Here is a 57,671-nt window from a genome sequence, read left to right as displayed (position 1 = left end):
ATTTTGCCTTGCCAATCTTAACCTCTTATTCAACGATACTTAATACAAAATTTATCGGAAATATTACTTGGGCATGGGTATTTGCTTTCCTGCAATTTATTATGACATGGGGTTTGTGCATGCTTTATTCTAAGAAAGCGGCAAGGTTTGATGAGTTATCGTCCCAGGTCATTCAAGAAAGGGGGAATAGCTAATGAATACCCCTGCATTCCTTATGTTTCTTGCCATTGTTCTCGTAACGCTAGTCATCACATATTTCGCTTCCAAGAAAACCAAAAATGCCAGTGAATTTTATACGGCTGGCGGTGGTCTTACCGGCTGGCAAAATGGACTTGCCATCGCAGGTGATTATATGTCTGCAGCATCTTTCCTAGGGATTGCCGGTGCTGTAGCCCTGACCGGCTTTGATGGATTTTTCTATAGCATTGGGTTTCTAGTGGCTTACCTTGTCGTTCTCTATTTGGTAGCGGAACCGTTGAGAAACCTTGGCAAATACACTTTTGCCGATATGATAGCGGCTCGTTTTGATGCCAAAAAAATCCGCGGATTCGCTGCCATGAATACAATGACGATCTCAATTTTTTATATGATTGCTCAGCTTGTCGGTGCTGGTGCACTTATTAAATTATTATTAGGATTGGAGTATACAACCTCTGTCTTAATCGTCGGGGTGTTAATGACGGTATACGTTATTTTTGGGGGAATGCATGCAACAAGCTGGGTGCAAATCATTAAAGCGATCCTGTTAATGGGGGGCACCTTCATTATTTCTATGATTGTTTTTGCCAAGTTTAATTTTAGTATTACCGATATGTTTGCTCAAATGAAAACGGCAACTCCTTTAAAGGAATCCTTCCTAAATCCAGGTGTAAAGTACAAAGACGGTTTGGATACATTATCTCTAAATATGGGACTTGTTCTTGGGACGGCAGGGCTTCCGCACATTCTTGTCCGCTTCTTTACCGTAAAGGATGCCAAGACGGCACGCTCGTCTGTTGTTTATGCTACTTGGGTTATTGGACTATTTTACGTTATGACCATTTTCCTTGGTTTCGGTGCTGCAGCATTTGTCGGCAATGAAAAAATTATTGCTGCCAACCCCGCCGGAAATATGGCAGCGCCTTTATTAGCTCAAGCAATTGGCGGTAACATGTTGTTTGCCTTTATTTCTGCGGTGGCGTTTGCAACCATTCTCGCTGTTGTGGCGGGCCTTGTGCTGACAGCCGCTTCTGCGTTTGCCCATGACTTCTACAATGAGATTTTGAAAAAAGGAAAAGCAACCGAAAAGCAGCAGGTATTGATGGCCCGTTATGCAGCCATTGGGGTTTCTGTCGTATCTATTATTCTTGCATTAGGCGCACAAACGCTGAACGTTGCCTTCCTTGTTTCACTTGCATTTGCGGTTGCTGCAAGCGCAAATTTACCAGTCATTATTTATACCATCTACTGGAAACGTTTTAATACAAGCGGTGCGGTATGGGCGATGGTAGTCGGTCTAATTTCTGCTATCGGCTTAGTGCTGATCAGTCCGAATGTATTCAGTCCGGAAGTTGGTAAAGCTATTTTTGTAGGAAATCCTATTTTTCCATATACTACTCCAGGAATTGTTTCGATTCCGCTTGGTTTCTTAGCAGGTTACCTTGGAACCTTCTTCTCTAGCCAAAAGGCTGATGTTAAAAAATATGAAGAAGTGCTCGTTAAATCCAATACAGGGATTGGTTTAGGAAAATAAAATATAAAGGTTAAAAAAACCCCCTAAGCTGGATTGTTAAGTCCACTTAAGGGGTTCACTTCATTAATGGGGTTTTTTTCCTGTGAAATTCTTCTTCTGATGTTTTCTTTCACCATTTTTCTTTTGACGGACAGTTTTCATTTGCTGTCCAGCTTGACGTTTTTTTGCAGAAGTGTCCAGCTGAGTTTCTTTTTCCTTATTCGCATTCCCTAGGTTTTGTTTATTTATTCTAATATTTAGCTCTTTTTCAATTAAATCAAGAGTCGGTCGGTCCTTAGTAGAATAAAGGGTGATAGCTAGTCCTTTCGTCCCTGCCCTTCCGGTCCTGCCGATTCTATGAATATAACTCTCGGGATCCTGAGGAATATCGTAATTAAACACATGGGTTACACCTTCTACATCAAGTCCTCTTGCTGCTACATCGGTGGCAATTAGCAATTGTATTTCCGCATCCCGAAACCGTTTCATGACCTGCTCTCGTTTTGCTTGTGACAAATCACCATGCAACTCATCACAGGGAAATCCATGGCTTTTTAGAATTTCATAAAGCTTGGTAACTCTGCGTTTTGTCCGGCAAAAAATCACTGCTAAAAATGGCCGATGCGTTTCAATTAATTGAATAAGAGTTGCCTGCTTCGCACGGTCAATCGTATGAATGGCAATCTGTTTCACATTGTCAGCGGGGCCTTGAACTTTTTCGACTTGAATATATTCCGGGGTCCGCATGTATTTATTTGCAAGCTTTTTAACCTCAGGAGGAATCGTAGCTGAAAAAAGCATGGTCTGCCTGCTTGCGGGCGTTTCTTTAATGATCTCCTCAACCTCGCTGAGAAACCCAATATGAAGCATTTGATCTGCTTCATCCAGAACAAGATAAGATACATTCGCTAATTGGATTGTTTCCCTTCGAATATGATCGAGAAGTCTGCCCGGAGTTCCTACAACAATCTGTGGATGGTTCTTCAATTTCTTTAATTGTTTGTCAACATCTTGCCCGCCATAAACAGCTAGAACATTAATATCATCGAAATCATGAATCAATTTTTCAATTTCATCCGTAATTTGCAAAGCCAATTCCCTCGTTGGCGTCACAATAAGGGCTTGAATATGGCCGTCATTTCGATTTAATTTTTCAAGGATGGGCAGGATGAAGGCAAGCGTCTTGCCAGTACCTGTTTGGGCTTGGGCAATAGTATCCTTGTCCTTCATAATAATCGGAATCGCCCGGTATTGAATCGGTGTTGGGGTTGCGATCCCACACCCGCGTAATTTATCCACTACTGTGGTTGAAATCCCTAATGATAAAAATTCTGACAAAAAATCGCCTACTTTCTGTATTACCTTCCACTAATAATGATTGTTTTCCACAATAATTTCAATTATTCATTTGCGAAAAATTGAATTTACCAGGACAAAAGCAAAAGGCTGCTGAGATATCTCAGGCAGCCTGGTATTTCTTATAAAGGTTCTTTAAGATTATATTTTTTGAGAATGCTTTCTATTTTCAAACCAGTGCTTACGTCACCCTTTACCTTCACTTTTCCTGTCAGCAGGGCCATCGTACCGCTCATTTTACACAAAACAAATTTTTTGAAGGTATCATAGTTTAAAGACATCGTCACGTTAGGAGTAACTTGGACTCCTTCTTTAATTGTTAATGTACCCTCTTGAAAATAATGCTGATAGGTTGACGGTATCTGGTCATACACATCGTATTGAACAACTGCGTTAAAGCCTTGGATTGGACCTGGATTTTCATTAAAGATTTCCTCAATTCTTGCCATTAAATCCTTTAAAGAATACTCTTGAATCGCCTTTTCCATTAAGGGGGTCCTCCTTTAAATAAACCTTTATCTCCATGATACTAATTCGTATCATAAGGATAAAGTGACAATATTAAGAACTCTTTCAAATATCTAATAAAAAATTAGCTTTTTGAAATATTGGATTCATAAATATCAATGATATATTTAAACTATCTATTAATTCGGGTACCAATTATCGATTTTTACGAATGAAACATAGGAGGAACTCTCGTTGGATTTACACCAGTTATATGTGTTTACAAAGGTGGTTGAACATAAAAGCTTTTCGAAGGCCGCTGAAGATATTTTTCTAAGTCAATCTACTGTCAGTTCCCATATTCAGGCTTTGGAAAAAACATTGAATGTGCAGCTGTTTGATCGCGTTGGCCGTGAAAGTATTCTAACTCCCCATGGAGAGCGGCTTTATCAGTGGGCGCTTAAACTATTGCTCTTAAAAGACCAGGCTTTAATGGATTTAAAACAAGGAATGACTGAACTTCGAGGCATGATTCGGGTTGCCGCAAGCTCGGTGCCGGGGCAGTTCCTTCTTCCGAAAATGGTCAAGAGGTTTAGAGAAGATTACGAAAATGCCATGTTTCATATTAGCCAGTCCTCCTCAAAAAATGTCGTGGAAAAAGTACTAAACGGATCCGTCGAAGTTGGGGTCTTAGGAGAAAAGTATGAAAGCGATAAACTTCACTATATTCCGTTATTAAAGGAAAAGCTTGTTCTGATTTCAGCGAATGAACGAAATATAACAGAACCGGTTAAAATTCAAGAGATTTTGAAGTTTCCATTTATCATGAGGAACACTGATTCGGGCACAAATGCCATTCTTGAAAGGGTTCTAAAGAAACATAAAATATCAAAGGATAAATTGAATACTATCGCTTATACAGATTCCAGTCAAAGCTTAATACAGTTTGTCATACAAGACATTGGCATCTCGATTATTTCCGAAATAGCCGCACGAGATTATGCTTCTCAAAACAGACTTAAAATGTATGAAATTCCTGGATTTGATGAGGAAAGATACTTTTATCTCACCTATAACATCCATAAAACCCAATCCATCCTAGCCAAACTATTTATTGAAAAAGCCGCTGAATTGCTCTAAAAAAACTTTGACGGGGGTCATGCCCCCGCTGCTGTAAAGTGTAACGTCCGGCAGTTCCCCATCCCGATTCTTTAGTGAATTAAGGTTTAAGGATTACTTTGATGCAGTCCTCGGTTTTAGTATCAAATACTTCGTAACCGTGCTTGGCACGGAGTTCTCCTTTATATTTTGATAGCCATTTCCTTTAATTTCTTTTTATCGATTTTTCCCACATGGGTTTTCGGCAGTTCATTTACTTGAATAAATTTTTTAGGAATTTTATAACGGCCTAGTTTGGCTTCACAATATGTTTTTAGTTCGTCATCAGTTATGCTCCATTCCTTAAAAACTATAAAAGCCGCTACCACTTCGCCCCATTTTTCTTCAGGCAGGCCGATTACTGCAGCCTCTTCGATAGCTGGGTGTTCCGCAAGCCAATGCTCAATTTCCAATGGATAAATATTCTCGCCGCCAGTGATGATCATATCCTTCTTCCGGCCGACAATATAATAATAGCCCTGTTCATCTCTTTTGGCTAAATCCCCGGTTCGGATCCAGCCCTCCGTCATTGTTTCGTTCGTCGCTTGTTCATTATTCCAATAGAACGAAAAAGCATGCTTGCCCCTGATTAATAGTTCGCCTACTTCGTTTGCTGCTGCTTCCCTGCCATCTGTTTTTTCAAGGATGATTGAATTAAACATCATGGGTTTGCCGACTGAGCCTCGCTTTATCTGCGCTTCCTGCGGACTTATATAAAAATTATTCGGCCCTGCTTCTGTCAACCCATACCCCTCTTTAAAGGCCAGGCCCTTTGTTTGAAACGCCTCATAAATTTGCAAAGGACATGGCGCCGCCCCAGATAAGAAGATTTTCATAGAAGGAAAATGGCTGCTTTTAAATTCTTCCGATTGGATTAACATATGATACATCGTTGGCACTAGGAGAATGATTGTGCAGTGGTAACGATTGATGGATTCTACTGCTTCCGCCGCATCAAAATGGTCCCCAATGACAACGGTCCCGCCCATCATAAGGATGGGAATGCTTAATGCATTCAGGCCGCCTGTATGAAACATGGGCATATAATTGACTGTGACATCTTGATCCGTCAGCCCCCAACTTAAAATGGAATTTATCCCATTCCAGAGGATGGATCGATGACTTAACACAACACCCTTCGGCTTCCCGGTTGTACCGCCTGTGTATATCATCGCTAATGGGTCGGTTTCAGAAATTCCCTCTACTTTTTGGAGAAAATTAATTTCAGAATAATTAGAGCGTCCGACCATAAAAGCGTGTGGTTTTTCCTCAGGAAGCTGATCATATAATTGAATAAATTGTTCATGTACCCCGATCAGAATCGGTGTGCAGTCCTGCAATATTTCGTTTATTTCATGAACCGAAAGCCTCCAGTTCAGCGGTACAAAAATGGCGCCAATTTTTCCGCAGGCAAATAATAAATCAAAATAGCATATATGGTTTGGGGCCAAGAGAGCAACCCGATCGCCTTTTTTTACGCCCATGTTTTGCAGGTTTGCCGCAGTATTGCTCGCCCGTGCGTTCAATTCTTCGTAAGTCCAAGTCTCTTTTGTCTTATCATCGATTATGGCAGCTTTATTTGGCGATAATCTCGCTCTATTTTCCAACCAATCCAGTTCCCACCTCACCAAAACTCGCTCCTTCACTACTAGATGGTGCTATTTTAGCTGGGAGTGGTTACAGCGGAGTTACAACAGAAGGGGAGTCTAGATTATAGGAAAGGGTTATCAACACTTTTCGGATTATATCTACAATTCTTTAAAGATATCTACGAAATTAATTAGGATATCTACAATTTTAAAAATTTATCTACAAATTTAAGGAACATATCTACAAAGTTCACAATGTAGACAATAATTCGAAGCGTCAAAAAAAACGACCCCCTCAAAGGCCGTTTTCACTAACTTATTATACCTGCACTTCCCTCTCCAAAAACTTCGTCATTGCCTCCAACAATTGCGGCAGATCATCAACTAATGGGGAGTGTCCACAGTTTTTCAATTCAACATAGGTTGCCTTATCTCCCAAATCCGCTAAAAGCTCGTTCGTCATTTCTCTGGCAATGACCATATCCCTTTCACCATATAAGACCAGAACAGGAACATGAATGTCTTCGACCTTGCCATTTCCAGGAACAAGTCCATTATGAAAATGGCTGATATTAAAGGTATTGTTGCAGTGATGGACTTCAGCCAGATTGCGCTGCGTCCGCATGTCCTGAACATACTCATCATAAAGATCAGGTTCCGGCTGGTTGTGAGTGTAAATGACTGCGTTCCAAATTAATTTCAGTAAAGCGACATCATTGGTATCATAAGCGGCTTGCACAGGAATGGTACGAACCAGATCTCGCTTTATCTCTTCATGTAAGGTAAATCGGCGCGGCTCATCAGCATCGTTCAATTTTCCGTCAAACGGATAACCCCTAGTAGATTCAGATGCTAATAAAATCAATTTATTGCAATAACCAGGATAATCAGCGGCGAATTGCATCCCCACTGCACCTCCGGTTGACCAGCCTACAAGAGCAAAGTCGTTCAAACCAATCGCGTCTACAAACAGTTTGACATCATCTGCAAAATCCTTAATTGACATAATTAGGTTGTTATAGGTAGACAGGCCGAATCCCCGTAAATCAATTGCATACAATTTATATTTTTCATCCATGTTTTCAAGAACGAGTTCCCAGTGCTTGGATGATGTCATATTACCATGGACTAATAATACTTTAATTTCTCCGCCTTCCCTTTCCCGGTAAAAAAGCGTTTCTCCGTTTGAAAGCTCGACACTCTTCACTGATACGTTTACCATTCCTATCATCCCTTTCCCCATTTAATGGTTGTCGCTCCCCACGCATAGCCAATCCCGGCGCTGACAAAAACGACAAGATCGCCGTCCTTCACTTTCTCTTCCCGTAAAGCCAGCTCCAACGATAAGATTTGATCTATCTGCCCAATATGACCGTAATCCTCCAAATAAATTGCCTGCTCGTCGGACAAGCCCAGTTCTCTTAAAACATATTCATGAGCGGATTTTTTCATGTGAAGAATCGCTAAATACGCAATATCATCCACTGTATACCCACTCTTCCGAACCGATTCAAGAATGACTTTTAAAAAATTGCTCATTGATTTTTCCTCAAGGCGCTGTTTCATCCCCTCAGGGTCAAGTACATCGAGCATGTTCAAGCGTTTGGCAATCGCCTCGCTCGAGATTGGATGTTTAGTGCCGCCGGCAACGACGACGACGTCCTCGGAAAAAGAACCATCCGTAAGGATTTCCGTCTCAAGCAAAAGATTTTCCGAATAATCCTTTTGAAGAAGAATGGCCCCGCCGCCAGCGCTAAGATTATACATAAATCTTGTTCTAGGGTTCTCGTAATCTATGAAATCAACATTTCGGTAACCCCCGGCAAGAAGAACCGTGCGTATACCTGGGTCAGAGAGCATCATGCTTTTCGCTACCTTCAACGCCATCACGGTTGTGCCGCACCTTAAAGCCGCATCAAACGCCCAGGCATTAAAAGCGCCGATTGCTTCCTGCAGCTTGATTCCCGCCGTCCAGAGTGGATATTCCTTATGCTCCTCACCGATATAAATGACGAGGTCAATATCCAAAGGATTAAACGAGGCTTTCTCAAGCGCCTTTCTTGCAGCAAGGATGCCCATTTCACAGGTATGGTCATCGGGACCTGGAATATGCTTTTTCTTAATCCCCATTTTTTCTTCTACAACGGTCACCGGAATGCCTGCCTTTTCGGCGATTTCCCGACCAGTCATTGTTTTTTCCGGCAAGTATATCCCTGTACTGACTATGCCTATTTGCAAAACGATCACCTACTCTATGAATCTTCCGCAATTTCCTTCATAAACGACATCGCCTCTTCAATCGTTTCAAATAAAGTTTCCCGGTCTTCCTGCACATGGGTCACTTTAATCCTCCAGTGCCGGGACCCGGTCTCCTTTTCGACTGCAGCCAATTGAAAGCGGACGACAAAGGAGGTAACTTGATTCGTATCCATTGCCGCCTCCTTCTAGCCCGCCAGCTTTTCTTTTTTCTTGACTGCCTGCTGCTTTTTCCGCTTCCAGGTTATGGTCCTTAACGTACCGACAATTCCTTTTGGGAAAAACATGACCACTAAAATATAAATAATGCCAAAAAAGATAATCCAGCGTTCGAAAATCCAATGCTCCTTCGCCAGCCCTGTCAGCCAGTCATGGGCGAATTCAATTAATCCGGCACCGATCATCGCTCCATATAGCGTGCCGACACCGCCGATAATCGTCATTAACAACGCATCCAATGTGATGTCCATCGAAAAAACACTTGTATTGACAAACCGCAGTGACATCGCATAAAGTATACCCGCTATACCGGCTAATACCCCGGAAACGATGCTTGCGGCAATTTTATAGTGGAGGACATGAAAGCCAAGTGACTCGGTGCGCTGCTCATTCTCGCGGATCGCCTGAAGCACCCTTCCCAATGGTGAATTGGTAAACCGCTTTAACATCATAAAAACCGCCGCTATAATCAACAGACAAATCAAATAGTAATCGGTCCGGTCAATAAATTGCTCTGGAACACGAAATGTGAAGCCATCATTCCCATGGGTCAGGCTCCGCCATTTTTCTGCCGCTACTAGAAACAATCCCGATAAAGACAACGTTAACATCGCATAAAAGTGGCTTTTTAAGCGGAGCGTCAAAAGCCCGACTAAAAAGCTGACCAGCGCCGTTAAAGCAAGTGTTGCCAAGAGTGCTAGCAGGAAATTCAGCATCGTCGGCTCAAATCGCTTCATAAAGATCCCGATCGAGTAGGCACCAATTCCAAAAAACATCGCGTGACCAAAAGAAACAATACCGGTAAAACCGAGGAGCAGGTCATAGCTCATTGCAAATACCGAAAAAATAAATATTTGCGTTAATAAAATCATCAGATTACGGGATTCATAGACAAATGGCAAGAGGAAGAGAAATGCTGCAACTATCCAAAATAATGTTGTCCCTTTATTGGTACGTAACCACTTCATATTCTCACCCCTTTGCCCCAAATAGCCCTTGCGGCCGAATAATCAATACAACTGCCATCAACAGCATATTAACAGCAAGTGACAAATCCGGAACATAGTACGCCATAAACGAACCGGACAGCCCCACCAGAATGGCCGCCAAAATGGAACCACTGAAATTGCCCATACCCCCGATGACTACCACGATAAAGGCTAAAATGGCAAACTCCATTCCCATCCCGGCATGGATGACTCCGGAATACGGCCCCAAAAGAACTCCGCCGAGAGCGGCCATCCCTGCACCAATCATAAATACAAACATAAATACCTTTTGAATATTGATACCTAATGCCTGGACCATTTCCTTATTCATTACGCCAGCTCGGACGACAAGGCCGATTTTCGTTTTTTTGAGCAAAAATTGCACGCACGTATAAATAAGCAGCCCAGCCAAAATAATAAATACCCGATATTTAATGATAATCACGCCGCCCAGTTCCCAGCTTCCCTTTAAATAATCCGGCGGCGTGGCGGTAATTTGATTTGGTCCCCAAATCACCTTCAGCATTTCCGAAAGCACAAGCATGAGACCAAGTGTAATTAAAATTTGTTGGACATGATTGCCGTAAACCGGTTTGATAATCCATTTTTCCGTGATGATGCCTAAAAGGAATCCGGTCAGGATAGCACCGGCAATCCCAATCAGAAAGCTCCCCGTTTTTCCATAAATCCATAAACCGCTGTAAGCTCCCCAGGCAAATAACCCGCCATGGGCAAAGTTCAATACATCCATTAACCCAAATATTAGCGTTAACCCGGCTGCCAGCAGGAAAATGAGCATCCCAGTCGCCAGCCCATTTAAAGCCAAATTTAAGAATAAATCCACAAAGGTCTTCCCCTTTCCTAGGCAATCCCTAAATATTTTCGTTTCTTTTCCTCGTTTTCTTTCAATTCCTGCATTGTTCCATGGCTTACTGTCTGACCGTCATCGATAATGTAATAACGGTCACCGATTGTACTCGCCATCATGAAATTTTGCTCGACCAAAACAATGGTTCTCTGCTCCTTCATTTGGGTAATCGATTCCATCACCTTTTCTACAACGATTGGAGCCAATCCCTTGCTCGGCTCATCAATTAATAGCAATTCATTCTCATTAATATAGGCTCTGGCAATGGCCAGCATTTGCTTCTGCCCGCCACTTAACAGCCCGCCCGGCTTTTTCCAAAACTTTTTCAAGTCGGGAAACAGCTCCAGGATCCAATCCATTCTCTTCAAGGTTTCTGTATTTTCCTTTTGCATTGCCACCTTCATATTTTCCTCAACGGTTAAGCCTGAAAAAATCCCTTGGTCTTCTGGGACGAAGCCAATCCCTTTATTGGCAATTGTATAGGGGGCAAGAGTATGAATGGACTCCCCTTTAAAGATCACACTTCCTTTGGAAGCAGGCGTAAACCCCATGATGGTCCGTAAAGTGGTTGTCTTACCTGCTCCATTTCGGCCAAGCAGAACGGTCACTTCTCCCCTTTTCACTTCCAACGAAACACCCTGAAGAATATGATATTGGCCAATATGTGTTTCTATGTCCTTTAGCTGCAGTAGTTCGCTCATTCGTAAAGCCCTCCTAAATAGGCCGACTGAACTGTCTCATTTTTCATGATTTCCTCCGGCGTCCCGTCAGCAAGAAGCCTGCCATTAAACAGAACCATGACCGAATCGGACAAATCTAAAATCATATCCATTTTGTGTTCTATAAGAATGATGGTACGATCCCCTTGCATCTTAATCCGCTTGATGACTTCCAAAATCACCGGAACCTCCTCCAAAGACATTCCTGCCGTCGGTTCATCCAGCAATAAAACCTCCGTTTCCAATGCCAGCAGCATAGCAATTTCCAGCTTCCGCTTTTCACCATGGGCAAGGTTAGCGGCAAGTGAGTCTCGTTTGTCATCGAGAAGCACAAGACTCAGCCATTCCATCGCCTTCTTCTCAAATTGGCGATATTTTTTATAATGAAAGAGCATTTGATAGCGGACTCCCGCCTGTGATTGGACAGCGAGCCGGACATTTTCCAAAACGGTTAAATTCGGAAATACATTTGTAATTTGAAAGGAACGGCCAATTCCTGCCCTGGTTCGTTTCGTCGGTGAAAAAGCAGTGATGTCTTTCCCTCGGTAATAAATTTTCCCTTTTGTCGGCGTAAGCTGCCCGCTTAATAGATTAAAAAAGGTCGTTTTGCCGGCGCCATTCGGCCCGATAATTGACTTAAAGTGTTTTTCAGGAACTGTTAATGTAACGGAATCAACCGCGGTATGGCCGCCAAAGGTTATCGATAAATCATTTGTTTCTATCAATGCTGCCAAACATGTCACCACCTTAGATTACAAATAGGAAGAGGGGGACCCTGTCAACCCATAATCCCCCCATTCACCTGTGAAGTTTATTTATTACGGATTGGCGGAGCGGTTTCCTCAGGAGTCAGCTCGCGCATTAATACTGGAACTGGATAATTCACGCCATCCTTTTTCTCAAGCTTAATCGCATATAATGACTGCAGTGCCTGGTGATCCTCAGGTCGGAAGGTCATTTTTCCTTTTGGTGTTTCAAAGCTCATTCCTTCCATCGCTTTAATCAATTTATCGGCGTCAGTATCGCCTTTTGTTTTCTTGACGGCTTCCACGATGGAGATTGCCGCACTCATACCTCCTGGTGTAAATAGGTCGGGAACCTCATTGTTAAATTTCTTTTTATGTTCAGCGACAAGCCAATCATTGATTTTATTTTTTGGGAGGTCATGATAATAAACAGTAAAGCCTTCCATGCCAACCAGCGGTTCCATTGTTGCTAAGGCCGCAATATCCGGCGCTCCGGTGGAGATTTTGATGCCTTTTTCCTGAACCTTCATATCGGCAATCTGTTTCCATGGAGAGTTAGCACCCGCCCAGACTACGAATAGGTAATCAGGTTTAGCATCAATGATTTTTTGAATATTAGAGGTAAAATCTGTTGCTGCCGGATCCGCATATTCTTCCTTTACAATATCAGCACCTAATTTCTTAGCCGCTTCTTTAAATGCCGCTACCCCGTCACGTCCAAATGAATAATCAGGAGCTAGGGTTGCAATTTTGACACCCTTTTTCGCGATGGCTGCTGCACCAGCTACTGCGTCCTGTGAAGAGTTCCGTGCTGTTCGGAAAATATAAGGGTTGAACTCGGACCCAGTAATCGTATCCGCGGCAGCTGGTTCAACCACCATAATCCTTTTATATTCCTCAGCCAGCGGAAGTACTGCTAATGTATCAGCCGAACTGGAAGATCCAACCAAGAAATCTACTTTATCTTCTTCTAATAGTTTCGTTGCTTTTTGTACGGCTACTTCCGGCTTCGTTTCGGTATCTTCCACATAGAATTCAATTTTTCTGCCATCCACTTCCATCTTTCCATCTGTAGCATATTGAAGTCCCAGCTCAAAGCCTCTTAATGTTTGTTTACCGTAGGACTCCAAGGCACCAGTTTTTGATGCTAGCACACCGATTTTAATTGGTGCTTTATTTTCTTCCTTCTTTCCACCGTTGTCCTTCGGCTCTGATGATGATTTGTCCGAGCTGCACGCACTGGCAAACAGCATCACAAACATAAGTAATCCTAAAAATGCCCATCTTTTTCTGCTTCTCTTCACATTTCTTCCCCCTTAAAATTTTTCAGGTCAATCATGGAAATGCTTTGACTTCATCATAGGAAATAGGAGTTACAAAGAAGTTACAAAAAAAACAGCCTTTTTATCAGGCTGTTAGATTGGCTGGATATAGCTGTCAGATTCCATAATCATGTCACGCATATGCCTTGTTGGCTCAAGCGGTGAAACACCAAGTTCCTTTTCGAGGACCTCTGTGCATTTTTGATACCATTTTAAGGCCTGCGGCCGGTTATTTTTACGATAGTAGCAGTACATGAGCAGCCGGTATGCTTCTTCCCAGGTACGGTCCCGTTCCAATATTTTTTCACACCAGAAAATGGCCCCATCATAATTTTCCTGACGAACATAAGTTTGAGCCATTTTTTCCGCTCCTCTTAGGAAATAAACGAGCATCCTCTCCCTTTTGCTGATACACCAATCATCGTAGCGGCGGTCAGGCAAATACTCCCCCTGATAGAGCTTTAATCCCTTTTCCAAGAAAAGCTTCCCTTTCTCAGGTTCTGCTTCCTGAAGCCCTTTTTGAATTAACTCCTGAAAAAGGACTGTATCCAATTCGATTACCGCCAGTGGATTTAATCCATAGAAGCTTCCTTCCCTTATCACAAAAAAAGGGGCAGCTCTTGCCTTCCGTGTGGGTTCAAGGACATTCTGCAGGCTGTTTAAGGCCACCTTGAAGTCCCGGTCTGCACTTTTTCGCTCTTGATTTGGCCAAAGAATTGCAATAATCTCTTCTTTTGAAATTAATTCACCGGTGGTCATCAATAATTGAAATAGTTCCTTTGCCTTTTCTCTCTGCCATTCCTTTTCACCGACTTCTTTATCCGCCAGCCAAATCCTGAATTGTCCAAGGGTTTGGACCCTGATGGAATAGCCGGGGTGGGATTCCAAGGCAGCAATTCCCATATCCTGCAGAATTTTGGCTGCATATCCTGTTTGTCCGTCTTCTTTTAAACAATCTATTAACATAGGAATGAACACCTGCAAATCTCTTGGACCAAAGACAGATCGCTTATGAAAAATAAATTCATATTCGTGTGTTTGGACAACATTTAAGAACTCAGCAAACGCTGTCCTGAAATGTTCCCGATTTTTCTCGATGTGAAAACAATAGGCCAGCCAGAATTTGCTGAGCATTTGACCATAAGAGTCCTCACATTGTACAAACATGATATTCGTTTGTTCCAAGTAATCCAGGGCCTTTGAGAATCGTTCATTATGAATGCAAGTGATCCCCATGCCAAGTGTAATCATGGCCGAAAGCCAAAGGTCATTCACTCTTTCCGTCTCCTGCAAAGCACGTTTACCGGCCGTCATCGCCCGTTCGAATTCCCCTCTGGCACCATATAAAATGCAAAGTCCCATTAATGGCTCTGCCTTACCACGGTCAACATGCAATTTATCCATCAATTCTAGTGCTGTCTGATAGCAGTTCTCCGCTAACGAAGTATCATATTTATTCAAAATTTGAACAGCGTGCCCCATCCTAATCCACCCGCAGGCCTCCACAAAGGGAGCCTTCAAGCTGATTCCCTGCTGGATGCCTGCCTGGGCAAGCTCTTTTGCTATATTCCCTTCTCCTGTAAAAGCCTCGATAATGGAAAGCAATAAGTCAATTTCACGGTGTGCCTGCGGCAGGGAAGAAAATTGAACATTCTCCACTTCAGCTTTTTTCATATATAGAAATTTCTTTGCTTCATCAAACCGTCCTGTTCGTAGATACAATCTTGCCTCGAGGCTTCCGTCAAGCTTGGAAATAGTCGATTCCTTGGCTTTTTTTAGCCAAACCTCCGCTTTTTTTGCTTTCCCGGAGTTAAGCAAATTCTCGGATAATAATTCATAGAGTCTGCCGCTCTCCTCCACAGGGCTATTGCTTTTTTCGCGGTGGGCAATCGCTTCATATAAAAGCTGTTCTGCACGTTGAGGCTGAATCGTGTCCAAGTAAATCTTTGCTTTTCCCTCTAAAGCTCTGCTCATTCCGAGGAAATCATTTCTCCTCCGGGCGCCTTCGTAAGCCTCATGATAACATTCTTCGGCGTCGAGATATTGGGAACGGTATCGGTATACCTCCGCTTTTAATAGCCAAAGAAGATAGTAGGTATCGAACTCATCCTCAGGAATTTTTCTTAATAAATCCGCTAAGCTTTCCAATTTACCGCTTTCTAGCATGTGAAAGCCATTTTCCTGTAATATGGAAGCAATCGCTTTAAGCTGTTTTATTTTTTTGTAATGATAAAGTGCCTTTTCCCAAAGCTCCCTTTTTTCATAAAAACGGGCACATCGTTCATGCAGGAAGATAAAGTTTTCCGGATGATTCTTTTCAAAATGATTTTCTAAGAAATCCTTAAATAATGCGTGGTAACGATAATGCCTTGAGTCAACTTTTTGGATGAACAGGTTTCGGTCTTTTAACTGTTCCAACATACTTGAAGCCGCTTGAATACCGATGACCTCGTCACATAATTCCTCTTCAATCTCCTCAAAAATAGATGTTTGTTCAAGAAATCGCTGAATGATGGGCGGTTGCTTTGAAAACACTTCCAAAACAAGATACTGAAAAAAGTCATGAAGGGACAGGGAAGATTGCTCAAATAAAGCGGAAATGTCCTGTTTCAAGGGAATTTGCTGGGCAATCATACATGTGGCAATAATCCATCCTTCTGTTACTTGATAAATGGCTAGTAAATGATGATGCTCCACCTCCAGCCCATATAAGTCCAACAAGAGCAATTCCATTTCCTCGATGGTCAGAATTAAGTCCTCTTTGGTAATTTCCAGCAATTGTCCGCACACTTTCATTTTTGTAAGAGGCTTCCAAACCGGACGGCTTCGGCTAGAGATCACAATATGCAAATTGATGGGGATATGCTCGAGGAGATTTTCCATGAAACTATTAATTGTATAGGACTGTTCAATTTGGTGAAAATCATCCAAAATCAAGATAATTTCGGAACTGATTTCAAGGATTTCGTTAATAAACAAAGAACAAAGGAAACCTATTTCTTCATTGCGGGTATAACGATCTGTGGTTTCCACAAAGGTTAACAACTCTCTGCCAAACTCGGGGGCAGCTTTTCGAATGGAATGGATAATATGAGACAGAAACGGAAGGATATCATCATCCATAGAAGAGATGGAATACCAGCAGCCATTAATATTTTCGTCCTTCATGAACAAGGCAAGTGCGGTGCTTTTTCCAAAGCCAGCCCCGGAATGAATAATAGTTAAGGGATGTTCTGGTATTTTTTTCAGCTTCCTCGTAAGATTTGCTCTTCTTAGAAACTCATCTTTCACCGCAGGAACCCGCAGCTTCGTTTGAATAATTGGAAGCTTCATACTTGAAGGCCTCCCCCCCTAAAAATTTTCCCAATTTTTACACTATTTTACCATACTGGGAGATAGTAGGACGAGTTGCTGAAAGATTTTTTTCTATTATAAAACTTAGGTTGCGGGAAGAAACTAAACTATCTATATTTATAAAGGAGGATAGAAAATGCCTGATACATGCTTTTATTGCACAAACCAATTTGAGGAAAAACATCTTCATCAAGTTTCGTTTGATTCAGCCAATCAAGAAAGGCATGAAACGCTATGTGATGAATGCTATGAAGAATGGCTCCATGGAATAAAGGGTTAATCTGTCCCCTAATCTACAACAGCATACACACCTTATTAAAAGGAAGTGTATGCTGCTCATTGGAGTGTTAAAGCTTGTCTATAAAGAAAAAACTTCCACTATTATTTTGTCTGCTTGTATTTATCATTTTAGTTACGAATAATGCCTTTCACTATATTCGGTCAAAAAATCAGCTCATTAGTAATAACAATCGAGAGATTTCCATGATCACGAAGGAAATTTCCTATCATGTCAAAAATACAACGAAGGGCTCCTTATATGTTGAAGATATTCTTGGCAGAGATTTACGGATTGCCTCCCTCGCCATCAAGGATCAACTGCCGCCCCGTTGGGAAGATGTCTCTAATGAGCAGCTAAAACAAATAGCCAAGGATGTTGGTGTCTCACACATTACTTTATTGGCAAAAACAGACGATGACATTATTGGTGTGAAATCTTCCGACCCGCAAGAAATTAACATGGCCACCAAGGGATGGGGCTATTGGTATGATGCCTATCAGCAGCTTTTTGCTTTAAAGCCTGTTACGATCGGGAAAGGATTAACACTGCCAAATTATTGGTCTGGGCCGATCGAAGTTGCCTCCTCAAATCCGGATCACGTTGATAAATGGGGCTATTATTATGATGGGACAACGAATTATATCATCAACCCCTATTTCCGGGACAGTGAAGCAATAGAATATGAGGATCTTTTTGGCCCTAAAAAAATTATAAAAGATTATACCAAGCAAAAAGGCATTTTAGAGTTAACGGTTTTTAACCCGAAGAATTTCGGAAAAAAGAAAGAGTTCGTTCAATTAAACGGAAATAACTATATGCGCATTTCTGCCCGACCTGTGTGGTACGGTCAATATAAAAAGTACCCAAACTATAAGAAAGATACTACTTTAATCCAAAAAGCAATGAAAACGGGGAAAACACAATCCTATAAGGCCCAATTGAATGGGAAAAGTGTGATGAAAACCTTTGTCCCTGATTCCGCCAATGGTACTGCCTTTGTTACGGGACTTGTCTATGATTATGGCCTTATTGAAAATGAACTGGCGCATGAACTGAAAGTTCATATCCTGCTTTCCATCATCATTATGATTATCGTATTAATTATCAGCTTTATTTTTTCAAACTCTATTACTAGGCCGATTGGTTATATTGTCGATCGGGTCAATGAAATCGCCAAAGGGAATTTCGGAAAAAAACTCCATTTACGACGGAAAGACGAGCTTGGCATGCTGGCGGAAAACGTCAACGCATTGTCTATGGACCTGCACAACTATGTAACGGACCTACAGCAGAGCAGAGAGTTTATCGAATACCAAGCGAACCATGACCCGTTAACAGGACTGCTTAACAGAAGATATTTTCAAGAAAAACTCCCTTCGATTGTAAATAGGGCGAATCAAAATGGAGAAACCTTATCGATTATTTTCATGGATATGGACCGTTTTAAGGAAGTTAATGACTCCTTTGGGCATTCCAAAGGGGACGAAATCCTCAAAATGACTGCCAGCCGAATAAAGGATAGCCTCGCCAATAATGAAAATCATTTCATCATCAGGCAGGGCGGCGATGAATTTATTATTTTATTGTTCAATTATAATTTACAAGATACAAAGAGTGCTGCAGAGAGCATTATTTCCAACCTAAAAGCCCCTTATTTTCTCAATGAAACAGAAATTTATATGGGAGCCAGCTGCGGTGTCAGCATCTATCCAAAACACACGGATAATATCGAAAGCCTCATCATCTATGCAGACACGGCCATGTATACCGCGAAGAAAATGGGTGGAAACAAAGTTGTTGTTTTTTCAGAACAGTTAAGAAAGGCGAATATTAAAAGACCGCAACTTGAGGCACGCTTAAGAAAAGCTATTGAAAATGAATTATTAGAAGTCTATTACCAGCCTAAAATGAATGTAAAAGAAGGTACCATCTTTGGTGTTGAAGCATTGCTGAGATGGACGGATGATGAATTGGGTGTTGTTTCACCGGAAATTTTTATCCCGATTGCCGAAGAAACAGAATTAATTCAACCAATCTGGGAATTTGTGATGAAAACAGCCTGCAGTCAGGTAAGCATCTGGAACAGGAATCGGCCTATTCCGTTATCAGTAGGTGTAAATTTCTCTGCCCGGCAGTTCCAGGAACCGCGCAAGATGGTTACGATGATTGAGGAAATTCTTGCCAATAACGAATTGCGTCCTGATTGTTTTGAAATTGAGATTACAGAAAGCATTCTTTTGAATAATTCACGAGAAATTGTTCAATCACTTCGCACACTTAAAAGTTTAGGAATCTCCATTTCTATTGATGATTTTGGGACAGGTTATTCGTCTTTAAGCTACCTAAAAGATTTACCTATCGATTGTTTAAAAATCGATAAATCCTTTATTCAAAATATCGAAGAAGATTATGAGAACTCCGAAATTCCTGAAGCGATTATTAATCTAGGCCGAAGCCTGAAGCTTAAAGTAATTGCAGAAGGAGTCGAAAAGGAATATCAGAAGGAATTTTTACTTTCTAGAGATTGTTGTTTGATGCAGGGCTATTTATTTAGTAGACCTTTAAATAAAAGCGATTTTGAGGAATATTTGAGAAAGCAAAAAGAGGCTGAATGATTCAGCCTCTTTTTGCTTTTGTTTTAAATTAATTCCGTTTCGCTGTTTCACAGACTCTGCTGCCGGAGGAATCAATTTGCAAGAGCTTTACGGTCATTTCCGGGAAAGCCTTTTGAATATCTTCAACCAGCTGCCTGCCATTGCCCTTTTCAACAAAGCAAAGGACAGTTGGGCCTGCGCCGCTTAATGCTGTTCCGAATGCCCCATTCTCTTTGGCGAATTGTTCAACGTCTTGATAAAAAGGAATCAGCGGTCTCCGATAAGGCTGATGAAACCGATCTCGTTCCATCATTTTTCCGGCCATTTCCCAATTTTCACTTAACATGGATGCCACCAATACGTTTGCTGCCGAAGAAGCCTCGATCGCTTCTTTCATCGAAAAACTGTTTGGCAATACCCCGCGTGAATCCTTAGTTAATAAGATTTCTTTCGGGATAACCGCAGCCATTTCAAAGGAAAGATTGGTAAAGCTCAGCATCTCCACTTCGTTTTGCCGATAACTTCCGATGACAAGGCCCCCATAAAGGGATGCCCCAACATTGTCCGGATGGCCCTCTATATCAGTTGACAAAAGAAGCTTTTCCTCCTTTGTCAGGTTTAAGCCACCCACGATATCAGCAAGTTCAATCCCTGCAATGATAGCAGAAGCACTTGAACCGAGTCCGCGTGCCAAGGGAATCTCACTTTCCATTTTTACACGGCAGGGAGTTAGCTCTTTTCCATATTTCTTAGCTGTCTCAAGGGCAATTTGTGCGATAAAATGGGTTTCATCAGTTGGAAGCTGGTTTAATTCAGGGTTAGGAGAAAAGAATTCCCAATGGTCACTTTTCTCCACCTCTAAAGTCAAATACAGATCTACTGCCAGCCCCATGGAATCAAATCCCGGACCAAGATTGGCAGTGCTTGCCGGAACCTTGATCATCCATTGATTATTCAGCGGCATGCCCGACAACCCCTCGAATATGCTCTGCCACAGCCTTTTCATCGTTTGGCAATACAACAGGTTTCACCAAGCTGCTCTGAATAGCTGTGTCCGGATCCTTCAAGCCATTTCCTGTAAGAACTGCAACAATTTTGGTACCTTTGGCGATTTTCCCATTTTGTAATGATTTATAAACACCAGCGATAGAAGCGCAGGATGCCGGCTCTGCAAAAACACCTTCAGTGGAAGCTAATTTTTTATAAGCCGCGACGATTTCATCATCGGTAACCTCATCAAACTGACCGTTAGATTCTTTTACTGCATTAACCGCCAAATCCCAGCTAGCCGGGTTGCCAATCCGAATCGCTGTTGCGATTGTTTCCGGATTTTCAAACACGCGGTTATGTACAAGAGCGGCGGCCCCTTCAGCTTCAAAACCGAACATTCTTGGCAGACCAGTTTCCTTTTTGCTGTTATATTCTTTAAAGCCTTTCCAATAAGCGCTGATGTTACCAGCGTTTCCAACCGGGATTGCTAAAATCTCAGGTGCTGAACCAAGCTGGTCACAAACCTCAAATGCAGCTGTTTTTTGCCCTTCCAGACGGAATGGGTTAACTGAGTTAACCAATGTGATTGGCTCTACTTCGCTGATATCTCGCACCATTTTAAGAGCTTGGTCAAAATTTCCCTCAATGGAGATGATTTCGGCCCCATACATCATCGCCTGAGCAAGTTTGCCCATGGCAATTTTCCCTTCCGGAATCACGACGATACAGTTGATTCCCGCCCGGGCTGCATATGCTGCAGCAGCAGCGGAAGTGTTTCCGGTAGAGGCGCAGATGACAGTTTTGCTGCCTTCCTCAACTGCTTTGGCAACCGCCATGACCATGCCTCTGTCCTTAAAGGAACCCGTTGGATTGGCTCCTTCTACTTTCACATAAAGCTCTACTCCCCATTCCTTGGAAAGATTCTGCAAGTGAATTAGAGGGGTATTTCCTTCATTTAGCGTTAGCTTTGGTGTCTCATTATTTACTGGTAAAAATTCTTTATATGCTTCAATTAATCCTGGCCATCTCATATCGTTTTCCTCACCACTCTATATGCACTTTTTATTTCTTTTACAGCTTGCAGGTCATTTAACTCCTGTAGAATTCCATCGTAGCTTGTTAAAGAAGCTTTGTGGGTTACTAGGACAATTTCTGATGTTTCATGTTTCTTAATTGGCAGCTGAAGAATTTTTTCAAAGCTGACCCCATACTTGGCAAAAATCGTCGTTATATCGGCAAAAACACCAACTTCATCCTGGACGTGGATACGCAGGAAGTACTTCGAATATTTTTCGTTATCATCCTTTAATTGCTTTGGATATTGCGGGGTCACGGCACTTTTCCCGTTCACACCAAGCCGCAAATTTTTCACCACACCGACAAGGTCAGAAACAATGGAGGTTGCGGTTGGCAAACTGCCTGCTCCAGGCCCGTAAAACATCGTTTCACCCACAGCTTCACCATAAACATAAACAGCATTGTATTCATTTTGAACGGAGGCAAGCGGATGATTGTCAGACAAGAAGGTAGGTGCGACACTGACCTCGACCTTTTCTCCTTCGCGGTGGGCATAACCAATCAGCTTCATCGTATAGCCAAGCTGTTTCCCATAGCGTATATCATCTTCCGTTACGCCCGAAATGCCCTTCACCTTTACATCCTCTAAATCAATATGCATGGAGAAGCCCAATGTAGCAAGGATGGCCATTTTACGGGCTGCATCCAATCCTTCGACGTCAGATGTCGGGTCAGCTTCCGCAAAACCGAGAGCCTGGGCCTCTTTCAGCACCTCATCATAGGAGCGGCCTTCATTGCTCATTTTCGTTAAAATATAGTTTGTCGTTCCATTGACAATCCCCATCATTTGCGTAACTCGATCAGAAGCAAGACCATCCACCAAACTTCTAAGAATCGGGATACCGCCAGCCACGCTCGCCTCATAAAACAAATCACAGCCATACTCCGATGCCACCGTTAACAGTTCGGAGCCATGGAGCGCCATTAAATCCTTATTGGCAGTCACAACATGCTTGCCTTGACGGAGGGCCGTAATCAAATAGTCTTTTGTGGCGTCAATGCCGCCCATAACCTCGATGACAACATCAATTTCTTCATCCAATAAGATGTCATCAGCATTATTCGTTAATAAGCCTGCTTCTATTTCAACAGGTCTCGTTTTAATTAAATTTTGAACCAGAATTTTTTTAATCGTTACTGGACAGCCCACCTGGTGCATTAATTTATCTTGATGATTTTTAATAATTTGGACAACACCTGAGCCAACGGTACCCAACCCCAGTAATCCAATCGAAATTGCTTTCACCCATTTCCCCTCCGTTCCTATGTCCTTCTGGTGTGAACAATTGTATTTCTATTGTAGACATTATAAGTGTCTGTTCGTTTTTTTACAATAGATTTATTTCTGACTTTTCCCACTGTAATCGCTTACTATCCTATCATAGCAAGGTTCTTCATTTTGAGTAAAAATTTTCAGAGAAGACTGGCAAATTTTTTTGATTTTCCCCCCTTTACAAGGCCGAAAGCGGGATGTAGAATAATCCCTATATTCAGTTAAATTTTGAAATTTCACTCAATTGGGTGTATTCTATTAATGAAATAGTGATGATGAAGACGGCAATAGGAAATAGCTTCAGAGAGCCGGTGGACGCTGCGAACCGGTGCTAATTGCTATAATGCCCAGCCCTTCTGAACTGGCTGCTGAAATTGTTAGTAGGCTAGCCCGGGTATTACCCGTTATTTGCTTTGAGGCCGCACTGTGTTGCGGCAAAAGAGGGTGGCACCACGTTAACTTACGTCCCTCATAACACGACCACTGTGTCTGTTATGAGGGGCGTTTTTTATTTTTCAATGAAATAACGTAAGCTATTAAAATTTTTATAAAAAAACAAACTGGAGGTTTTAAAAATGTACAAAGTGCTTGTAACCGACGGAATCAGCCAGACAGGTTTAAAATGCTTAGTCGACCATGCCAATTTCATTGTGGAAAGACAGCCAACACTGCCTACAGATGAATTAAAAAAGATTATCGGTGATTACGACGCCCTTATTGTGAGAAGCCAAACAAAGGTAACAGGAGAGCTTCTTGAGGCAGCAGGCCGCCTGCGTGTCATTGCTAGAGCAGGTGTCGGTGTGGATAACATTGATGTCAACGCTGCAACCAAGAAAGGGATCATCGTCATTAACGCACCTGGTGCCAACACGATTGCTGCAACTGAGCACACATTGGCGATGATGCTGGCGATGGCAAGAAAAATTCCGCAGGCCCACCAAAAGACCTCCTGCGGTGAATGGGACCGCAACTCTTTTAAAGGAGTAGAATTATACAAAAAGACACTTGGTGTAGTCGGTATGGGGAAGATCGGTACTGAAGTGGCCAAACGGGCAAAAGGCTTCGGCATGAATATTTTGGGCTTTGACCCTTATTTGACTGAAGACCGTGCGAAAAAGCTTGGCATTACCAAAGCAAGCCTTGATTTAATTGCGGCGGAGGCCGATTTTATTACCATTCATACACCGCTGACTAATGATACACGCGGAATTATTAATGATGAATTTTTAAGCAAAACGAAAAAAGGCGTTCGCTTCGTTAACTGTGCCCGCGGCGGAATTATTGATGAAAAAGCGTTGGTCCGGGCTATTCAATCTGGCCATGTTGCCGGTGCTGCCCTAGACGTATTTGAAAAAGAACCGGTAGCCGACCCAGAGCTATTGCAGAATCCGAATATTATCGTGACTCCGCATCTTGGCGCTTCTACCGTTGAAGCACAGGAAAAGGTAGCTGAGGAAGTCAGCGCGGAAATCGTTGAAATTTTTGAAAAACAATCCATCCAAAATGCGGTAAATATGCCGCAAATGTCAGGCGAAACGCAAGCCAAGCTCCAGCCTTATTTAGTACTTGGCGACCAAGTGGGCCAGCTTGTCATTCAATTATTGAAAAACTCTGCACCTACAAAAATAGAAATCAATTATTATGGTGATCTAATCGATGAGGATACAGAATTATTGACACGGACAATGCTTAGAGGTGTTTTATCCTATCATTTAAGCGATTCTGTCAATCTCATCAACGTGCTTCATTTATTGAAGGAGCAGGGCGTTTCCTATAATGTACAGAAAAATGCTACGAATAAAGGCTTTGCCAACTATTTGGAGCTTTCAGTTTCGCAAGGCGATGAAACTGCTCGGATTGGGGCCACTGTGTTAAACGGCTACGGTGCCCGGATTGTAAAGATTAATCAATACCGGATTGACGTGAAGCCTGAGAAATATCTATTATATATTAAACACCAGGACGTACCGGGTATGATTGGAAAGGTAGGTTCTTTACTTGGAGACTATCAAATCAATATCGGTACGATGCAAGTGGGCCGTACAGAAGTTGGCGGCGAGGCCATCATGGTGTTGACGCTTGATAAGACGCTCGGTACAGAAGTCAGCCGTGAACTTGTCCAAATTCCTGGTTTAGACGAAGCGCAATTTTTGGAGCTATCAAATGTCGATACGTTTGATGCAGGCCGCATTGAGCCGCAGGCTGTGGAGAGTGTGTGATTTTTAGCTGTTTATTAAGGGCTGCTCCCTTTTTGCAAGGGGCAGCCTTTTTTTAAGTTTAGGTGACGGATCCGTGCTAAATTTTTCGATCCGCCAATAGGACCTTCAGATTCGCCAATAGAAATCGATAATTCGCCAATAGAAATCGATAATTCGCCAATAGAATACATAAATTCGCCAATAGACGCACAAAATCCGCCAATAGAATTTATTTATTATATCTTTATCTGAGAAATTCTATCAAAAATAACTAATACAGCCATAAAATAATAAAATTCAAAAATTCGTTTATAGAATTCCCTTCAAATCAAGGACAGAATCGAGAATATTGTCCGCTTTATGCTTTTCGAATTCACCCCGCGCGTCTTTCCCAGATAACCCGGTTAACACGGCGGCGAATTGACAACCCATTTGCCTTGCAGCTAGAAGATCTGCCAATGAATCCCCGACAATCAGGACCGAATCGCCATCTTTAATTGGCAGCGGCGTGTTCAAACACTCCTGCACGGACAGATCTTTGCGATGCAGACCCAATATGTAGGTATACGGATGCGGCTTTGATAAAGATTTCCCTTCTGGAAGCTCCTGCTCAGCCTTGGCGACATCATCCGCAGTCACAATCCGGCTCACATCAAAATGCTTTAACCATTCCAAGTGCTGAAAAGGCTGAATCGTTTCCAATTCAGGCCGTCCTGTTCCGATCCCAATCTCAATCCCCGAGGCTGTTAAAAATTGAAATAGCTCTCCTATCTCTTCTTTAGGAGCCAATGTTGTTTCATTAACTAGAAAGCCTTTCTTGCCTTTCTGAACAGAAGGCTTGCCAGTTGAAGCAATAATATTGGCATCCCCTACGTACCATTCCTGAGAAACATGCTCACATACTGACCAAAGCTCCCCTTTTTGAAAAATAGTGGTTTCTACCCCAAGTTTCTCAAGTGCCAGCACATTTAAATAATCAAGCAGTTCTTGCTTAGTTGCCTCGGACCTCTCAAACTCCTTCACAAACAAACCGAAATCCAGTTCAACCGAATAATTATTCAACACCCCACCAATCTCAAGTAAGGTCTTTCGCTGGATTGGTGCTTGACACCATTCTCTAATGTTTTCAATTTCATATTCTTTGATTTGTGAAAGTAGATGAATTAGCTGGTGGGCAAATGTTAAATAAATCATATCCCAGTTGGCATTAAGGCCTCGTGATTTTTGGAATTTCAAGATTTTATCATTTTCAAATACCAGATTTCGAATTTCTTCTATTTCTTTATCGCTATAGTCTGTTTTGAATTTTTGAGGTGATAAAGCCAAGTAATTACTGCTTATCAGCATCTCCCATACGGTTAGTGCCGATGCATCAAAGTAACGTTCTTCGCTTAATAGAACCCCGTCAACGTCAAATAAAATCGTTTTAATCAATTTCCTATAACCCCATTTCCCTGTCTGCTTTTATACGTTATCGTACCACAGTAAGCGAACTCAATAAAAGTAAAAAGAGGGAAGATTCAGTTTTAGCAAAAATAAAAACAAGCCGTGCCCCGTTGTTTCGGTGCACGGCTTATTTATACTTTAGTCCAAACCGATGGAAATATATTTCACTTCTAAAAACTCTTCAATTCCGAAATGACCACCTTCACGGCCAATACCGCTTTCTTTATATCCGCCAAACGGTGCTTGCGCAACGGAAGGAAGCGCATCGTTGAGACCGACAATACCGTATTCTAGCTGCTCCGTGATTCTAAACGAACGGCTCAAATTCTCGGTATAGACATAAGCAGCTAAACCATAGTTAGAATTATTGGCACGTTCAATCACTTCTTCTTCCGTCTTAAAAGTCGCAATCGGTGCAATCGGGCCAAAGATTTCATCCTTCATGCATTCCATGTCATCCTGCACATCTGTTAAAATTGTTGGGGCATAGAAATAACCATTCTCTTCTGCCGGTTTTAGTCCTGTATAAACGACCTTTCCACCCTTTTCGACTGCATCTTTTAAAAGTTCTTCCACCTTGCTGCGGGCTGCTTGATCGATTAACGGCCCGATATCGACGCCTTCTTCAAGCCCATTTCCAACCTTAAGCTTCTCTAATTCCGCTTGGAATAGCTTCGTGAATTCCTCTGCGACACCTTCTTGTACATAGACACGGTTCGTACAAATACAGGTTTGTCCCGCATTTCGGAATTTCGATTGGACAAGGCCTGCCGCTGCCTTTGCTAAATTGGCATCGTCCATAACGATAAACGGTGCATTTCCGCCAAGCTCAAGTGATACTTTTTTCACAGTTTCGGCAGCGCCCCTCATTAATGTTTTACCAACCTCTGTCGAACCGGTAAAAGTAATTTTAGTAACACGAGGGTCTTTCAACCAAACATCCCCGATTTCTGAGGATCTTCCGGTTATTACATTTAATACGCCTTCCGGTATTCCCGCTTCATGGGCAAGTTCAGCCATCTTTAACGCGGTTAAAGGCGTCTGATTAGCCGGTTTAACTACCGCCGTACAACCGGCAGCAAGCGCAGGACCCACTTTTCTAGTAATCATTGCAGCCGGGAAGTTCCAAGGAGTAATCGCCGCAATAACACCGACAGGCTCTTTGCGTACGAGAATGCGCTTATTTGGATGGGAAGCTGGTATCGTTTCCCCATAAACCCGCTTGCCTTCCTCGGCAAACCACGAGATAAAACTATTAGCGTACTGAACCTCACCAACGGCCTCTTTTAACGGCTTTCCTTGCTCCATTGTCATAATCTTAGCGATTTCAAGTTTATTCTCATCAATCAACTGGTACCATTTCATGAGAAGCTGATATCGTTCTTCAGCTGTTTTTTTCGACCAGGTTTTAAATGCCTTATGGGCCGCATCAACTGCCTGCTCCGCTTCAAAGGCACCGCCGGTCGGTACTGCCCCTAAGACTTCCTTAGTTGCCGGATTGATGACTTCGGTAAATACTTCATAATCATTACCAACCCATTTTCCATCAAGATACATCGGAAAAATTTGATATTTTTGTTTCACAGTGTCCATTACATCCTCCCCGTCCTCGCTGGTACGGCCGAATCCTTCTGATATACGGCTTCAAAGGCTTCCTCAAGAATTTGTAATCCTTCCTCCAGTTGTTCATCTGAGATGATAAGCGGCATCAGAAGCCGAATGACATTTCCATAAAGCCCGGCGTTTAATAAAAGAAGCCCCCGCTCACCAGCTGATTTGACAATTTTTCCCACTCCCTCTTTATCAGGAGCCTTTGTTAGTTGATCCTTCACGATTTCCATTGCGCACATCGCACCTAGTCCGCGGACATCGCCAATGCACTCAAAACGCTCAGCCAATTGCTTCATTTTTTCAATCGACCTCGCACCAATTTTTTCTGCCCGGTCATTTAGATTTTCACTTTCAATGATATCTAAAACCGCCAATGCCGCCCGACAGCCAAGCGGACTTCCGGAATAGGTACCGCCGATTTCCCCAACATCTGCTGCTTCCATTATATCAGTTCGGCCAATCACCCCGCTAATTGGGACACCTGCACCCATTGATTTGGAAATCGTTATTAAGTCTGGTACCACCCCAAAATGATCAATGGCAAAGTACTTTCCTGTCCGGGCAAATCCGGTTTGAATTTCATCGGCTACAAAAAGAATTCCATATTGAACACAAATTTCCTTCACTTTTTTTACAAAATAATTATCAGGAACAACAAAACCGCCCTCCCCTTGGACAGGCTCCATAACCACAGCGGCAATCGTTTCCGGTGCTACTTCAGCAAGTAAAAATTGCTCGAATTGCTCGATAATCATGTCGCTGTACTGCTGTTCGCTCATACCTTCCGGGCGGCGATAAACATATGGATACGGTGCCTTGTACACCTCTGGGGCAAATGGCCCAAAGCCGAACTTGTAAGGCTTGACCTTGCTTGTCATTGTCATTGTCATTAATGTTCTGCCATGGAAGCCCCTTGTAAAAGATATGATTCCTTGTCGCTTTGTATACTTCCTTGCTATTTTCACTGCATTTTCAACCGCCTCCGCACCGCTGTTAAAAAATGCAACCTTTTTATCGAAGTCTCCTGGCGCGAGATTGGCAAGTCTCTCAGCAAGATTAATATACGATTCATACATCATCACATTAAAGCCCGTGTGGATAAATTGGCTTGCCTGTTCCTGAAGAGCCCTTACGACTCTTGGATGGGAATGTCCTACGTTAATTGTTCCAATAGCACCAGCAAAATCAATAAAGATATTACCATCAACATCCTCAACCAGCGCTCCCTGTGCCTTTTTAACAAACGAATGACAGTTATTACTGATCCCTTTTGGGACAAATTGATTTCTCCGCTCCAATATTTCCTTCGATTTCGGCCCGGGAATTTCCGTTTGGAGCTTCACATATTTCTTCTCCACTTTATTGCTCCCCCTTTAATATACATACCTCTGTTTAATAGGAAGCAACCGGCAGCTTACCGATTGCTTCTTTTTAAAAAGCTATTCCTTTACCTGTTTTAATACTTCTTTAAAGGTATTGACGACTTTGTCAACTTCGTCGTAGCTAATTGTTAGCGCCGGTTCAATTCGAATAGTTTTAGAGTTAATTAATGTACCTGCCACTAGGACACCTCGGTCAAACATACCCTTTGACACTTCATAGCCGATTTCATCCTTATGAAACTCAATCCCAATCATTAAGCCTTGGCCGCGGATTTCTTGCACTTTATCCTCATGCCCTTCCGCTGCCTTCTTCAATTCAGCAAGGAAGTATTCCCCGACAACCGCTGCACGCTCAGGCAGATTTTCTTCTATTAAAATACCAATCGTCGCAATCGCAGCAGCACAGGCCAGCGGGTTGCCCCCAAAAGTTGTGGTATGCATGAATGGGTTAGGAAACCAGCTCTTGAATACTTCCTCGCGCGCCACAATCGCCCCCGCTGGCATAACACCCCCGCCGAATGCTTTCGCAAGACAGATAATGTCGGGAACCACATCATACAATTCAGCAGCAAACATTTTGCCAGTGCGTCCCATGCCGGTCTGCACTTCGTCAAAAATCAATAGCGTACCATATTGGTCACAAAGCTCGCGAACCTGCTTTAAGTAGCCTTCCGGCGGCAAAATGATTCCGCCTTCGCCTTGAATTGGTTCCAAAATTACTGCTGCCACGTCTTCGCCAACCATTGAACATGTTTCAAACGTTTTTCTCATCATGTCGATATCGCCAAACGGCACATGACGGAATCCAGGAATTAATGGCAGGAATGGCTTCCGGAACATTCCCTTGGCTGTACCTGACAATGACCCTAAGCTTTTTCCATGGAAAGCACGGGTTGTGGAAATAAACGTTGTACGGTCGCTATACATTTTGGCAAGCTTTAACGCTGCCTCCACACTTTCCGTCCCACTGTTACTAAAATAGGAATATTTTAAATCCCCAGGTGTGATATCTGCCAAAATTTTCGCCAGCATCGCGCGCAGCGGGTCGAGCAGGTCCTGGCTGTGAAGGGCCTGACGCTTTAGCTGATCTGTTACAGCTTTAACAACCTTTGGATGACGGTGGCCGACGTTATAAATGCCAAATCCGCCTAGACAGTCAATATATTCCTTTCCGTTTACATCCTTAAAGCAGGCGCCGTTATCGGACCACTCAACAGCAGCAAATTGTCCGTCCTTGGTAACAGTTTTACGATAAGCAAGGAAACCCGGGTTCACATGCTCGCGGAAGCCGTCAACTGTTTCCTTTGTAATCCAGGCAGCTTCCTCAGCATTAATTTCCTCTTTTTCTATTAAACTTAAAACCTTATTAATATAATCCGTTACCTGCAGCTTCTGTTCACTTTTCGTCTCTCGTGATAAATCAATACTCATATTATCTCTCCTCATAATGTTTTAGTTTGAAAACCAGCCAATTGGCTCTACCTGCAAATTGATATTAATCTGTTTAATTTCTTGGAATTCCTCAAGACCGAAGGTTCCAAGGCTGCGGCCGATTCCACTTTGTTTGTAGCCGCCCCATGGCGCTTCATTATAAGTAGGATGATAGGAATTCACCCAAGTGATTCCCGAGCGAAGCTTTTTGATTACACGCAAGCCCTTTGCTCCATCATTCGTGAATACACCACCGGCTAGGCCGTAAACTGTACCATTAGCAAGCTTGACAGCTTCCTCTTCATCCTTGAACTTCTGAATCACAACAACAGGACCGAAAATCTCCTCCTGGACAATTCTCATTTCTTGCTTCACATCAATGAACACGGTCGGCTCCACAAAATATCCTTTCCCCAAACCGCTGTGGACAATCCTGTTTCCGCCGCAGGCAACCGTGGCACCTTCCTGTTTACCTAGCTCAATATAGTGGAGAACTTTTTCCAAATGCTGCTGGCTTACCAGAGGCCCCATTTCTGTGGAAGGATCATCCCCTGGGCCCACCACGATCTGCTTCGCTCTCTCTGCAAAACGGGCAACAAAACGAGCATAAATGCTTTCTTCAACAAGAATTCTTGAGCCTGCTGAACAGACCTGGCCGGCACCCGCATAGATCCCAAACAATGCATAATCAACTGCGGTTTCAAAATCGGCGTCAGCGAAAATGATATTTGGCGATTTGCCTCCTAATTCCAGAGAAACCTTCTTCATCGTATCAGCAGCCGCTTTCATAATATGTTTACCCGTTTTCGTTCCGCCAGTGAAGGAAACCATATCCACCTCAGGGTGGGAGGCAACTTCATTGCCGACAACCGGACCGGCACCTATCACCATATTGGCTACCCCTTTTGGCAGACCCACATCTTCAAAAATTTCAAACAGCTTCTTTGGTGTAACCGGCGTCACTTCAGATGGCTTAAACACAATCGTATTTCCCGCTGCTAAGGCCGGAGCAATTTTCCAAACACTCATTAATAATGGATAGTTCCATGGAACAATGAGTCCACACACACCAACCGGCTCCCGGACCACCATCGCCTGGATCGGATCGGCGACATGGTAGGTGTATCCGTCAGGCTTGGTAATCAGTCCTGCATAATAACGGAAACAAGCTGCTGCGTCAGCTACATCAAAACCGGCTTCTCTTAATGGTTTCCCGTTATCCATTGTTTCGAGCCGAGTGAACTCGTCTGCATATTGATCGATTTTATCCGCAATTTTAAATAGATAGGAGGCTCTTTCTTGAGCGGACAATCCAGACCAAACACCATCTTCAAAAGCGGTCCGTGCTGCAAAGATTGCCGCCCGTGCATCTTCAATTGTTCCTTCAGGTGCGTATGCAATCACTTCTCCATTCGCCGGATTTATAACGGGGCGGGTTTCTTGATTTTCTGCATCCTTCCACTCGCCGTCGATATACATCTTCAGGTTGATTACTTGATTCTTCACTTCGACCATTTCCCATTCCTCCTTTTAATACCCTCACTTACTACTTATGCAAGAAGTGTGCCAAAATCAAAAGACTACTGTATTGCAATTTTTCCGGAATGTTAAAAATCAGTTTATTCATTTTTGCATAACTCTATTTTGTATTGCATAATGGTGGGAAAAATAAAAAGCTGCCTCAGATTCTCAATCTGAAACAGCTTTCGTGTTAAAAGGATGGCATATTTTCTAGTTTAATATTTTTCTCGGTTAGGATTTTTTGATATTTCCTGCTGACAGAGGATTGGCTAATGCCCAGGGCTTTGGCGGCCTTGGTTGTCGTTTTATACTGATTCATGGCAAGAACAATCAGCTGTTCCTCTACATGCTCAAGCGCCTCCTGCAGGGGAATTACCCTTGTGATGACAGGCTTCATTTTTTTACTTTCAAAGCCCAACGATAAAAACTGGCTGACGAATTCGGCATCAATTGCCGGATGATCGGCTGTTACTACCAATCTTTCGATGATGTTTTGCAACTCCCTGACGTTGCCCGGCCATGGATAAAATTCCATTACATTAACGGCATCTGGGGTTAAGTGATAGTTTCTATCATACTTTTCGTTCAATTGCTGCAAAAAGTGAAAAGCCAGCAGTGAAATGTCCTCGGTCCGCTCCCGAAGCGGCGGTATATGAATCGGAATAACATTTAACCGATAGAATAAATCCTCCCGGAACGTTCCTTCCTCAACCAATTTTTCTAATTTTTTATTCGTCGCCGCAATGATTTGCACATTTACCTTAATCGGTGTCGTGCTTCCAACTGGGATAACCTCCTGCTCCTGCAGGACCCGTAATAGCTTTACCTGCAGATGCATTGGCATTTCACCGATTTCATCCAGGAATAAAATACCTCCATTGGCTTGCTTAAAGTAGCCTTCTTTGCCGTTTTTATCAGCACCGGTAAAAGCACCCTTGGCATAGCCAAATAATTCACTTTCCAGCAAGTTTTCCGGAATCGCCCCACAGTTCAATTTGAGGAATGGTTTTTGGTAACGCTTACCTAATTGATGAATCGCCTGGGCAATCACTTCTTTTCCCACACCGGATTCCCCATTAAGCAGAACTGTAGAAGAGAACTCAGCAATTTTCTTTACCTGATTCATGATTTTTTCCATCTTTGGACTGCAATAGATCAGCTTTTTCAAAAAGCGATCCTTGCTTTTGAAGTCATCTAGTTCCTTCTTATACTGTTCCGATATTTTACGCATTTCCTGAAGTTCTGTTTTTAAACGGGTGGTTTCGGTAATATCCCTGGAGGCCACGATAATCCGGTCCAGTTCATTTTTTTCATTAAAAACCGGATTGCCGACAGCAAGAATTTTCCGGCCTGTTTTCGTTTCCTGAACAACCGAAACCTTACGCTTTTTTTCCATCACCAGCCTCGTGACAGATGGCGTAAACAGCCCCTGGTCCTCAAGCTCGAGGACGTTTTTGCCAATTAAATCTTTCAAATCTACCTGCCAAAAATCTTTAATAATATTTTCACTATAGCGGATTAATTCGCCCTTCGCATTGACGACCAGAATTTCATCATAAATGCTAGATAGAATCGCATTTAAATCTTTATTTAAGTCTTTAATATATTCAATTTCCATGGCCATTTCTTCAACCATCGGCAAATCCTGAACAACAATGACAGCACCTTCCACTTCGTCGTTGTAGCCAAAAATAGGACTGTAGTCGACGAGAACGCCCATTTCATCGGAAATTTCCAGATGATTCAAGAATGTCTTTCCGGTTGCAAATACATTGTTGATATGCTGTCGGCTGAAAATTTTTTCCCCGGGAAAGTTCAACACCTTTTCCGCAGTGGATTTAATCATCGTTAAACCGGCTTCATTGCAATTAATGATCCGCTTTTCTTTATCCAATACAAAAATCCCCATCGGAATCGAGGTTAATAGAATCTTTAAAAGGTCCCCGCTTTTATTTTCCTGTTTAAACAGTTCCGCCAGGGCATCTTCTCTTCGGATGTAACCCATAGGCCTGCCGTCATCTCCCTTAATAATGGAAAACGGTTCGCCGATAATCTGGAACAGAGCCGGAAAGGAGATCTGCTCGCTCAACTGACAGATGCTCTCCAAGGATTTGGCATTCTCAAGCAATACGGTTTTAGAAAAATCAGACCCATTCAATTTCTCAACCAGCTGTTTATTCAGTGCTACATAAGCAAATAACTGGTCCTGTTTTTCTAAGAATAAAAAGGGTTCTTTAAAATGATTTAAATCCGGGATTAAAACTTCTTCCTCTACTATGACTGATATAATCGGTTTAATCTTTTCCTTGGCGACGGAAAACATTTTTTCATCCCCTTTAATTCCTGACTACTCTTAATACTATCATTTAATTTCGAATTTTTTAAATAAAATTCAAAAAGAAGATGAGCACTTTTCATCTTCTTTTTATTAAAGCTAAAGATCGGTCCCCTTATCTTTTTTAATCACTTCCCGTTACAAATAAATCCTCCTTAATATAGGCAAGGACCATGCCGGGGATTACATAATCTCCTTGCTGAACCTCCAATGATTCAATTTCTCCGCTTACACTTGTTTGCACTAATTCAACCTTTCCTTCTTCTGTTTTAATGGAAAAAAGCGTTTCCCATTCATAAATTCTTTCTGTCCCTTTAATAGAAATTTTCTCCACTGTCCCGTAACACGGGCTGAGCACCACTCCAAAATACATGCATCCCAACTCCATTCTCCGTTTAATATTGTTCTTGAAAGGGCCGCTGCTGCAAAACAAGGCTAAAGAATTCTTGAAACTCCGGAATGTCCTCTTTCTCAATCCCCAATTTTTCCGCCCAATGATGGTCCTCATATGTATCCTCCTGGCAAAGGAGAACCATTTTTCCAGTCTGAATGGAAGTGACCATGGCTTTTCCGAAAAAATTTCTGGAATAGCCAATCGCTAAATCATAACGGTAATTGCTGGAGATAAGGCAAAAATAATGTAGCAGTTGCTGCTCTTTTTGTTCTGATAAAATATCCAATTTCATTCATTTCCCTCCTTTTAATATTTCAACCAGCCTCGCAGCCTGGAGGCCTCAGCCAGTTTTTGAATTCCTTCAATATAAGCCGCAATTTTCATATTTACTTGATATTTTTTCGCCGTATTGTAAACATTTTTAAAGCTGGCGGTTATTTTTTCCTTCAGACGTTCATCGACTAATTCTTCGCCCCAGTAATAACCTTGATTGTTCTGACACCACTCAAAATAGGAAACGATTACACCGCCGGAGTTGGCTAAAATATCGGGAACCACAAGAATTTCCCGCTCATTTAGGATTGTTAAGGCATCTTTGGTGGTTGGCCCATTTGCCGCCTCAATCACAATCTGACAGTTAATCCGGCTCGCATTCTGTTTATGGATCACACCGGAAATCGCTGCCGGTATTAGAACATCACATTCTTTTTCCAAAAGTTCCTGGTTTGGAACTGAATTTTGGAAGCGGTTCGAAACAATCCCGAAGGAATCGCGATTTTCAAGCAGGTATGGAATATCAAGGCCGTTCTCATCAAAGATGCCGCCAAGTACATCTCCTATTCCAATTACCTTCGCACCCAGATCATACAAATATTTCGCAAGGTAGCTTCCGACATTTCCAAACCCTTGTATGATAACTCTTGTATCCTTTAATTCCATCTTTCTTAATTCACAGACCATTTGCAGGGTATAAAGTACGCCTTTGGATGTGGCCGTTTCCCTGCCCTTTGAACCGCCAAGGGCAATCGGCTTCCCGGTAATGAAGCCTGGGGAATCAAATTCACGGATATGGTCATACTCATCAAGCATCCACGCCATGATTTGAGAGTTTGTGTACATATCAGGGGCCGGAATGTCCTTGGTCGGGCCGACAATCTGGCTGACCGCCCGAACGTAGCCTCGGCTTAATCGTTCCAACTCATCCATGCTCATTTTCCGCGGGTCGCAAATAATGCCGCCTTTAGCACCGCCGTAAGGAAGATCGGTGATGCCGCATTTTAAACTCATCCATCCCGCCAACGCCTTCACTTCTTCCGGCGTTACATCCGGATGGAAACGGATTCCTCCTTTGGTCGGTCCAGATGCATCATTGTGCTGGGCACGGTACCCTTCGAAAATCTGCACCTGTCCATTGTCCATCTTTACAGGAATGCTTACCTCCAGAAACCGCATCGGTTTCTTTAAAAATTCGTATACTTGAGGGGGATAGTTCAGAATATCGCAGGCTTCTTTCAGCGTTTCCTGAAATTCAACTAGAGAATTATCCTTTAATACCTCTCTCTTTTTAACCTCAAGAGAATTGATTGCCATTATAACACCTCATTTTTTGTTGTTATAAATACATTAAGCAAGTTCCGTGCCAAAAATAAAAAAAGCAGTTTTTAAGGGTTCTAAGCGGTAAAAGTAACAGGACATTATGAAAAAATGCGTGTTTTATGCATTTCTGCATACTTTTTTAAAAAGAAAAAAACGCATCCTGCCAAGGCAGAATGCGTTTTATCGTTTAAGCTTCCTCCGCTTTGAATTGCGGAGGAGCCGCACGGAATGCTTTTGTTAAATAGAGCAGATAAATAAATCCAGCAGAGAACCAAATCAACCCCATAATTAAGGAGCTTAATTCGAGATTGATCCATAAGATGCCAACGGTGGCCGCCCCAATCAATGGCATGACTACATAGTCAAAGAAACCTTTTGGAGTCTTGTACATTTTATTTCGTATTGCAAAATGACTGATGACGGATAGGTTAACAAATGTAAAAGCCATTAAGGCACCAAAATTAATTAACGATGTTGCCGTAACTAAATCAAAGAACCAGGCCGATAACGAAATAGCGCCGACAATCACGACATTAATGGCAGGTGTCCTCCATTTTGGATGGATAAAGGCAAACCATTTTTCCGGAAACACCTTATCGCGCCCCATAACATACAACAACCTTGAAACACTTGCATGTGAAGCCAAACCAGATGCAAGCGTATTGACAAAGGTTGTACACAAGAAAATCGATTGAAACAGCTTGCCGCCAACATAAAGAGCAATTTCCGGAAGGGCGGCATCAGGTTCTTTGAACCGTGATATATCTGGGAAAAACAATTGAATGAAAAACGATGTTGTGATAAAAATGATACCTCCCCATAAAGCTGTAAGCATAATCGCCTTAGGGATCGTTTTTTCCGGATTAGGAGTTTCTTCTGATAACGTCGTAACAGCGTCAAATCCCAAGAACGAAAAGCAAAGAATGGTTGCCCCTGTAATGAGAAGATGCACGTTCATTCCTTCTTTAAAAAATGGCTGCAGGCTGAATAAGGTTCCGGTTCCTTCACCGTCTTGAAGACCCTTAACGACAAGAATAATGAAGACAACCATAATCGCAATTTGGATAAATACAAATAATGTATTAAAGTTTGCTAGTATATTGACGCTTCTTAAATTAAGGTAGGTAACGATACCGACAAACAATAGTACCCAAACGAAATCCGGCACCGAAGGAAACAAAGCATTTAGGTATATTTTAGTTAACAATGCATTTACCATTGGCAAAAATAAATAATCAAGCAGCGATGACCAACCGACCAAAAACCCTAAATGGCCATTGATTGCTTTTTGAGTATACGTATAGGCAGAACCTGCCTGAGGAAACACCTTGACAAGCTTGCCATAACTTGCCGCCGTAAAAAGCATGCCAAGCAAGGCAATAATATAGGCTGTTGGGACATGCCCCTTTGTCTCACCCGAAACAATCCCAAACGTATCAAAGACAACCATTGGTGTCATATAGGCCAACCCCATAATGACTACCTGCCAAAGCTTTAACGATCTTTTCAGCTTTACGCCATTTTCCACATATCATACCCCCAGTTTTGAATTTAAAGCGTTTTCATCATTCGGCGGCCCCTTTGTTTCGTCTGAATTTTTTATTCCCCCTCTTCGTAAATTTCAAATTATAAACTTGCAATTTTTATGCCAAACCAGTTTCTATCGAAAATTCTTTATGTATTGCCCTATGGAAGGTAATGAGTTATAAATAAGAATATTGTGAATTATTCAAATGTGCATACATTATTCCATAATACATACCGTTTGTCATTATCAAAGTTAGCCGGCTTTAGCGCTCTATGGACATTTTTTTTGGCACAAATATTGCATCTATAAATGGTATAAATAATGAAAAATGGAGGAACCCATCATGCAATATCCATTATCACCAGATGTAAAACCAGAGTTTTGCACAACAGGCACATTTATGAGGCTTCCATCAAACAGAGAGGATGCAAAGCTCGCCATTGTCGGAATGCCTTTTGACACAGCCGCTTCCTTTCGTGTCGGTGCCCGCTTTGCACCACAGGCGATCCGCCAGGCTTCAATGACGCTATTCCCTTATCATCCAATCCATAAGGTCTATCCGTTTGAGGATTGCAACGCCATCGATATCGGCGACGTTTCTGTGATCCCGCATAATATCCACCGCAGCTATGAGGTCATTGAAAAAGCTGTCCGTGAGCTGATGGAACAGGGAATTGTCCCAATCGGCATTGGTGGGGACCATTCCGTTACATTAGCCAACCTCCGAGCTGCCGCCAAAGTGCATGGTCCTGTGGCTTTAATTCATTTTGATTCCCATACCGATACATGGGATACGTATTATGATGAGAAATACTGGCATGGGTCGCCATTCATTCGTGCATATGAAGAAAACCTGCTGATTCCGGATAAAGTCTTTCAAGTGGGGATTCGAGGAACACTGAACCATCCTGGGGATATCGATGCCAGTACGGAATTAGGCTATCATGTCATTACTACTCCAGGTTTAAAGGAACGAGGATATGAAAACGTCATAGCGGAAATGAAACAGAAAATTGGCGACACACCTTGTTTCTTAAGCTTCGATATCGATTTTGTTGACCCTTCCTGTGCCCCGGGAACAGGCACGCTCGAAGTTGGCGGCCTTAACAGCTTTGAAACTCTGCAAATAATTCGCTCACTGACAGATTTTAATTTTATCGGCTATGACTTGGTTGAAGTACTTCCGCCATATGATCCAACTCAAATTACCTCTTTACTTGCGGCAACCATCATCCATGATTTTGCCTCACTTGCAGCTTTAAAAATAAAAAAAGAAGAGCTGGCAGAAACTAAGTAATAGTAATAAAAAAAGCAGTTCATATTCCACTTTCTGGAATTGAACTGCTTTTTTGTTAAAAATTATTTTTTTTGAAATACTAAGATTATCTTGCAAATACATGGTTGCCGATTTTTACAGTCACTGCACGCGACTTAATCCAAGAGCTTTGAGCGGTATTAGGATTATAGAAGAATAGAGAACCATTTCCTTTACCCATTAAAGCTATTGCTTCGTTGACAGCTCTTTTTGATTCAGCATCAGCTGCCTGATTGATTTGACCGTTTTCTACAGGTGTAAACGCATAATGTCCATTTGAAATTTGATAAATAACTTCCCTTACGCTATTCGGGAATTGGTCACTTTTTACGCGGTTCAAGACGACTACAGCAACTGCAACCTTCCCTGCATATGGCTCGCCAACAGCCTCAGCACGAACTAAACGTGCCATTAACTCTTTGTCTGCCGCAGTAACAGGAGAGTTTGGCAGAGTAATATTTTTACCAGTGATAAGCGGTTTGCTATTATTCGCTGCCATTAAGCTATTGACAGGAACACCGAATCCTTTTGCAATATTCCAGTATGTCTCACCAGATTGTACTGTGTGAGTGGTTGTTGCTGCTTCTGTTTGTCCATTTAATGTAAAAGCTGACATTGATAACATTAATCCGGCTGCAATTACTAGTTTTTTAAGTTTTTTCATTTGATAACCTCCTAGATTAGTAGCTCGTTCTCTCTACAACCTAGGCTATCAGTTGTAACACACTTATTCATTACCTAAAAAATGGAAAACTTGTGCGGTAACTAGCATAATAGGCTTCTAATGCTCTTTGGTATTAATCACCAACTTATTTGTTTATCCAGTGGTTGGAGAAAATGGATGATTCCGGTCCCTTTTTTACATAATGTTTCACGCTTGTAATATAGTAAGTGATTGATTATTTTTAATTACAAGATTGTATATGGAGGTTTTTCAGGTGTCCCGTCATGAAATAATTGTATACAGCAGCAATGGCTGCTCTTACTGCGATCAGGTAAAAACATTTTTAAAAGAAAAGGGAATTGAATTCGAAGAGCGGAATGCTTCTATTAATAAGGAGTACTTGGAGCAATTAAAGGAAAAGAAAATTTTCGCTACCCCCGCTACCTTTATTGATGGAAAACTGGTATTGGGATTTCAGGAGAAGAAATTGAACAAGCTTCTTGAATTAACGTAAGAATTCTTAAACTTGACCAAGCAGCCTAACATAAACACTTAAACCCTAAATATAATGTACTATGCGTGTTTTAAGGAGGGCGGCTTATGGTCTACCAAGGACTGAGCGAACAGGAATTTAACAAAATGTTAATTGCCCCGGAAAACTTTGCATCACCACCTGAATCTCTTACGGAGCAAATGTTTATTGAACGTTCTTTAACTGAGAATAAATTTTGGCTGCGGATTATGAAGGAGCATTCTTATTTTTTAGGGGAAGGCTTCAATCGAAAAGACAAGCAGCTTATCCAGCAAACGGACCGATTCTATCAATACTTTGCAGAGCAGGAAAAAAGGGCTCATCAAACGCCTTATAATGTAACAGCAGTACGGAAATTAAATGAAGATACCATTCAGTTAGTATTGGGTTTACGGAATTTTAAGCGGAATCTGCTCATCTTAATCATTAATTGTAAAGTCATGGGGTTCAACTTCCCGCTTCTTGTGGACCATATCGCCCGTGAAGCTGAATACTTTATGAGGACTTTAAAAAAATTAAATGATGGAATACTAGACCCTATCCAGGATGCGATCATCAAAGAAAATGTCTTTTGGCTAAAAATTATGATGGAGCATTCGCGCTTTATCGCCTCCCTTCTCGATCAATCTGAACGGAATTTAGTGATTGCTGCAAGAAAATTTGGGGATGATTTTGAGGTCCTCCTAAATCAGGCTCGAGATGTTGAATCAATGTTGTATAAAAAAAGCCCTACGTATCCTATTATTGGAAAACTCAATAAGGACAGTGAAAGTGCCACTCAGGAACTGCGTGCTTTCAAGCAAGCCGGCCTCGATTTTATTAAGACCTGCCAAATTAGAAATGTCATCGACCCGCTGTTAGCCGACCATGTTGTCAGAGAGGCAGACCATTTCTTGCAAATCGTGCATGTTTTAGAAGAACGATTAAAGGTAAAACAACAGGAGCAACAGAGGATATAAAGAAGAGACTATCCGCGGATAGTCTCTTCTTTTTGGCTGCGTGCCACGATTACCATGCTGATTGTTATGATTGTAAAGGCAATGAAGGCTAAGATAGGGATCGTAATAAACCCCAGCCAGTTAATATAATCCTTGGAGCAAGGTACCCCGCTTGTACACATTTCAAACCTTTGTAAATATGGAAGCTTTTGAAGCAGAGTATGATAACCCGAAATCAGCATACCGATTATAGATAATGGAAGGACATATTTATATATGCCGTTGTCATTCCGGTAAACTGCAATTCCTAACATAATGGCCAATGGGTACATGAATATCCTCTGATACCAGCACAGCGTACATGGAATGAAATGCATAACCTCACTAAAATACAAGCTACCTAAAGTGGCGATAAGCGCGGCAATCCAGGAAAGAAGCAGGGATTTATTCATATCACTTCCCCTTTGCTGCGTTTTCGACCATCTCTTTTAAGTCGTCGATGGATTGACCTTCAAACTTTTTGCCATTAACAAATAATGCGGGAGTTCCTTGAACATTTAATTTTTTCACATAATCCATATCCTTTTGCCAGGCATCCTTCGATTTGTCGGCTTGGAAGTGCTTAACCACCTTATCCACTTCTTTGTCACCAGCCACTTCCTTTAGTGTATCAGTTAAGAACTTTTCCGTATAAAGATCGATTTTTTCATATTTTTGATCTTCAGGCTGCTTTTTATAAAGAAGATCATGGAATTTCCAGAATGTATCGTTTCCAAGTTCAGCATAAACAGATTCCGCAAATTTGGCCGAACGCTCAGAATCGACGTTTATAAAGGAATCATTAAAGAAGTAGAATTTAGCCTTTCCCGTATCGACCAGTTCCTTTTCAATAAACGGAACAGCGGATGCAGAAAACTCCTTACAATACGGACATTTATAATCCCCAAATTCAATGATAGATACTGGAGCGGATTCCTTACCCAAAAATGGCTGATGGCTGTAGTCAATCTCATTTGATTTAACTGCTTCTTTATCCTTGGAGTGGTTGCCTAAAAAAATAAGTGCCAAAACCCCAACGGCAATTAAGCCGACTACCCAAAAAATAAACTTTGAGGATGAATTCTTTGTATTTGCTTTTTTATTATTTGCCATGATCAGACTCCTTCAAAAAACTATTATTTATGAGATAAATTTATTTTCCCAGATAGTTTTAATATTACTTATCTATTGTAATAAATCAAATAATTGATTCCGACTTTATAGGTGTTGTTGACACTTACAGTTATTAAAGTTGTTATTTTTTATAACTTTCAACTAAAATTGATAAAATAAGTTAGATTATGAATATAAAGGAGCACGAATATGACGAATAACAACAGCTATATGGGTTATATCGGTACCTATACAAAGGGAGACAGCAAAGGAATCTACTCCTTTACCTTAAATACTGGGGAAGGGAAGATTGAAAATGTGAAAGTGGCAGCGGAGCTAGAAAACCCTACATACTTAACGATTAGCAATGATAATCGTTTTCTTTATTCTGTGGGGAAAGAGGGGGAAGTTGGCGGCATTGCGGCATTTTCAATTAATGATAACGGGGAGCTGACAGCTATAAACCGGCAAATGACGCCAGGTTCACCGCCTTGCCACGTTAGTGTGGACAGCCAGCGGAATTACGTCTTTACCACCAATTATCATAAAGGTACTGTCGAGTCTCACCTTGTTAACGGGGAAGACGGATCTGTTCAGCCTACGGCTTCAAGTATAAAACATGAAGGCCGAGGGCCGGACCCAAGGCAGGAAAAAGCCCATACCCATTATGCCGGGCTTACCCCTGATGAAAAATACTTAGCGGTTGTCGAATTGGGAACTGATGCGCTGATCACCTATAAGGTCGACGACGACGGAACCCTTACAAAAGTGAAACTATTGCCATTAAAAGCAGGAAGCGGACCTCGGCATTTGACATTTCATCCAAACGGGAAACTTGCCTATTTAATGACTGAGTTCAGCTCTGAGGTAATTGTGCTCACCTATCATCCGGAAAATGGCCATTTTACTGAAAAGCAATATATTTCTACTCTTCCAGAGGACTTTAAAGAGAATAACCAGGGAAGCGCGATCCATATCTCTTCCGATGGCCGCTTTGTGTACGCAGGAAACCGCGGGCATAACAGTATTGCTGTTTTCAGTGTTAATGGAGAGACAGGTGAGTTAACGTTTATTGAGCATACGTCTACTGAAGGGGATTGGCCGAGGGATTTTGAACTGGATCCTTCCGAGAAGTTTATTGTTGCTTCTAATCAGGAATCGGGGAATCTTGTGCTTTTTGCGAGGGATGAAATATCTGGTCGATTAACACTGATTCAGTCGGATATAATAGTGCCTCAACCAGTATGTGTGAAGTTTCTCCATGTTTAAACAATAGTCACCAGGATTAATGGAGAACCAGCAAAGGATATGAAGCGCTTACATCGTGAAACTTACTCAAAATCCTTAGAAATCCATTGACACCATTCATTTAGTGTAGTAAATTTTATAAATAATCTAAATATTAATATGTTCTTATCAAGAGAGGTTGAGGGAAGGGCCCGGTGACACCTCAGCAACCTTCAATGTCTTTAACATTGAAACGGTGCTAAGTCCTGCAAATTGTTACTAATTTGCGAGATAAGAAGAGTGACAGATGTGTTGTACATGCAAAGGTCTTCTTCTTATAGAAGGCCTTTTTTTAATATCAAAAAGGAGTGTAGACAAAAATGTATAAAATCGATACGAAACTAGCGCAAATTGGGAACCGCAGTGAAACTACAACAGGAACCGTTAATCCCCCAGTATATTTTTCAACTGCATTCCGCCACGAGGGGATTGGACAATCAACAGGATTTGATTATATTCGAACTGGAAATCCGACACGCCAGTTGCTTGAGAAAACCATCGCCGATTTAGAAGGCGGAGATCAAGGCTTTGCCTGCAGCTCAGGAATGGGGGCAATTTTAACGATTCTTTCCTTATTTCAGTCTGGTGATGAATGGCTGGTTAGCGAGGATTTATATGGCGGAACCTACCGTTTGCTGGAAAAAGGATTTCAAAAGTGGGGCTTGAAAAGCCAATATGTCAATACCTGTTTTCCGGAAGAAGTTGAAAAGAGCATAACTCCACAGACGAAAGCTATCTTCTTGGAGACTCCAACCAATCCGCTAATGCAGGAGGCAGATATTGCAGCAGTGGCAAAAATTGCAAAGGAACATAGCATATTATTAATAGTGGACAACACCTTCTACACCCCGCTACTACAGCAGCCGATTGCACTTGGTGCAGACATTGTCATGCATAGTGCTACGAAATACCTTGGAGGACATAACGATGTTCTTGCCGGACTCATTGTTGCTAAAGGCAAGGAGCTTTGTGAAGCATTAGCTTTCCATCATAATGGTGCAGGCGCCGTTTTAAGCCCATTCGATTCCTGGCTGTTAATGCGCGGTATGAAAACATTATCACTTCGCATGGAAAGACATGAGAAAAACGCTAAGGCGGTTGTCGAGTTCCTATCTAATAGTGATGCAGTAACAGATGTTCTTTACCCAGGACGAGGCGGGATGGTTTCGTTCCGTTTAAAAGATGAATCATGGGTAAATCCGTTTTTGCAAAACATAAATTTGATTTCATTTGCTGAAAGCCTTGGCGGAACCGAGAGCTTTATCACCTATCCGGCGACCCAAACCCACGCTGATATTCCCGAAGAAATTCGGATTGAAAAAGGCGTCTGCAACCGCTTGTTGCGTTTTTCCGTAGGAATTGAAGATGCAGAGGATATCATTTTTGACCTAGAGCAGGCTCTTGCAAAATTAGTTGAAGGAGTGAATGTGTGATGGAACACGAAGAATTTAGTTTTGAAACGAGGCTTCTTCATAATCGTCATAAAATGGATGCACAAACAGGAGCCGTCAGTGTCCCGATCCAGCACGCATCTACCTTTCATCAGTTTGAAATTGACAGTTTTGGAAAATACGATTACGCCCGCAGCTTAAATCCAACGCGGGAAGCTCTTGAAGATATTATTGCAGAGCTCGAAGGCGGAATCCGTGGGTTTGCCTTCTCTTCAGGAATGGCTGCCATTTCCACCGCCTTCCTGTTACTTTCTTCCGGAGATCACGTTGTTATTACTGAGGATGTATACGGCGGAACCTATAGGATGGTCACTGAGGTCCTAACACGTTTCGGGATTGAACATACCTTTGTTGATATGACTGATTTTGATCAGGTTAAGCAAGCCATCAGGCCAAATACAAAAGCATTTTATGTAGAAACACCATCTAACCCATTATTGAAGGTGACTGATGTACAGGCCATCAGCCAGCTGGCAAAGGCACATAACGCCCTGACCTTTGTTGATAACACCTTCCTTACCCCTGCACTGCAAAAGCCGTTGGAGCTTGGCGCCGATGTGGTCCTTCACAGTGCCACCAAATTCTTATCTGGCCATAGTGACGTTGTCGCGGGTCTAGCGGTAGTTAAGGATGAAGCACTGGCAAAAAGGCTTTATTTTTTACAAAATTCGTTTGGCGCAGTGCTTGGCGTACAAGACGCCTGGCTTGTGATGAGAGGCTTGAAAACTCTTCACGTCCGTCTTGAGCAGTCACAGAAAGCCGCTTTGCAAATCGCCAGATTCCTAGAGAATCACCCTCTAATCGAAAAAGTGTATTACCCAGCGCTCGAAAATCATCCGGAGAAGGAATTGCAGGAGAAGCAGGCAAGTGGCGCGGGTGCAGTTCTTTCATTTGAACTGGCTGACGAGGATGCCCTTAGGACCTTTGTTTCAAATGTAAAAATTCCTGTCTTCGCTGTCAGCCTTGGTGCTGTAGAATCCATTTTGTCGTATCCGGCAAAAATGTCCCATGCTGCCATGCCGCAAGCGGAAAGGGAAAAACGAGGAATTAAAAACAGTCTGTTGCGACTTTCAGTCGGACTTGAAAAACCTGAAGACTTGATGAAGGATTTTTCGCAAGCCTTGGAAAAGCTGCAGGTGAATAAGCTCTCTTAAGGAGAATAACGATGAGTTTTCTAGAAAAATTACAAAATCAAATTTTGATTGCCGACGGAGCCATGGGAACAATGCTTTATTCCTATGGAAAAGATTCCTGTTTTGAGGAATTAAATCTTTCCCGCTCTGAGCAAATTCTGAATATCCATAAAGCCTATATTGATGCCGGTGCCGATATTATTCAAACGAACACCTATGCAGCCAACTATTTAAAGCTTGGACGGTACGGGCTGGAGGATTCGGTCAAGGATATCAACAGCGCCGCTGTACAGATTGCCAAAAAAGCCGCCGGGAACCGTGCCTACGTGCTCGGGACCTTGGGCGGCAACCGTGGCATCAAGCCCAAATCCATTTCAATGGAAGAAATTAAACGGAGCTTTCGCGAGCAGCTGTATTGCCTTTTATTAGAGGGTGTTGACGGCCTTTTACTCGAAACCTTTTATGACCTCGAAGAACTCGAAACCGTTCTTACCATTGCGAGAAAAGAAACAAAACTGCCAATTATTGCCCAAGTTTCTCTTGCAGAACCGGGTATTCTGCAGGATCGTACTCCTGTAAATGAGGCATTGCAGAGACTTGAAGGGCTTGGCGCGAACGTTGTCGGTCTAAACTGCCGGCTTGGCCCGCATCATATGCTGGTAGCGCTCGAACAAATCGAACTGCCTAAGCGTGCCTTTCTTTCAGCCTATCCAAACGCCAGTCTCCCTGCTTATACAGATGGAAAGTTTCATTATGATGGTGATGCTGACTACTTCCGCAGGTCAGCGGCTGAATTCCGCAAACAAGGTGTCAGGCTTTTAGGCGGATGCTGCGGAACAACACCTGAACACATCAGGGCATTTGCCACAGAATTAAAAAATAGCGCTCCGATAACAGAAAAAGTAGTAGAATTAAAACCAAAGAAAATCATAGTTGAAGATCGTCCTGCCAAGCGGGATTACACCCCTCTTCAAGATATTGTGAAGGAACGCCCATCTGTTATCGTTGAATTAGATCCACCAAGAAAGCTTGATACAAAGAAGTTTTTTGATGGGGCAAAGGCTTTAAAGGAAGCCGGAATTGATGCGATTACGCTGGCCGATAATTCTCTTGCCCAAGTAAGGATATCCAATGAATCATTAGGTTATATGGTTAAAAAAGAACTGGGAATGCGTCCGCTAATCCATATTTCCTGCCGTGACCGCAACATTATCGGTCTGCAATCCCATTTAATGGGTCTGCACACGTTAGGAATGCACGATGTTCTGGCAATCACCGGTGACCCTGCCCGGGTCGGCGATTTTCCGGGGGCTTCTTCCGTTTATGATGTTTCTTCATTTGAACTAATTCAAATGATTAAACAATTAAATGAAGGCTTATCTTTTTCCGGAAAGGACTTGGGCCAGAAAACGGCGTTCAGCATTGCCGGAGCCTTTAACCCGAATGTCCGCTCTGTGGAAAAAGCAGTCAAACGACTGGAGAAGAAAATTGCGCATGGGGCTGACTATTTTATCTCCCAGCCTGTTTTTTCTGAAGAAAAATTGCTTGAAGTCTATGAAAATACGAAACACTTAAAAGCGCCGATCTACATCGGCTTAATGCCGCTTACCAGCAGTAAAAACGCGGAGTTCCTTCATAATGAGGTGCCTGGAATTAAAATTTCCGACTCCATTCGTGAACGGATGGCTGCGCTTCATGATAACCCGCTCCAAGCGGCCAAAGAAGGTGTTAAAATTACCAAGGGGCTAATCGATGCATCATTAGATTTATTTAATGGAATTTATTTAATCACACCATTTTTGCGCTATGAGCTTACTGCTGAACTGGCCCTTTATGCCCGGCAGCGTGCGTGTGAACTGAGGGGGAACAGCGATGTCGAAACGACCATTTAATGAGCAGCTGAAAAAACGCATCCTAGTAATGGACGGGGCAATGGGCACGATGCTGCAGCAAGCAGGTCTTTCTGCTGATGATTTTGGCGGCGAACAATACGAGGGCTGTAATGAAAATCTCAATTTAACCGCTCCAGCAGTTATTGCGCGCATTCACCGCGAATATTTAGAGTCCGGAGCTGATATCATCGAGACTAATACATTCGGCGCCGCCAGTATTGTCTTAGATGAGTATGAGCTTGGATATAAAGCCTATGAAATCAATAAAATTGCTGCAATGATTGCTGTGAAGGAAGCTCAGGCAGCTTCCACCGAAGATTGGCCTCGCTATGTGGCCGGTTCCATGGGACCGACAACAAAGACATTAAGCGTTACCGGCGGAACGACCTTTGATGCCTTAGCTGCCGCCTATGAGGAACAAGCGATTGGCTTAATTGACGGTGGAGTTGATCTGCTCCTTCTTGAGACGTCTCAAGATATGCTGAATGTTAAGGCCGGCTATGTCGGCATCCAAAAAGCGTTTGAAAAAACCGGCAAAACATTGCCGCTGTTTATTTCTGGAACAATCGAGCCAATGGGAACGACTTTAGCGGGGCAAACGATTGATTCTTTTTATATTTCCATCGAGCATATGAATCCAGTGGCTGTTGGATTGAACTGCGCAACAGGACCAGAGTTTATGCAGGACCATGTACGCTCGCTCGCTAATCTGTCCGGAACCGCAGTCAGCTGCTATCCGAATGCCGGCCTGCCTGACGAGGAGGGCCACTATCATGAGACACCGGAAACACTGGCGAAAAAGCTGGCTGATTTTGCCGCTCATGGCTGGCTCAATATTGTCGGCGGCTGCTGCGGTACGACCCCTGATCACATTCGTGCTATTGCGGATGCAATGAAAGATTACAAGCCAAGGGAATTCCAGCCATCCTCCCATCATATGGTTTCAGGAATTGAACCGTTCATTTACGATGATCCTACTTTAAGGCCAATCATGGTCGGAGAACGGACCAATGTTATTGGGTCACGCAAATTTAAACGTTTGATAGCTGAAGGTAAATTTGAAGAGGCGGCAGAAATCGCCCGTGCCCAGGTAAAAGGCGGAGCGCACGTCATCGATATTTGTCTTGCTGACCCGGACCGTGAAGAGCTTGTCGATATGGAAAACTTCATCACCGAAGTCGTCAAAAAGGTAAAGGTGCCGCTTGTCATCGACTCAACAGATGAAAAGGTTATTGAAAAGGCGTTGAAGTACTCGCAGGGAAAAGCGATTATTAATTCCATCAACCTTGAGGACGGCGAAGAACGTTTCCAAGCGGTAGTGCCATTGATTCACCGATACGGGGCTGCCGTTGTTGTCGGTACTATTGACGAAACAGGCATGGGGGTTACTGCAGAACGCAAATTGGAAATTGCCCGCCGTTCGCATGATATCTTAGTCAACAAATATAAATTGAAGCCTCAGGATTTAATTTTTGACCCATTAGTGTTTCCTGTAGGTACAGGTGATGAGCAATATATTGGTTCTGCTAAAGCCACAGTTGATGGCATCCGCTTAATCAAGGAACAGCTTCCTGGTGTGCAAACGATACTCGGCATAAGTAACGTATCCTTCGGGCTGCCCCCTGTCGGCAGAGAAATATTGAATTCCGTATTCCTCTACCACTGCACTCAAGCGGGACTTGATTATGCGATTGTCAATACAGAAAAGCTGGAACGGTTCGCTTCCATCTCCAAAGAGGAAGTGGCACTTGCCGAGGCCCTTTTATTCGATACTACCGATGAAACATTGGCTGTTTTCACTGATTTTTATCGGGATAAGAAGAAGGTAGCCAAAGGCACTACGCTCGATATGAGTCTTGAAGAGCGGCTCGGCTATTATATTATCGAAGGGACAAAGGAAGGACTCATTCCTGATTTGGAAGAGGCACTCGCCAAGTATCCTGCCCCTCTTGATATTATAAATGGTCCGTTAATGGACGGAATGAAGGAAGTCGGACGACTGTTTAATGATAACCAGTTAATCGTCGCCGAAGTTCTTCAGAGTGCAGAAGTCATGAAGGCCTCCGTTTCCCACTTGGAACCTTTTATGGAAAAAGGCGATGTGTCTGCCTCAAAAGGAAAAGTTATTTTGGCCACTGTTAAAGGAGACGTCCATGATATTGGGAAAAACCTGGTCGATATTATTCTCAGTAATAATGGTTACGAAGTCATTGATCTTGGGATTAAGGTGGCACCTGCCGAACTAATTAAAGCTATTCGCGAAAACCAACCGGACATGGTTGGGCTATCCGGTCTTTTGGTGAAATCGGCCCAGCAAATGGTGTTAACGGCACAGGATATGAAGGAAGCAGGCATCTCCCTCCCTATCATGGTAGGCGGTGCGGCACTTTCCCGCAAATTTACGGATACGAAAATTGCCAAGGAATACGAAGGACTTGTTCTTTACGCCAAAGATGCGATGAATGGCTTAGCACTCGCCAACCAACTTCAATCCCCAGAGGAGCTTGAAAGATTATTCGCCGAAAAACAGGAAAAGCTGGCCGCCTTAGATGTACCACGAGAGCTGCCAGTCCGCTCTGCTCTCACTACGGCTGTTAAGCCGAGGGCTGCTGTCTCTACTGAGGTTCCGGTTTTTGTTCCAAAAGATACAAAACGGCATGTACTAAAATCCTATTCCTTGTCGCATATTGAGCCGTATATCAATATGCAGATGCTGTTGGGCCACCATCTAGGTGTGAAAGGGAAAATTTCAAAACTGCTGGCCGAGAAGGATGAGAAGGCTTGGAAAGTAAAAAACATGGTTGATAATCTGATCGCGGATGCCAGCGCAAATAGCTGGATTACACCTGCGGCCGTGTATCAATTTTTCCCGGCACAATCTGAGGGTAATAATGTTCATATTTATGATCCGGAAAATCATGAGAAGATAATTGAAACATTTGATTTTCCACGTCAGGAATCTGCACCATATTTATGTTTGGCAGATTTCCTAAAGCCAGTCGATAGCGGCCTCATGGATTATGTAGGTTTCTTTACGGTAACTGCCGGAAGGGGCATTCGCGAGCAAGCTGATCAGTTTAAAGCGTCCGGCCGCTTCCTTGAAAGCCATGCCCTGCAGTCGCTCGCTCTTGAAAGTGCCGAAGGTCTGGCAGAATTGATTCACCGGCAGATGCGTGACCGCTGGGGCTTCCCGGACCCTCTAACCTTTACAATGCAGGACCGTTTCGCGGCCCATTATCAAGGCCAGCGCTTCTCATTTGGTTACCCTGCCTGCCCTGACCTAGAGGATCAGAAGAAGCTCTTTAAACTAATCCAGCCGGAGGATATCGGTATCCAGTTAACAGATGGCTGTATGATGGAGCCTGAAGCATCTGTTTCTGCCATTGTTTTCGCCCATCCGGAGGCAAGGTATTTTAATGTGTTAAGATAGTCTTATAAAGATTCCGCGGAATAATGTTCCGCGGAATTTTTTTTAGGAAGGTCGACATATTGTGAACATTTCTTGACATTTTTTAATATATCCATTATAGTTACCTAGGTAACTAATTATTGATTTGGAGCGAATTATGATCAATCACGAATTAATCCATACCCTTCATCAATTATCACGACGTCTAACGAATAAACTCAATGAAGCACTGAAACCAACGGGATTATACGGTTCGCAATGGGCCGTTATTTTTGTTTTAAAAAACAAAGGCTCATTAACTCAAAAAGAGCTCAGTGAATATTTAGCTGTTGAAGCACCTCCCATGACCCGAACGATCCAACGCATGGTTAAACAAGGCTACGTTAAACAGATTCCCGGTCAGGATAAACGTGAAAAACGTGTTGAATTAACGGATGAAGCGCATGCCAAATATCCGGAGTGGGAAAAAATCGTCATCGAATTGAATAAATCATTGCTCCCAAAATCACATAAGGAGGAGCTATATCAACTTCAAAAAAGCTGGCTTGAACAGCTTTATTAAAAGGAGTGCATTAAATGTCTAACAAACCAAAATTATGGACGAAAAATTTTATTGGTATTTCTGCAAGTAACTTTTTCTTATTTTTGACCTTTTATATTTTGCTAGTAACACTTCCAAGTTATGCGCTGAATGAGCTTCACACAAGCGCTTCACAGGCAGGATTAATGACAACCGTCTTTTTGCTTTCTGCTATTATTTCGCGGCCGCTTGCAGGTAACTGGCTTGAACGTGCTGGAAACAAAAAGGTGCTGTTAACCGCGCTGATTCTTTTTGCAGCAGCGGCTCCCTTTTACCTATTCCCTAAAACAACAGCTGGATTTTTAGTCATCCGCCTGCTGCACGGTATTGGTTTTGGTATGGCAACAACAGCAGCGGGGGCGATTGTTGCTGACATCATTCCTTTTTCCAGGAGAGGTGAAGGAATGGGTTATTTCGTCTTATCAACCAATATGGCCATGGTATTAGGACCTTTTGTCGGGTTGATGACGATGCAGCAATGGGGCACTAAAATCATGTTTATCATAAGCATTGCAGTGGCAATTGGCGCTTTGATTACCGGTCTAAGCGTTAAGCTTCCAAAACAGGAACAAGACGAACAGAAGGTGGCTGCAGCCTTCTCGGTCCGAAATCTGTTTGAGCTTTCCGCTGTTCCGATTGCCATCGTTGGCGGCTTCCTGGCAATTGTTTATTCAGCACTGCTTTCTTTTGTATCTATCTATGCAGCCCAAATTCATTTAGAGCATGTTTCGAGCCTGTTCTTTGTTATTTATGCGGTGGTCCTGCTAATTTCAAGACCTTTTACAGGAAAATGGCTGGATTTATATGGTCCAAACGTGATTTCTTTTCCATGTCTCATTCTATTTGCAATTGGAATGGTCGTCTTGAGCCAAAGTAATGGGGCGTTTACGTTCCTCCTTTCGGCAGGCCTAATCGGTTTAGGCTGGGGAACACTTTTTCCAACCTTCCAAACGATTGCGATTCAAAATGCAGAACCTCGAAAAAGAGGCTTAGCAACAGCAACATTTTTATCCATTTACGACACTGGTATCGCATTTGGGTCATTTTTAGTGGGCATAATTGCCGCCAAAATGGAATATAGCTCGATGTATTTCATTTGTGCATTTTATATTTTAATCGGTGCTGGTTTATTTTATGTTCTTCATACAAAAAGGAAGGCGACTACAAAGGCGCAATCTAGAGCTCAGGAAATATCATAAATTTCTCTTACATCACTCCTTCAAATAGTATATAATGTTATCCAAGCAATTTTTAAAGGAGTGATTTTTTATGGCAAAATCAAAAGCCAAAAAGCTGCGCGAAAAGCTTTCCAGGGAAGGAAAAATGAATCCCGAAGCAAAGCGGAGCCCGTTTGTTTTTACCGATATGAGAAACCGGGTAACAAAGACTAAAAAAGACCATTTATACCAATTTAAGCACAGGAACCATCAAACCCCGGACGGAAATGATGGTTCTTTTTATTTTTCCCAAGCAGCCAGATAGTTCCGCAGATGTCCATTCCCCGTCAAGAAAGAAATTATTTCGTTCTCCAAACATTTAGAAATAAGCAGTTCATTTTACTTTTAGTTTGTAATTGGCTACCATTATTATTGAAAAAATAAATAATTGGAGGTTTTGATATGTTTGATGTAGTCATCGTTGGTGCAGGCGCTGCTGGCGCTAGTGCTGCTTTATTTACTGCAAAAGCCGGGAAACAAACATTGGTTGTTGATAATGATAAGAGCATGACTAAACGGGCGTGGATTGAAAACCATTATGGTGTAAAAGAAATTACAGGCCCTGAACTTGTTGAAACCGGAAAAGAACAGGCTCGTAAATTTGGTGCAGAAATTGTTCAAGCGACCGTTACAAACATTACGAAAACTGATGCTGGATTTTCAGTTGAGACAGATCAAAACACTTACGAAGCAAAACATGTAATTATTGCGACCGGTGCTTTGACTGACCTCGCTGAAAAAGCTGGCTTAAATACAAAGCCAGGTACAGAACCAAGAATCAAAACAGTTTTTGATGTAAATGCCGAAGGAAAAACAAACATTGACGGTATTTGGGCTGCCGGTACTGCTGCTGGTGTCAGCGTACATACAATTATTACTGCTGGTGACGGCGCAAAGGTTGCCATTAATGTGATCAGCGAAATCAATGGTGAGCGTTACGTTGACCATGATGTTTTGAAAGCTTAAGCTGCCTTTGATTGTAATTCTAATACGATAAATGAAAACTCGCTGATTGGCGAGTCCGTTAGGACGAAGACAGAGGCGTAGTTGAATTTATGCGTTAAGAAATATAAAGCTTTCTACAGAAAGTTTATACTTTCTTATTAGCTAAGTTTAATCCCCTTGCAGAAGGGGATTTTTTTTATAAAAATTTAATTTTATTTTCTATCTTCTGTCAGTTAAACTATTTCGGAGGAGTTTTTTTGGGCCATCGGCCTATGAGTTTAAAAATTGAATAAGGAGACTTTTATGATCAAACATGACAGCAATATTAACCTTGTGACAGCCGGTCTGCTTCTGGCCATTTTGATGTCAGCGATGGACAACACGATTGTTGCCACTGCGATGGGAACGATTGTTTCCGACCTTGGCGGGCTCGATAAATTTGTTTGGGTCACCTCTGCCTACATGGTAGCCGTCATGGCGGGCATGCCGATATTCGGCAAACTTTCCGATATGTATGGGCGGAAACGCTTTTTCCTGTTTGGGTTAACGGTGTTTTTGATTGGTTCGGCCCTCTGCGGATTCGCACAAACCATTGTCCAATTAAGTATTTTTCGAGCCATTCAGGGCATTGGCGGTGGCGCATTGATGCCGATCGCTTTTACGATTGTCTTTGATATTTTTCCGCCGGAGAAACGCGGAAAGATGACCGGCCTGCTTGGCGCGGTTTTCGGCCTGTCAAGCGTACTTGGCCCGCTTTTGGGTGCTTATATTACGGATTACATCAGCTGGCATTGGATTTTCTATGTTAATATCCCACTTGGACTCGTTTCGATAATTTTAATTGTTCGTTATTATCATGAATCCTTACAGCATTCAAAGCTAAAAATTGATTGGCTTGGTGCGGTTACCCTGGTCATTTCGGTTGTCAGCCTGATGTTCGCGTTGGAGCTGGGCGGAAAAGAATATGATTGGGATTCTGCTCCGATTATCAGTTTATTTACAAGTTTTGTAGTCTTTTTCGTTGCATTTTTTATAGCAGAATTCAAGGCTGCAGAACCGATTTTACCGTTATGGCTTTTTAAAAGACGGTTGTTTGCTGCATCGCAGATTCTCGCCTTTTTATATGGCGGCACGTTTATTATTTTAACAGTGTTTATTCCGATTTTTGTGCAGGCGGTTTATGGCGGAACGGCTAAAAATGCAGGGCTGATTTTAACACCGATGATGCTTGGATCTGTTGCCGGGAGTTCTATCGGAGGTATTTTTTTAACAAAAACGTCTTATCGGAATTTAATGATCATCTCGATAATCTCATATGCTGTTGGCATGTATTGCCTAGGTACCATGACCGAGGATACGTCCCGCTTGATGCTGACCATTTTCATGATTCTTGTAGGCTTTGGCGTCGGGTTCTCCTTCTCCCTTCTGCCCACTGCCTCGCTTCATAACCTGGAACCGCAATATCGGGGTACAGCGAATTCCACGAACTCGTTTTTGCGCTCGTTTGGAATGACGCTGGGGGTAACGATTTACGGTACGATTCAAAATAATGTCTTTACAGATCGTTTGAAAGAGGCATTTAAGGGAATGCAAGGTGCTGGCGGCGGTGGGTTTAAAATGGGTGATCCACGGGAAATCTTTGAAGCAAGCGAACGTGCGAAAATTCCTGGGGTTATTTTAGATAAGATCATTCATGCGCTGTCGGAATCAATTACCTATACCTTTACGCTTACGTTGATTCCAATTGCTTTGGCGGCTGTGACGATATACTTTATGGGGAAAGCTCGGGTTGAGGTAAATAAAGAAGGTTCACGGGGGTAATTAGAGCACTGGATCCTGTTTGGGGTCTGGTGCTTTATTAATTCGCCAATAGAATTGCCAGAATCGCCAATTGAACTTATTAATTCGCCAATAGAAATCCAAAATCCGCCAATAGAGCATAAAAATCCGCCAATAGAAATTTACTTACAATTTAAAGGTTTTCAATTTTTAATACCGGACGCAATTTTTTAATAATTTTCGATAAAATTCGGCAGGATTCACCCTCTTTTTTTCGAATTTATTTTTCAAAAAGAAAGGAGAGGTTACCTTGCTTATAAAAGACAGGACAATTCCAATAAAAATTCTTATTTTGGCGGCTATTTTACGGCGCCTGCCACTAAGTAACATGAAGTATCAAGAAATTTTGGATGAACTTAGAAGGAGGGAAGCTGGATATCAGGGAGAAAAATCACTCGATTTCTATTTTCGAATGCTCCCGAAAGACAAATACATGATACTTCATGATTTAAATCTTCCTGATAATGAATTTAACCTTCAAATTGACACCCTTCTGATTACTCCTGCATACGCCTTAGTTATTTCAGTTAAACATATGGCCGGGAAATTAATAATTGATACCGAAAATGAGCAGTTTACGCAAATCGTTAATGAGAAAGAGAAGGGTTATCCTTATCCGGTTGCTCAAGTAGAGAGGCACCAAAAATATATTAAAAAGTTGCTGACCGATAATGGTTATCCCCCATTACCCGTTGAATATTTAATTGTCTTTAGTAATTCCTATTGTACTTATGTCGTATCTGGCCCCAATTCCCGCAAAGTAAAGCCCCGTACCTGTAAGGCTGATGTTCTTCTCAACAGAATTGAATTCTTCGAAAAATTGTATCCCGATGCAATCCTCACCTCGAAAGAACTCCGAAAACTTTGCAAATATCTGGTAAAGTTGAATACACCACCAACAAAGTATCTATTAAAAAAGTTTGGAAT

At 42.4% G+C, this 57,671-nt stretch carries 48 protein-coding genes, 1 riboswitch and 1 other annotated feature (2 of these 50 running past the window's edge); of the genes, 20 read left to right on the top strand and 28 right to left on the bottom strand.

Annotation, left to right across the window (positions count from 1 at the left end; all coding sequences use genetic code 11):
* Positions 1–194: the 3' portion of a DUF485 domain-containing protein gene (locus tag KHA99_RS13475; RefSeq protein WP_213117946.1), read on the top strand. It extends 133 nt beyond the left edge of the window; the window shows 194 of its 327 coding nt (coding positions 134–327); its start codon lies off the left edge, out of view; the stop codon is at positions 192–194.
* The gene (locus tag KHA99_RS13470) at positions 194–1,732 is read left to right on the top strand and encodes a solute symporter family protein (protein WP_213117945.1); all 1,539 of its coding nucleotides are present in this window, start codon (positions 194–196) and stop codon (positions 1,730–1,732) included. Before KHA99_RS13475 ends, KHA99_RS13470 begins: the two co-directional genes overlap by 1 nt.
* 63 nt (positions 1,733–1,795) lie before the next feature.
* On the opposite strand, the gene KHA99_RS13465 is transcribed toward KHA99_RS13470, so the two are convergent.
* Both KHA99_RS13465 and KHA99_RS13460 read right to left on the bottom strand, forming a co-directional pair.
* Positions 1,796–3,049, bottom strand: a complete 1,254-nt coding sequence (locus tag KHA99_RS13465; protein WP_213117944.1) for a DEAD/DEAH box helicase — start codon at positions 3,047–3,049, stop codon at positions 1,796–1,798.
* A gap of 140 nt (positions 3,050–3,189) precedes the next feature.
* Positions 3,190–3,555 (bottom strand): SCP2 sterol-binding domain-containing protein, encoded by a 366-nt coding sequence (locus KHA99_RS13460; protein WP_249366614.1) that lies wholly within the window; start codon positions 3,553–3,555, stop codon positions 3,190–3,192.
* A 214-nt stretch (positions 3,556–3,769) separates the two neighbouring features.
* Here KHA99_RS13460 and KHA99_RS13455 point away from each other — a divergent pair, with 214 nt between their 5' ends.
* Complete coding sequence (locus KHA99_RS13455) at positions 3,770–4,654, top strand: selenium metabolism-associated LysR family transcriptional regulator (RefSeq protein WP_213117943.1); 885 nt, start codon at positions 3,770–3,772, stop codon at positions 4,652–4,654.
* Between the two features lie 161 nt (positions 4,655–4,815).
* Here KHA99_RS13455 and KHA99_RS13450 read toward each other — a convergent pair whose 3' ends face one another.
* The 10 genes from KHA99_RS13450 to KHA99_RS13405 form a co-directional block, all read right to left on the bottom strand.
* Positions 4,816–6,300, bottom strand: a complete 1,485-nt coding sequence (locus KHA99_RS13450) for a class I adenylate-forming enzyme family protein (RefSeq protein ID WP_213117942.1) — start codon at positions 6,298–6,300, stop codon at positions 4,816–4,818.
* 280 nt (positions 6,301–6,580) lie between these two features.
* A complete protein-coding gene (phaZ, locus tag KHA99_RS13445) occupies positions 6,581–7,483 on the bottom strand; it encodes an intracellular short-chain-length polyhydroxyalkanoate depolymerase (RefSeq protein WP_213117941.1) in 903 nt (300 codons plus the stop codon).
* A gap of 5 nt (positions 7,484–7,488) precedes the next feature.
* Positions 7,489–8,499 (bottom strand): 3-oxoacyl-ACP synthase, encoded by a 1,011-nt coding sequence (locus tag KHA99_RS13440; RefSeq protein WP_213117940.1) that lies wholly within the window; start codon positions 8,497–8,499, stop codon positions 7,489–7,491.
* A 14-nt stretch (positions 8,500–8,513) separates the two neighbouring features.
* Positions 8,514–8,693, bottom strand: coding sequence for a hypothetical protein (locus tag KHA99_RS13435; protein ID WP_213117939.1), 180 nt, complete (start codon positions 8,691–8,693; stop codon positions 8,514–8,516).
* Between the two features lie 12 nt (positions 8,694–8,705).
* Positions 8,706–9,704 (bottom strand): branched-chain amino acid ABC transporter permease, encoded by a 999-nt coding sequence (locus KHA99_RS13430; protein WP_213117938.1) that lies wholly within the window; start codon positions 9,702–9,704, stop codon positions 8,706–8,708.
* Positions 9,705–9,708: 4 nt separating this feature from the next.
* Entirely contained in the window at positions 9,709–10,569 is an 861-nt protein-coding gene (locus KHA99_RS13425) for a branched-chain amino acid ABC transporter permease (protein WP_213117937.1), read from the bottom strand.
* Positions 10,570–10,586: 17 nt separating this feature from the next.
* On the bottom strand, positions 10,587–11,294 hold the full coding sequence (locus KHA99_RS13420) for an ABC transporter ATP-binding protein (RefSeq protein ID WP_213117936.1): 708 nt from the start codon (positions 11,292–11,294) through the stop codon (positions 10,587–10,589).
* Positions 11,291–12,046, bottom strand: a complete 756-nt coding sequence (locus KHA99_RS13415; RefSeq protein WP_213117935.1) for an ABC transporter ATP-binding protein — start codon at positions 12,044–12,046, stop codon at positions 11,291–11,293. Before KHA99_RS13415 ends, KHA99_RS13420 begins: the two co-directional genes overlap by 4 nt.
* 77 nt (positions 12,047–12,123) lie before the next feature.
* Positions 12,124–13,320 carry a substrate-binding domain-containing protein gene (locus tag KHA99_RS13410; protein WP_213118009.1) on the bottom strand — a complete coding sequence of 399 codons (1,197 nt, stop codon included), beginning with the start codon at positions 13,318–13,320 and terminating at the stop codon, positions 12,124–12,126.
* Positions 13,321–13,473: 153 nt separating this feature from the next.
* Positions 13,474–16,713, bottom strand: coding sequence for a winged helix-turn-helix domain-containing protein (locus KHA99_RS13405; RefSeq protein ID WP_213117934.1), 3,240 nt, complete (start codon positions 16,711–16,713; stop codon positions 13,474–13,476).
* 157 nt (positions 16,714–16,870) lie between these two features.
* Here KHA99_RS13405 and KHA99_RS13400 point away from each other — a divergent pair, with 157 nt between their 5' ends.
* On the top strand, positions 16,871–17,014 hold the full coding sequence (locus tag KHA99_RS13400) for a hypothetical protein (protein ID WP_213117933.1): 144 nt from the start codon (positions 16,871–16,873) through the stop codon (positions 17,012–17,014).
* Positions 17,015–17,088: 74 nt separating this feature from the next.
* Entirely contained in the window at positions 17,089–19,629 is a 2,541-nt protein-coding gene (locus KHA99_RS13395; RefSeq protein ID WP_213117932.1) for a bifunctional diguanylate cyclase/phosphodiesterase, read from the top strand.
* Positions 19,630–19,657: 28 nt separating this feature from the next.
* Here the strand turns inward: KHA99_RS13395 and thrB are convergent, their stop codons facing one another.
* From thrB to KHA99_RS13380, 3 genes are read right to left on the bottom strand one after another with little or no spacing between them, the layout of a single operon-like run.
* Positions 19,658–20,572, bottom strand: a complete 915-nt coding sequence (thrB, locus tag KHA99_RS13390; RefSeq protein WP_213117931.1) for a homoserine kinase — start codon at positions 20,570–20,572, stop codon at positions 19,658–19,660.
* Positions 20,559–21,629, bottom strand: coding sequence for a threonine synthase (thrC, locus tag KHA99_RS13385; protein ID WP_213117930.1), 1,071 nt, complete (start codon positions 21,627–21,629; stop codon positions 20,559–20,561). The genes thrB and thrC overlap by 14 nt, the downstream gene beginning before the upstream one ends.
* Entirely contained in the window at positions 21,626–22,921 is a 1,296-nt protein-coding gene (locus KHA99_RS13380) for a homoserine dehydrogenase (protein ID WP_213117929.1), read from the bottom strand. Before KHA99_RS13380 ends, thrC begins: the two co-directional genes overlap by 4 nt.
* A 290-nt stretch (positions 22,922–23,211) precedes the next feature.
* Positions 23,212–23,421 (top strand) — a binding site (T-box leader).
* Between the two features lie 102 nt (positions 23,422–23,523).
* Here KHA99_RS13380 and serA point away from each other — a divergent pair.
* A complete protein-coding gene (gene serA, locus KHA99_RS13375) occupies positions 23,524–25,167 on the top strand; it encodes a phosphoglycerate dehydrogenase (protein ID WP_213117928.1) in 1,644 nt (547 codons plus the stop codon).
* 288 nt (positions 25,168–25,455) lie between these two features.
* Here serA and KHA99_RS13370 read toward each other — a convergent pair whose 3' ends face one another.
* From KHA99_RS13370 to KHA99_RS13325, 10 genes are all read right to left on the bottom strand, one after another.
* Positions 25,456–26,580 (bottom strand): HAD family hydrolase, encoded by a 1,125-nt coding sequence (locus tag KHA99_RS13370; protein ID WP_213117927.1) that lies wholly within the window; start codon positions 26,578–26,580, stop codon positions 25,456–25,458.
* Between the two features lie 150 nt (positions 26,581–26,730).
* A complete protein-coding gene (locus KHA99_RS13365; RefSeq protein WP_213118008.1) occupies positions 26,731–28,149 on the bottom strand; it encodes an NAD-dependent succinate-semialdehyde dehydrogenase in 1,419 nt (472 codons plus the stop codon).
* Positions 28,150–28,184: 35 nt separating this feature from the next.
* Positions 28,185–29,561, bottom strand: coding sequence for a 4-aminobutyrate--2-oxoglutarate transaminase (gene gabT, locus KHA99_RS13360; RefSeq protein WP_213117926.1), 1,377 nt, complete (start codon positions 29,559–29,561; stop codon positions 28,185–28,187).
* A gap of 81 nt (positions 29,562–29,642) precedes the next feature.
* Complete coding sequence (locus KHA99_RS13355; RefSeq protein ID WP_213117925.1) at positions 29,643–31,016, bottom strand: putrescine aminotransferase; 1,374 nt, start codon at positions 31,014–31,016, stop codon at positions 29,643–29,645.
* 21 nt (positions 31,017–31,037) lie between these two features.
* Positions 31,038–32,531, bottom strand: coding sequence for an aldehyde dehydrogenase family protein (locus tag KHA99_RS13350; protein WP_213117924.1), 1,494 nt, complete (start codon positions 32,529–32,531; stop codon positions 31,038–31,040).
* 196 nt (positions 32,532–32,727) lie between these two features.
* Positions 32,728–34,860 (bottom strand): sigma 54-interacting transcriptional regulator, encoded by a 2,133-nt coding sequence (locus KHA99_RS13345; RefSeq protein ID WP_213117923.1) that lies wholly within the window; start codon positions 34,858–34,860, stop codon positions 32,728–32,730.
* Between the two features lie 136 nt (positions 34,861–34,996).
* Complete coding sequence (locus KHA99_RS13340) at positions 34,997–35,245, bottom strand: biotin/lipoyl attachment domain-containing protein (RefSeq protein WP_213117922.1); 249 nt, start codon at positions 35,243–35,245, stop codon at positions 34,997–34,999.
* A 22-nt stretch (positions 35,246–35,267) separates the two neighbouring features.
* A complete protein-coding gene (locus KHA99_RS13335; protein WP_213117921.1) occupies positions 35,268–35,558 on the bottom strand; it encodes an SAV0927 family protein in 291 nt (96 codons plus the stop codon).
* A gap of 14 nt (positions 35,559–35,572) precedes the next feature.
* Positions 35,573–36,856, bottom strand: a complete 1,284-nt coding sequence (locus KHA99_RS13330; protein ID WP_213117920.1) for a Glu/Leu/Phe/Val family dehydrogenase — start codon at positions 36,854–36,856, stop codon at positions 35,573–35,575.
* Positions 36,857–37,049: 193 nt separating this feature from the next.
* Positions 37,050–38,390, bottom strand: a complete 1,341-nt coding sequence (locus KHA99_RS13325; protein WP_213117919.1) for an APC family permease — start codon at positions 38,388–38,390, stop codon at positions 37,050–37,052.
* Positions 38,391–38,733: 343 nt separating this feature from the next.
* Between KHA99_RS13325 and speB the strand changes: the two genes are divergently transcribed.
* Positions 38,734–39,687: an agmatinase gene (gene speB, locus KHA99_RS13320; protein WP_213117918.1), complete on the top strand. Its 954-nt coding sequence runs from the start codon at positions 38,734–38,736 to the stop codon at positions 39,685–39,687.
* Between the two features lie 85 nt (positions 39,688–39,772).
* Here speB and KHA99_RS13315 read toward each other — a convergent pair whose 3' ends face one another.
* Positions 39,773–40,369: a cell wall hydrolase gene (locus tag KHA99_RS13315; RefSeq protein ID WP_213117917.1), complete on the bottom strand. Its 597-nt coding sequence runs from the start codon at positions 40,367–40,369 to the stop codon at positions 39,773–39,775.
* 274 nt (positions 40,370–40,643) lie between these two features.
* On the opposite strand from KHA99_RS13315, the gene KHA99_RS13310 reads away from it, so the two are divergent.
* Both KHA99_RS13310 and KHA99_RS13305 read left to right on the top strand, forming a co-directional pair.
* Positions 40,644–40,883, top strand: coding sequence for a glutaredoxin family protein (locus tag KHA99_RS13310; protein ID WP_213117916.1), 240 nt, complete (start codon positions 40,644–40,646; stop codon positions 40,881–40,883).
* A gap of 86 nt (positions 40,884–40,969) precedes the next feature.
* Positions 40,970–41,860, top strand: coding sequence for a DUF2935 domain-containing protein (locus tag KHA99_RS13305; protein WP_213117915.1), 891 nt, complete (start codon positions 40,970–40,972; stop codon positions 41,858–41,860).
* Between the two features lie 8 nt (positions 41,861–41,868).
* On the opposite strand, the gene KHA99_RS13300 is transcribed toward KHA99_RS13305, so the two are convergent.
* Positions 41,869–42,291 carry a disulfide oxidoreductase gene (locus tag KHA99_RS13300; RefSeq protein ID WP_213117914.1) on the bottom strand — a complete coding sequence of 141 codons (423 nt, stop codon included), beginning with the start codon at positions 42,289–42,291 and terminating at the stop codon, positions 41,869–41,871.
* A gap of 1 nt (position 42,292) precedes the next feature.
* A complete protein-coding gene (locus KHA99_RS13295) occupies positions 42,293–42,991 on the bottom strand; it encodes a DsbA family protein (RefSeq protein WP_213117913.1) in 699 nt (232 codons plus the stop codon).
* A gap of 210 nt (positions 42,992–43,201) precedes the next feature.
* Between KHA99_RS13295 and KHA99_RS13290 the strand changes: the two genes are divergently transcribed.
* The 11 genes from KHA99_RS13290 to KHA99_RS13240 form a co-directional block, all read left to right on the top strand.
* The gene (locus tag KHA99_RS13290) at positions 43,202–44,260 is read left to right on the top strand and encodes a lactonase family protein (protein WP_213117912.1); all 1,059 of its coding nucleotides are present in this window, start codon (positions 43,202–43,204) and stop codon (positions 44,258–44,260) included.
* Between the two features lie 141 nt (positions 44,261–44,401).
* Positions 44,402–44,516, top strand: a riboswitch (SAM riboswitch).
* Between the two features lie 82 nt (positions 44,517–44,598).
* Positions 44,599–45,711, top strand: coding sequence for a methionine biosynthesis PLP-dependent protein (locus KHA99_RS13285; protein ID WP_213117911.1), 1,113 nt, complete (start codon positions 44,599–44,601; stop codon positions 45,709–45,711).
* Positions 45,711–46,883 carry a cystathionine beta-lyase gene (gene metC / locus KHA99_RS13280; RefSeq protein ID WP_213117910.1) on the top strand — a complete coding sequence of 391 codons (1,173 nt, stop codon included), beginning with the start codon at positions 45,711–45,713 and terminating at the stop codon, positions 46,881–46,883. Before KHA99_RS13285 ends, metC begins: the two co-directional genes overlap by 1 nt.
* An 11-nt stretch (positions 46,884–46,894) precedes the next feature.
* Complete coding sequence (locus KHA99_RS13275; RefSeq protein WP_213117909.1) at positions 46,895–48,754, top strand: bifunctional homocysteine S-methyltransferase/methylenetetrahydrofolate reductase; 1,860 nt, start codon at positions 46,895–46,897, stop codon at positions 48,752–48,754.
* Positions 48,735–52,184, top strand: coding sequence for a methionine synthase (gene metH, locus KHA99_RS13270; protein ID WP_213117908.1), 3,450 nt, complete (start codon positions 48,735–48,737; stop codon positions 52,182–52,184). The genes KHA99_RS13275 and metH overlap by 20 nt, the downstream gene beginning before the upstream one ends.
* 136 nt (positions 52,185–52,320) lie before the next feature.
* Complete coding sequence (locus KHA99_RS13265) at positions 52,321–52,725, top strand: MarR family winged helix-turn-helix transcriptional regulator (protein WP_213117907.1); 405 nt, start codon at positions 52,321–52,323, stop codon at positions 52,723–52,725.
* A 14-nt stretch (positions 52,726–52,739) separates the two neighbouring features.
* The gene (locus tag KHA99_RS13260; RefSeq protein WP_213117906.1) at positions 52,740–53,942 is read left to right on the top strand and encodes an MFS transporter; all 1,203 of its coding nucleotides are present in this window, start codon (positions 52,740–52,742) and stop codon (positions 53,940–53,942) included.
* A gap of 70 nt (positions 53,943–54,012) precedes the next feature.
* On the top strand, positions 54,013–54,225 hold the full coding sequence (brfA, locus tag KHA99_RS13255; RefSeq protein WP_213117905.1) for a ribosome rescue factor BrfA: 213 nt from the start codon (positions 54,013–54,015) through the stop codon (positions 54,223–54,225).
* A 137-nt stretch (positions 54,226–54,362) separates the two neighbouring features.
* Positions 54,363–54,926: an FAD-dependent oxidoreductase gene (locus KHA99_RS13250; protein ID WP_213117904.1), complete on the top strand. Its 564-nt coding sequence runs from the start codon at positions 54,363–54,365 to the stop codon at positions 54,924–54,926.
* Between the two features lie 282 nt (positions 54,927–55,208).
* On the top strand, positions 55,209–56,726 hold the full coding sequence (locus KHA99_RS13245) for an MDR family MFS transporter (protein ID WP_213117903.1): 1,518 nt from the start codon (positions 55,209–55,211) through the stop codon (positions 56,724–56,726).
* Positions 56,727–56,994: 268 nt separating this feature from the next.
* On the top strand, positions 56,995–57,671 hold the 5' portion of the coding sequence (locus tag KHA99_RS13240) for a nuclease-related domain-containing protein (protein WP_213117902.1). The gene runs 157 nt beyond the window's last position; 677 of the gene's 834 nt are visible here — the first part of the coding sequence; its start codon is at positions 56,995–56,997; its stop codon lies beyond the right edge, outside the window.

This window comes from Neobacillus rhizophilus (assembly GCF_018343535.1).
Lineage (GTDB): Bacteria > Bacillota > Bacilli > Bacillales > Cytobacillaceae > Neobacillus > Neobacillus rhizophilus.
The sequence above is the reverse complement of the archived record's forward strand: the minus strand, read 5'-3'. Positions and strand labels throughout refer to the sequence as shown.

Bases quoted from the DNA above. Each gene is read 5' to 3' on its own strand.
- serA (WP_213117928.1), top strand. From the start codon at position 23,524: ATGTACAAAGTGCTTGTAACCGACGGAATCAGCCAGACAGGTTTAAAA.
- KHA99_RS13350 (WP_213117924.1), bottom strand. From the start codon at position 32,531: ATGGTCGAAGTGAAGAATCAAGTAATCAACCTGAAGATGTATATCGAC.
- KHA99_RS13330 (WP_213117920.1), bottom strand. From the start codon at position 36,856: ATGGCAATCAATTCTCTTGAGGTTAAAAAGAGAGAGGTATTAAAGGAT.
- KHA99_RS13315 (WP_213117917.1), bottom strand. From the start codon at position 40,369: ATGAAAAAACTTAAAAAACTAGTAATTGCAGCCGGATTAATGTTATCA.
- KHA99_RS13470 (WP_213117945.1), top strand. From the start codon at position 194: ATGAATACCCCTGCATTCCTTATGTTTCTTGCCATTGTTCTCGTAACG.
- KHA99_RS13260 (WP_213117906.1), top strand. From the start codon at position 52,740: ATGTCTAACAAACCAAAATTATGGACGAAAAATTTTATTGGTATTTCT.
- metH (WP_213117908.1), top strand. From the start codon at position 48,735: ATGTCGAAACGACCATTTAATGAGCAGCTGAAAAAACGCATCCTAGTA.
- metC (WP_213117910.1), top strand. From the start codon at position 45,711: ATGGAACACGAAGAATTTAGTTTTGAAACGAGGCTTCTTCATAATCGT.
- KHA99_RS13460 (WP_249366614.1), bottom strand. From the start codon at position 3,555: ATGGAAAAGGCGATTCAAGAGTATTCTTTAAAGGATTTAATGGCAAGA.
- brfA (WP_213117905.1), top strand. From the start codon at position 54,013: ATGGCAAAATCAAAAGCCAAAAAGCTGCGCGAAAAGCTTTCCAGGGAA.
- KHA99_RS13345 (WP_213117923.1), bottom strand. From the start codon at position 34,860: ATGTTTTCCGTCGCCAAGGAAAAGATTAAACCGATTATATCAGTCATA.
- KHA99_RS13365 (WP_213118008.1), bottom strand. From the start codon at position 28,149: ATGTATCTTGATGGAAAATGGGTTGGTAATGATTATGAAGTATTTACC.
- KHA99_RS13355 (WP_213117925.1), bottom strand. From the start codon at position 31,016: ATGAGTATTGATTTATCACGAGAGACGAAAAGTGAACAGAAGCTGCAG.
- KHA99_RS13245 (WP_213117903.1), top strand. From the start codon at position 55,209: ATGATCAAACATGACAGCAATATTAACCTTGTGACAGCCGGTCTGCTT.
- KHA99_RS13420 (WP_213117936.1), bottom strand. From the start codon at position 11,294: ATGAGCGAACTACTGCAGCTAAAGGACATAGAAACACATATTGGCCAA.
- speB (WP_213117918.1), top strand. From the start codon at position 38,734: ATGCAATATCCATTATCACCAGATGTAAAACCAGAGTTTTGCACAACA.
- KHA99_RS13405 (WP_213117934.1), bottom strand. From the start codon at position 16,713: ATGAAGCTTCCAATTATTCAAACGAAGCTGCGGGTTCCTGCGGTGAAA.
- KHA99_RS13275 (WP_213117909.1), top strand. From the start codon at position 46,895: ATGAGTTTTCTAGAAAAATTACAAAATCAAATTTTGATTGCCGACGGA.
- KHA99_RS13435 (WP_213117939.1), bottom strand. From the start codon at position 8,693: ATGGATACGAATCAAGTTACCTCCTTTGTCGTCCGCTTTCAATTGGCT.
- thrB (WP_213117931.1), bottom strand. From the start codon at position 20,572: ATGCCGCTGAATAATCAATGGATGATCAAGGTTCCGGCAAGCACTGCC.
- thrC (WP_213117930.1), bottom strand. From the start codon at position 21,629: ATGAGATGGCCAGGATTAATTGAAGCATATAAAGAATTTTTACCAGTA.
- KHA99_RS13340 (WP_213117922.1), bottom strand. From the start codon at position 35,245: ATGTATTTTGGAGTGGTGCTCAGCCCGTGTTACGGGACAGTGGAGAAA.
- KHA99_RS13300 (WP_213117914.1), bottom strand. From the start codon at position 42,291: ATGAATAAATCCCTGCTTCTTTCCTGGATTGCCGCGCTTATCGCCACT.
- phaZ (WP_213117941.1), bottom strand. From the start codon at position 7,483: ATGGTAAACGTATCAGTGAAGAGTGTCGAGCTTTCAAACGGAGAAACG.
- KHA99_RS13250 (WP_213117904.1), top strand. From the start codon at position 54,363: ATGTTTGATGTAGTCATCGTTGGTGCAGGCGCTGCTGGCGCTAGTGCT.
- KHA99_RS13430 (WP_213117938.1), bottom strand. From the start codon at position 9,704: ATGAAGTGGTTACGTACCAATAAAGGGACAACATTATTTTGGATAGTT.
- KHA99_RS13335 (WP_213117921.1), bottom strand. From the start codon at position 35,558: ATGAAATTGGATATTTTATCAGAACAAAAAGAGCAGCAACTGCTACAT.
- KHA99_RS13295 (WP_213117913.1), bottom strand. From the start codon at position 42,991: ATGGCAAATAATAAAAAAGCAAATACAAAGAATTCATCCTCAAAGTTT.
- KHA99_RS13400 (WP_213117933.1), top strand. From the start codon at position 16,871: ATGCCTGATACATGCTTTTATTGCACAAACCAATTTGAGGAAAAACAT.
- KHA99_RS13265 (WP_213117907.1), top strand. From the start codon at position 52,321: ATGATCAATCACGAATTAATCCATACCCTTCATCAATTATCACGACGT.
- KHA99_RS13410 (WP_213118009.1), bottom strand. From the start codon at position 13,320: ATGTTTGTGATGCTGTTTGCCAGTGCGTGCAGCTCGGACAAATCATCA.
- KHA99_RS13305 (WP_213117915.1), top strand. From the start codon at position 40,970: ATGGTCTACCAAGGACTGAGCGAACAGGAATTTAACAAAATGTTAATT.
- KHA99_RS13285 (WP_213117911.1), top strand. From the start codon at position 44,599: ATGTATAAAATCGATACGAAACTAGCGCAAATTGGGAACCGCAGTGAA.
- KHA99_RS13290 (WP_213117912.1), top strand. From the start codon at position 43,202: ATGACGAATAACAACAGCTATATGGGTTATATCGGTACCTATACAAAG.